General features: G+C 69.3%; 35 protein-coding genes, 5 tRNA genes and 1 other RNA gene (1 of these 41 cut by a window edge). 15 read left to right on the forward strand and 26 right to left on the reverse strand.

From position 1 onward, the window contains the following. The 3 genes from D187_RS18145 to dnaX all read right to left on the reverse strand — a co-directional run. A protein-coding gene (locus D187_RS18145) for a YbaB/EbfC family nucleoid-associated protein (RefSeq protein WP_002626759.1) crosses the window boundary here: on the reverse strand, nucleotides 1-103 show its 5' end (the start). Its footprint begins 215 nt before the window's first position; 103 of the gene's 318 nt are visible here — the first part of the coding sequence; its start codon is at nucleotides 101-103; its stop codon lies off the left edge, out of view. A gap of 90 nt (nucleotides 104-193) precedes the next feature. Beyond that, nucleotides 194-1,000 carry a hypothetical protein gene (locus tag D187_RS18150; protein WP_002626762.1) on the reverse strand — a complete coding sequence of 269 codons (807 nt, stop codon included), beginning with the start codon at nucleotides 998-1,000 and terminating at the stop codon, nucleotides 194-196. Between the two features lie 70 nt (nucleotides 1,001-1,070). Beyond that, nucleotides 1,071-2,285, reverse strand: coding sequence for a DNA polymerase III subunit gamma/tau (gene dnaX, locus D187_RS18155; protein ID WP_043430304.1), 1,215 nt, complete (start codon nucleotides 2,283-2,285; stop codon nucleotides 1,071-1,073). Nucleotides 2,286-2,475: 190 nt separating this feature from the next. Between dnaX and D187_RS18160 the strand changes: the two genes are divergently transcribed. Then, entirely contained in the window at nucleotides 2,476-3,921 is a 1,446-nt protein-coding gene (locus D187_RS18160; protein WP_043430306.1) for a glycosyltransferase family protein, read from the forward strand. 70 nt (nucleotides 3,922-3,991) lie between these two features. Here D187_RS18160 and ffs read toward each other — a convergent pair. From ffs to D187_RS18200, 9 genes are all read right to left on the reverse strand, one after another. Beyond that, nucleotides 3,992-4,084: signal recognition particle sRNA small type (gene ffs, locus D187_RS51650), an RNA gene on the reverse strand. Between the two features lie 23 nt (nucleotides 4,085-4,107). Continuing rightward, nucleotides 4,108-4,194: transfer RNA gene (locus D187_RS18165), tRNA-Ser, on the reverse strand. Between the two features lie 12 nt (nucleotides 4,195-4,206). Next, nucleotides 4,207-4,293, reverse strand: a tRNA-Ser gene (locus D187_RS18170). Nucleotides 4,294-4,298: 5 nt separating this feature from the next. Then, nucleotides 4,299-4,766 carry a tRNA adenosine(34) deaminase TadA gene (gene tadA, locus D187_RS18175; RefSeq protein WP_043430308.1) on the reverse strand — a complete coding sequence of 156 codons (468 nt, stop codon included), beginning with the start codon at nucleotides 4,764-4,766 and terminating at the stop codon, nucleotides 4,299-4,301. Between the two features lie 26 nt (nucleotides 4,767-4,792). Beyond that, nucleotides 4,793-4,869 (reverse strand) — tRNA-Arg (locus D187_RS18180). 88 nt (nucleotides 4,870-4,957) lie between these two features. Continuing rightward, a tRNA-Ser gene (locus D187_RS18185) sits at nucleotides 4,958-5,047 on the reverse strand. A 38-nt stretch (nucleotides 5,048-5,085) separates the two neighbouring features. Then, nucleotides 5,086-5,172 (reverse strand) — tRNA-Ser (locus tag D187_RS18190). A gap of 80 nt (nucleotides 5,173-5,252) precedes the next feature. Continuing rightward, nucleotides 5,253-6,533, reverse strand: coding sequence for a serine--tRNA ligase (serS, locus tag D187_RS18195; RefSeq protein ID WP_002626772.1), 1,281 nt, complete (start codon nucleotides 6,531-6,533; stop codon nucleotides 5,253-5,255). 87 nt (nucleotides 6,534-6,620) lie between these two features. After that, a complete protein-coding gene (locus D187_RS18200; protein WP_020918113.1) occupies nucleotides 6,621-10,673 on the reverse strand; it encodes a tetratricopeptide repeat protein in 4,053 nt (1,350 codons plus the stop codon). A gap of 177 nt (nucleotides 10,674-10,850) precedes the next feature. Here D187_RS18200 and D187_RS18205 point away from each other — a divergent pair, with 177 nt between their 5' ends. From D187_RS18205 to D187_RS18215, 3 genes are read left to right on the forward strand one after another with little or no spacing between them, the layout of a single operon-like run. Continuing rightward, nucleotides 10,851-12,188, forward strand: a complete 1,338-nt coding sequence (locus tag D187_RS18205; protein ID WP_020918114.1) for a protoporphyrinogen/coproporphyrinogen oxidase — start codon at nucleotides 10,851-10,853, stop codon at nucleotides 12,186-12,188. 44 nt (nucleotides 12,189-12,232) lie between these two features. After that, nucleotides 12,233-12,943: a glycosyltransferase family 2 protein gene (locus tag D187_RS18210; protein WP_002626778.1), complete on the forward strand. Its 711-nt coding sequence runs from the start codon at nucleotides 12,233-12,235 to the stop codon at nucleotides 12,941-12,943. Between the two features lie 39 nt (nucleotides 12,944-12,982). Further along, nucleotides 12,983-13,927: a polysaccharide deacetylase family protein gene (locus D187_RS18215; protein WP_002626780.1), complete on the forward strand. Its 945-nt coding sequence runs from the start codon at nucleotides 12,983-12,985 to the stop codon at nucleotides 13,925-13,927. 15 nt (nucleotides 13,928-13,942) lie between these two features. On the opposite strand, the gene D187_RS18220 is transcribed toward D187_RS18215, so the two are convergent. Then, nucleotides 13,943-16,828, reverse strand: a complete 2,886-nt coding sequence (locus D187_RS18220) for a serine/threonine-protein kinase (protein ID WP_051256405.1) — start codon at nucleotides 16,826-16,828, stop codon at nucleotides 13,943-13,945. 178 nt (nucleotides 16,829-17,006) lie between these two features. Continuing rightward, nucleotides 17,007-17,666, reverse strand: coding sequence for a DUF4142 domain-containing protein (locus D187_RS18225; RefSeq protein ID WP_155893410.1), 660 nt, complete (start codon nucleotides 17,664-17,666; stop codon nucleotides 17,007-17,009). 210 nt (nucleotides 17,667-17,876) lie between these two features. Here D187_RS18225 and D187_RS18230 point away from each other — a divergent pair, with 210 nt between their 5' ends. Together D187_RS18230 and D187_RS18235 are read left to right on the forward strand one after the other, a co-directional pair. Next, a complete protein-coding gene (locus D187_RS18230) occupies nucleotides 17,877-18,731 on the forward strand; it encodes a lysophospholipid acyltransferase family protein (protein WP_002626786.1) in 855 nt (284 codons plus the stop codon). Between the two features lie 20 nt (nucleotides 18,732-18,751). Beyond that, nucleotides 18,752-19,696: an SDR family oxidoreductase gene (locus D187_RS18235; protein WP_002626787.1), complete on the forward strand. Its 945-nt coding sequence runs from the start codon at nucleotides 18,752-18,754 to the stop codon at nucleotides 19,694-19,696. 318 nt (nucleotides 19,697-20,014) lie between these two features. Here the strand turns inward: D187_RS18235 and D187_RS57105 are convergent, their stop codons facing one another. Then, on the reverse strand, nucleotides 20,015-20,434 hold the full coding sequence (locus tag D187_RS57105; protein WP_043430312.1) for a hypothetical protein: 420 nt from the start codon (nucleotides 20,432-20,434) through the stop codon (nucleotides 20,015-20,017). A 71-nt stretch (nucleotides 20,435-20,505) separates the two neighbouring features. Here D187_RS57105 and D187_RS18245 point away from each other — a divergent pair, with 71 nt between their 5' ends. Beyond that, the gene (locus D187_RS18245) at nucleotides 20,506-23,952 is read left to right on the forward strand and encodes a tetratricopeptide repeat protein (protein WP_043430501.1); all 3,447 of its coding nucleotides are present in this window, start codon (nucleotides 20,506-20,508) and stop codon (nucleotides 23,950-23,952) included. Next, a complete protein-coding gene (locus D187_RS18250) occupies nucleotides 23,953-24,318 on the forward strand; it encodes a hypothetical protein (protein ID WP_002626790.1) in 366 nt (121 codons plus the stop codon). Between the two features lie 31 nt (nucleotides 24,319-24,349). Here the strand turns inward: D187_RS18250 and D187_RS18255 are convergent, their stop codons facing one another. After that, nucleotides 24,350-25,744, reverse strand: a complete 1,395-nt coding sequence (locus D187_RS18255; protein ID WP_002626791.1) for an MATE family efflux transporter — start codon at nucleotides 25,742-25,744, stop codon at nucleotides 24,350-24,352. Between the two features lie 343 nt (nucleotides 25,745-26,087). On the opposite strand from D187_RS18255, the gene D187_RS18260 reads away from it, so the two are divergent. After that, the gene (locus D187_RS18260) at nucleotides 26,088-27,020 is read left to right on the forward strand and encodes a glycoside hydrolase family 19 protein (RefSeq protein ID WP_081713734.1); all 933 of its coding nucleotides are present in this window, start codon (nucleotides 26,088-26,090) and stop codon (nucleotides 27,018-27,020) included. Nucleotides 27,021-27,080: 60 nt separating this feature from the next. On the opposite strand, the gene D187_RS18265 is transcribed toward D187_RS18260, so the two are convergent. The 3 genes from D187_RS18265 to D187_RS18275 all read right to left on the reverse strand — a co-directional run bounded on the left by D187_RS18265 (nucleotide 27,081) and on the right by D187_RS18275 (nucleotide 30,267). Continuing rightward, on the reverse strand, nucleotides 27,081-27,698 hold the full coding sequence (locus D187_RS18265; protein WP_002626794.1) for a glutathione S-transferase family protein: 618 nt from the start codon (nucleotides 27,696-27,698) through the stop codon (nucleotides 27,081-27,083). A gap of 153 nt (nucleotides 27,699-27,851) precedes the next feature. Further along, on the reverse strand, nucleotides 27,852-28,424 hold the full coding sequence (locus D187_RS18270) for an antibiotic biosynthesis monooxygenase (protein WP_002626795.1): 573 nt from the start codon (nucleotides 28,422-28,424) through the stop codon (nucleotides 27,852-27,854). Nucleotides 28,425-28,449: 25 nt separating this feature from the next. Further along, nucleotides 28,450-30,267 (reverse strand): amidohydrolase, encoded by a 1,818-nt coding sequence (locus tag D187_RS18275; RefSeq protein WP_043430314.1) that lies wholly within the window; start codon nucleotides 30,265-30,267, stop codon nucleotides 28,450-28,452. Nucleotides 30,268-30,467: 200 nt separating this feature from the next. Between D187_RS18275 and D187_RS18280 the strand changes: the two genes are divergently transcribed. From D187_RS18280 to D187_RS18290, 3 genes are all read left to right on the forward strand, one after another. After that, complete coding sequence (locus D187_RS18280; RefSeq protein ID WP_063724996.1) at nucleotides 30,468-31,217, forward strand: M17 family peptidase N-terminal domain-containing protein; 750 nt, start codon at nucleotides 30,468-30,470, stop codon at nucleotides 31,215-31,217. Between the two features lie 450 nt (nucleotides 31,218-31,667). Then, complete coding sequence (locus tag D187_RS18285; protein ID WP_002626798.1) at nucleotides 31,668-32,657, forward strand: FHA domain-containing protein; 990 nt, start codon at nucleotides 31,668-31,670, stop codon at nucleotides 32,655-32,657. 77 nt (nucleotides 32,658-32,734) lie between these two features. Then, on the forward strand, nucleotides 32,735-35,173 hold the full coding sequence (locus tag D187_RS18290; RefSeq protein WP_002626799.1) for a helicase-related protein: 2,439 nt from the start codon (nucleotides 32,735-32,737) through the stop codon (nucleotides 35,171-35,173). 18 nt (nucleotides 35,174-35,191) lie between these two features. Here D187_RS18290 and D187_RS18295 read toward each other — a convergent pair whose 3' ends face one another. From D187_RS18295 to D187_RS18320, 6 genes are all read right to left on the reverse strand, one after another. Continuing rightward, the gene (locus D187_RS18295) at nucleotides 35,192-35,671 is read right to left on the reverse strand and encodes an Rv1443c family protein (RefSeq protein WP_002626800.1); all 480 of its coding nucleotides are present in this window, start codon (nucleotides 35,669-35,671) and stop codon (nucleotides 35,192-35,194) included. Nucleotides 35,672-35,812: 141 nt separating this feature from the next. Further along, a complete protein-coding gene (locus D187_RS55235) occupies nucleotides 35,813-36,376 on the reverse strand; it encodes a hypothetical protein (protein WP_155893411.1) in 564 nt (187 codons plus the stop codon). A gap of 400 nt (nucleotides 36,377-36,776) precedes the next feature. Beyond that, nucleotides 36,777-37,076, reverse strand: a complete 300-nt coding sequence (locus D187_RS57890; RefSeq protein ID WP_002626801.1) for a hypothetical protein — start codon at nucleotides 37,074-37,076, stop codon at nucleotides 36,777-36,779. 58 nt (nucleotides 37,077-37,134) lie between these two features. Continuing rightward, entirely contained in the window at nucleotides 37,135-37,446 is a 312-nt protein-coding gene (locus D187_RS59240) for an ELWxxDGT repeat protein (protein ID WP_002626802.1), read from the reverse strand. 425 nt (nucleotides 37,447-37,871) lie between these two features. Then, nucleotides 37,872-38,381, reverse strand: coding sequence for a putative signal transducing protein (locus tag D187_RS18315; RefSeq protein WP_002626804.1), 510 nt, complete (start codon nucleotides 38,379-38,381; stop codon nucleotides 37,872-37,874). A 147-nt stretch (nucleotides 38,382-38,528) separates the two neighbouring features. Beyond that, nucleotides 38,529-38,864, reverse strand: a complete 336-nt coding sequence (locus tag D187_RS18320) for a hypothetical protein (RefSeq protein ID WP_002626805.1) — start codon at nucleotides 38,862-38,864, stop codon at nucleotides 38,529-38,531. A gap of 203 nt (nucleotides 38,865-39,067) precedes the next feature. On the opposite strand from D187_RS18320, the gene D187_RS18325 reads away from it, so the two are divergent. Both D187_RS18325 and D187_RS18330 read left to right on the forward strand, forming a co-directional pair. Beyond that, nucleotides 39,068-39,355 carry a hypothetical protein gene (locus tag D187_RS18325; RefSeq protein ID WP_002626806.1) on the forward strand — a complete coding sequence of 96 codons (288 nt, stop codon included), beginning with the start codon at nucleotides 39,068-39,070 and terminating at the stop codon, nucleotides 39,353-39,355. A gap of 20 nt (nucleotides 39,356-39,375) precedes the next feature. Continuing rightward, on the forward strand, nucleotides 39,376-40,038 hold the full coding sequence (locus D187_RS18330) for a glutathione S-transferase family protein (RefSeq protein WP_002626807.1): 663 nt from the start codon (nucleotides 39,376-39,378) through the stop codon (nucleotides 40,036-40,038). Nucleotides 40,039-40,159: 121 nt separating this feature from the next. On the opposite strand, the gene D187_RS18335 is transcribed toward D187_RS18330, so the two are convergent. Beyond that, the gene (locus D187_RS18335; RefSeq protein WP_020918115.1) at nucleotides 40,160-40,618 is read right to left on the reverse strand and encodes a GNAT family N-acetyltransferase; all 459 of its coding nucleotides are present in this window, start codon (nucleotides 40,616-40,618) and stop codon (nucleotides 40,160-40,162) included. A 326-nt stretch (nucleotides 40,619-40,944) separates the two neighbouring features. On the opposite strand from D187_RS18335, the gene D187_RS18340 reads away from it, so the two are divergent. Next, nucleotides 40,945-41,427 (forward strand): VOC family protein, encoded by a 483-nt coding sequence (locus tag D187_RS18340; RefSeq protein WP_020918116.1) that lies wholly within the window; start codon nucleotides 40,945-40,947, stop codon nucleotides 41,425-41,427. The last annotated feature ends 544 nt before the right edge of the window (nucleotides 41,428-41,971 follow it).

The raw sequence follows: 41,971 nt of genomic DNA on the forward strand, positions 1-41,971 counted from the left end.
GCGCCTCGACGGTCTCCTCGGCCAACTCCTTCTTGCGCTGCTCGATCTTCTCCGTGAGCTTGTTGGCCTGACGGATGAAGTAGTTCAGGTCGATGCCGGGCATGTGCTTCCTCTTGGGGCGTGCGAGCGGGCAGGACACGCGCCCGCTCGGGGTGAGTCGGAGCGCGCACCCTAGCGTCCGTCGAGCGCGTTGTCAGGGGCTCTCGTCAGGAGACTCGCTCGTCGGGGCAGCCACCGGACGCACGGGCAGATCGTAGACCTGGATGTGTTCGATCTCCCCGCCGAGCAGCTTGAGGGTGGCCCGCACCGCGGGATGGGCGCGCACCCGGCCCTCGGTGCTCTTCTCGTACGCGGCCCGCTCGGAGGCATCCTGCTCGGCGAGGCTGATGAGTCCCGCGCCCGGGCCCGGGCCATTGGCCGCCTCGGCCTTGTCGCCCTCCGCGCAGTCCTGCACCACGAGCTTCGTGGGGCGGCCGAAGTGCTCGGAGAGCGCCTTCTCGACGATGGCGCGCCCGCTGCCCGAGACCGTGGCCTTGTGGAAGCCATCCTTGGGCGGGTAGGCGATGGCCACCTCTCCCTCGCGGATCCACAAGAGGCGGCCACAGGCGAGCGATTTGGCATGCCGGCCCGAGGCCTCGCGCATGGTGTCCACGGCCGCGCGCCACCGGTCCTGGAGCGGACGCCGGGGATTGTCGCGGCCGGAGATGGCCATGGACGTCGGGGGAGGGGGCGCTCCCCGGTGGGGGGTGGGCTCGATGGACGGGGCCTCCGGAGGCGGGGGCTCGGGTTCGCTCGAGGGGGCGAACTCGCTCTGGGGCGGGGGAGGCTCCTCCGGGAGGCACTCGCCGGACGCGCAGCCGTCGGCCGGGCCTTCCTCGGGAAAGTAGCGCTCGTCGTCGACGGGGGGCGGCTCCGGAGCGGGAAGCGGTGCTCGCGGTGGAGGCCGCACGTTCGTCACGCGCACCACGGGGGGAGCGGGCACGGGGCTCGCCGGAGGCATGTCGCGGGCGATCGCGGCCGGGCGCGGGGGCTCGGCCACGGGAGGGCGGGGGGCGGGTGTGGGCGCGCGCTCAGTGGGCGCGAAAGTTGGCCGGGCTGGAGCGACCTCCGGGCGCTCCAGGGGCTACCTTGTGGCCGTCCTCGGCGCCCAGGCCGGCGGCGAGACGATCCACGCGCGCGAGCAGGTCCGGGATGGAGCCGGCGGGCGAGAGCTGGATGGCCTTGAGCAGTGCCATCTCCAGCGCGAGCCGGGGTTGGGCCGCGCGCGACACCTCCCACACGCACCCGTGCACGATGTCGAAGAGCCGGGAGATCTGCGCCGCGTCCGCGTCCTTGGCGAGCGCGCTGAGCGCGGTGCGCTCGGTCTCGGCGAGCTCCGTGGGGGCCTCGCCCAGCGTCTTGGCCACGAAGAGGTGGCGCAGCTGCAGGGCGAGCTCCTCCGTGAGCCGCTTGAGATCCGTGCCGCGGTTGAAGACCTCCTCCACGCGCTCGAGCACGCGCTTGGCGTCCTTGCGCACCAGGGCCTCGGCGAAGTCCTGCACCACCGTGCGATCGATGGCGCCCAGGGCATCGGCCACGGCCTCGTCGCTGGGGTTGGCGCCACAGGCGGAGAAGATCTGATCCAGGAGGCTGAGCGAGTCGCGCATGCCGCCCTCGGACTGGCGCACCACCATGGAGAGCGCCCGCTCGGAGATGGCGACCTTCTCCTGCTCGCAGATGTACTTGAGCCGATCGAGCATCACCTTGGCGGGGATGCGCCGGAAGTTGTGGCGCTGGCAGCGCGAGAGGATGGTGTCCGGGAGCTTGTGCGCCTCGGTGGTCGCGAAGATGAACTTCACGTGGCCGGGCGGCTCCTCCAGCGTCTTGAGGAGCGCGTTGAACGCCGCCCCCGAGAGCATGTGGACCTCGTCGATGATGTAGATCTTGTGCCGGTCGCGCTGCGGCAGGTACTTGGCGTTCTCGCGGATCTCCCGGACGTTCTCCACGCCGTTGTTCGAGGCGCCGTCGATCTCCGCCACGTCCACCGAGGTGCCCGCGGCGATCTCCCGGCACGCCTGGCAGGTGTCACAGGGGTTGGCGGTGGGCCCCTTCTCGCAGTTGAGGGCCTTGGCGAGCAGACGGGCGGCGGTCGTCTTGCCCACGCCTCGTGGTCCGCAGAACAGATAGGCGTGCGCCACCCGGTCCATCTTGATGGCGTTGGCGACGGTGCGGACCACGTGCTCCTGGCCGGTCATGTCGTCGAAAGTCTGCGGGCGCCATTTACGGGCGAGAACGAGGTAGCTCATGGGGGTAGGTGAATCTAACCATGGCGTCCTCGCCAACGCACGTCTTCCGCGCGTCCCACTCGACTTTCCAAGTCACTTCCCGGAAAAGGGGGAGACCACTCCGGGAGTCGGGCCCTTCACTCGGGGTCGGAGGCGTCGCCCGCCTTGCGCTCGCCCGGGAGGCCAGGGAGAGTCGCGTCCGAGCCTCCCGATGACCGTTCCCGCGCCGCTGCCCCCACTTGCCGCCACCCCTGAACCCGTGTCCGACGTGACCGCCCACCAGGGGGGCGCGCCAGCGTGGGGTCCATGGGTGGGGGCGGGCGTGGCCCTGTTGCCGGCGCTGCTCGCGGTGGCGCAGCTCGGGCGCATCCACCCGGATGAGGTGTACCAGTTGTTGGAGCCGGCCTGGTTCCGGACCCACGGCTATGGCGTGCTGGCATGGGAGTGGCGCGTGGGCCTGCGCAACTGGGCCGCGCCCCTGGTGGCCTCGGGGCTCCTGCGCCTCGCCTCGCTGCTGGGCCTCACGCACCCGGTGGCCTACCGGGCCCTGCTCGCCGTGCCGCAGGTGGCCCTGCACGGGTGGATGTTGTGGGCCGCGTACCGCTTCGCCGAGCGGCGCGTCGGACCTCGAGGCGGACTGCTCGCGATGCTCGCCATGGGCCTCTATGGCCCGGTGCTCGTCTTCGCGGGCCGCACGCTGGGGGAGTCGCTCTCCGCCGCCTTCCTGGTGGTGGCCATGGAGGCGCTGGACCGTCCGGAGCGCTCCGCGCGCGGGGGCCTGGTGGGCGGAGCGGCCCTGGGACTGGCGGTGGTGGTGCGCTATGGCTCGGCGGTGATGGTGCTGATGGCGCTCGCCTGGCTGGTGGGGGCCCGGCGGTGGCGGACCCTCGCCTGGACCTGCCTCGCGGGAGGTGTCGTCGCCGTGGGGTTGGGAGTGCTCGACCAGGTGACGTGGGGCCGGCCCTTCCACTCGTTCCTGGCCTACGTCGACTTCAACGTCCTCTCGGGTCAGGCGGCGCGCCAGTTTGGTGCCTCGCCCCCCTCCTACTACCTGGGGCCCTGGCTGCGCGGCCTGCCCGGGTGGATCTGGCTGGTGGCCCCCCTGGCCTGGGCGGCCTGGCGCCAGCGGCCCTCCCTGTCCCTGCCGGGGCTGTGCGCGGTGGGCTACTTCGCCGCGCTCCTCTTCACCGCCCACAAGGAGGAGCGCTTCCTCTACCCGGGGCTGTTGCTGCTCGTGCTGGCCGCCGCCCCAGTGGCCGCGGGCTTCGTGGTGTCTCGCGGGGCGACGGCCTGGCGAGCGGTGGGGGGCGCGCTGCTCCTGCTCACCGCGGTGGTGCCGGGCGTCTTCCTGCTCTCGGAGGACCTGCGCGGGGACCAGTTCCGGGCCATCGTCTCGGCCACCCGGGACGAGGGCACCCGGGGCCTGCTCATCGTCAACGAGGGGCTGTGGGGCGCCGGGGGCTTCTTCTACATCGGCAAGAACATCCCCTGGATGACGTGCGACTGGCCCCAGGACGCGAACTTCCAGCGGGCCATGCGGGACGCGCGCTTCAACCGCGCCGTCACCTTCGACGGCCGGGCGCTCGCCGAACTCCAGGCGGCGGGCTTCCAGGTGATGGGGCGGGTGGGGCGCGAGACGCTGCTCACGCGGCCCTGAGCGGGCGGCGAAGCGGGCGGCCCCAAAAAAGAAGGAGCCGAACTCCCTGGGCAGGGGGCTCGGCTCCTTCACAAGAACGGCCGGGACACACGCGGAGGTGCGCTACCGTTGCTTCCTTCCGGACCTGGCGGGATTCACGTCCCCACGTTGTCCCGACCACAAGCTCTTCAGCTACTACAACAACAACGGAGAGGGTGGGATTCGAACCCACGATACCCTTTCAGATATACACGCGTTCCAGGCGTGCGCCTTCAACCGCTCGGCCACCTCTCCTTGAGACTGCTGCGGAGAGCGTAGGATTCGAACCTACGATACCGTTCCCGGTATGCCTGATTTCGAGTCAGGTGCCTTCGACCACTCGGCCAGCTCTCCAATATTCACTTGTCGCGTTTCTTCGCGCGCAACCGCTCGAAGAAGTCCTTCAAAACCTGGCGGCACTCGTCCGCCATGATGCCACTCGTGACCTGGAGCCGGTGATTGTGCCGGGGCTCCTCGGCCAGGTTGTAGAGCGAGCCGACAGCGCCCGCCTTGGGATCCGGGGTTCCGAAAACCAGCCGGGTAACCCGAGATTGAACCAGCGCTCCCGCGCACATCGCGCAGGGTTCCAACGTCACGTACAGGGTGACACCGGATAGCCGCCAGGCGTTCAAGGCCTTGGCCGCCGCGTCCATCGCGAAGATTTCCGCGTGCGCCAGGGGGTTGCGGTCGATCTCGCGCCGGTTGAAGCCCGTACCGATGACCTTGCCATCGTGGACCGCGACCGCGCCGACAGGAACCTCCCCGAGTCCAGCGGCTTCCCGCGCGAGCGCGAGCGCCTGCTGCATGAAAGCTTCGTCCAGACTCATGAGGGGGGAAGAGGACCGAGGAAAGGTGGCGCTCCCTGGAGGATTCGAACCTCCGGCCTTCGGATTCGTAGTCCGACGCTCTATCCAGCTGAGCTAAGGGAGCTTGCCGTTTCCTTCGTACCGCTTCCTACAACCACTGCCGACCTACCACAACAACTTTTTTCCGCCTGCTTCTACAACCTTTTGATGAGTGGCGGAGAGAGAGGGATTCGAACCCTCGATACCCTTTCGAGTATGCAGGTTTAGCAAACCTGTGCCTTCAGCCTCTCGGCCATCTCTCCAGTGTGCCAGACCTGTCAAAGAACCACAGACAACAAAACGGAGGAGGTAGGATTCGAACCTACGGGAAGCTTTCGCCACCTGCGGTTTTCAAGACCGCTGCCTTCAGCCGCTCGGCCACTCCTCCACTTCGTGGAGCCGCGCGACCCACCGAACTGCGTGGGTCGCCCTTCTACAACATCCGACGCCCATTGCAACAACGTCTTTTCACAAGGGCCGCAGTTCCTTGAGACCGCCCATGTACGGCACCAGCACCTCGGGGATGACGACGCTGCCGTCCTCGCGCTGATAGTTCTCCAGGATGGCGATGCTCGTGCGCCCCACGGCCAGGCCACTTCCATTGAGCGTGTGGACGAGCTGGGGCTTGTCCCCCTTCTGGGCGCGGAAGCGGATCTTCGCCCGGCGCGCCTGGAAGTCGCCGCAGTCCGAGCAGGAGGAGATCTCCCGATACGCTCCCTGGCCGGGCAGCCAGACCTCGATGTCGTACGTCTTCTGGGCGGAGAAGCCCATGTCGCCGGTGCACAGCAGCATCACCCGGTGGTGCAGGCCCAGGCGCCGCAGGATGTCGCACGCGTCGTCCGTCATCTTCTCCAGCTCCTCGAGGCTCGTCTGCGGCGAGGCGAACTTCACCATCTCCACCTTGTGGAACTGGTGCTGGCGGATGAGGCCCCGGGTGTCGCGGCCCGCCGCGCCCGCCTCGGCGCGGAAGCACGGACTGAAGGCGCAGTAGCGCACGGGCAGCGACTCGCCCTCGAGGATTTCATCCGCGTGGTAGTTGGTGACGGGCACTTCCGCGGTGGGAATCAGGAAGCGCTCGGGCTCGCCCGCCGTCTTGAAGGCGTCGTCCTCGAACTTGGGCAGCTGGCCGGTGCCCATCATCGTCTCGCGCAGCACGAGGTAGGGCGGGAGGATCTCCACGTAGCCCTTCTGGGTGTGCACGTCGATCATGAAGGAGACGAGCGCGCGCTCCAGCCGCGCGAGCGCCCCCTTGTAGAAGGTGAAGCGCGAGCCGGACACCTTCGCGGCGCGCTCGAAGTCCAGCATCCCGAGCTTCTCGCCCAGCTCGAAGTGCTGCTTGGGCGTGAAGGGCAGCTGGGGCTTGTCCCCCCAGATGCGCACCTGCACGTTCTGCTCGGCGCTCGCTCCCTCGGGCACGGACTCGTGCGGGATGTTGGGGATGAGCAGCAGGATGCGGCTGAGCTCCTCCTCCACCTCCTTGAGCCGCGCCTCCTTCTCCTTGATGTTCTGCGACACGGCGCGCATCTCGCCGCGCAGGGACTCCAGCGCGGCCGGATCCTCCTTGGCCTTGCGCTTCATCTCCTCGTTGGCGGCGTTGCGGCGCGCGGAGAGCGACTCCATGGCCACGTAGAGCTCGCGCCGCTCCGACACGAGACTCTTGAAGGGGCCGAGGTCCAGGCTGCCGCCCCGGGATTGCAGCCGGGCGACCACCGCATCGAAGTTCTGCGCGACGTTCTTGAGATCCAGCATGGCGGCGGTTTGTAGTCACCCCACGCCCACCGGGCAAGGCATGAAGCGCCCAGGCGCCCGGAATAGGACGCCCGGGGGGCTCCGGGACTACTCGAGGAAGGTGATCTCGTCCTCGATCTCCTTGCGATCCTGCGCGTCGGGCTTGCGCGAGAGGTACTCGCGGAAGGATCTGACGGCGTCCTTCTTCTTGCCCTTCTCCTTGTAGGCGTAGCCCAGGTGGTACCAGCTGTCGGCGTTGTCCGGCGTGGCCGTGACGGCCTTGGTGTACCAGTCGATGGCCTTGCCGTACTGGTTCTGCTCGCCCCAGGCGCGGCCCAGCTTGTAGTAGAGGCCGGTGAGGCCCGGGTCCGTCTTGAGGGCCTGCTCGTAGGAGCGGACGGCGTCACGCCAGTGCATGGCGGTGAAGTGCGCGTCTCCCATGGAGGCCAGGGTCTGGCTGCTCTTGGGGTTCACCTTGAGCGCCGCCTGGAAGGCCTTGAGGGCGTCGTCCACCTCGCTGCGATCCAGATGGGCATGGCCCAGGGCCTCGTAGGCGTCGAGCCGCTTGGGATCCAGCTCGACGGTCTTCCTCCACGCCTCGATGGCTTCTCCGGGCTGCTTGGCGTCGCGGTAGAGCAAGCCGAGGGCGAAGTGGTAGTCGGCCCGCTTGGACGCGCGCTCCACGGCGGTCTTCATGTTCTCGATGGCCTGGCCGAACTCGCCGCGCTGGGCCTTCACCTGCGCGAGGTAGAAGTTCGCCTCGGCGTTGGAGGGCTCGAACTTGAGCGCCTGCGTCAGGTTGGCCTCGGCCTCCTTGAAGCCCGCGTTGGCCTCGTCCTCCTTCTGGGCCCGCCGGGCGGCGACGCCCTTCTCGAAGTTGACGGCGCCCAGGTTGATGGCGAGGCCCACGTCGCGCGGGTCCTGCTTCTTGGCCTGCTCCAGCTCGGCGATGGCCTCGTCCAGCTTGCCCTGGCGCCACAGCACCATGCCGCGCTGCAGCCGTCCGCCGGGCAGCGCGTGGGGCTGCAACTCCATCGCCTTGTCGATCTCCTGCTGGGCCTTGTCCAGATCGTCGGCGAGCATCGCCATGCGCGACAGCCCCAGGTGGGCCTCGGCCGACTGGGCGTCGAATCCCACGGCGCGCTCGAACTCCTCCAGGGCCCGCGCGTTGTCCCCCTCGGCGAGCGCCAGCTCGCCCAGACCCACGTGCACCACGGCGGTCTCGGGCGCCTTGCCGGCGGCCTCCGTGAAGTCCGCCTTGGCCTGCTCCGCGTGGCGCAGGCGCAGGTGGAGCCGGCCGCGCGCCACCTGGGCCTCGACGAACTGGGCGTTGGCCTTGAGGGCGCGCGTGTAGTGCTCCTCGGCGGAGCTGTTGCCGCCTTCGGCCTCGGCGATGCGGCCCAGGAGGTACTCGAGGTGGGCGTTGTCCGGGAAGCGCTGGAGCGCCTCGGTCACCTGCGTCTTCGCCTCCTCCATCTTGCCGAGCGTCACCAGGAGCGAGGCGTAGCCATCCACCGCCTCGATGTTCTCCGACTCACCCTTGGCCGCCGTCTCGAAGAAGGGCAGGGCCTCCTCGAACTTGCGCTGGGCCTGGAGTACGTAGCCCAGGTAGCGCTTGCCCAGGCGGGACTCGGGATCCTTCTCCACGGCGATGCGCAGCTCCTGCTCGGCCTCCGGAATCTTGGCGAGCTGGAAGAGGGCGATGCCCTTGAGGGTGCGGGCGCGCGACAGCTCCGAGGCGCCCATGCCCGCTCCGAGCTTCTCGTCGAGCGCGCGCTCGGCGGCCTCCAACCCCTTCTGGGGCGCCTGCTTGCGCAGCAGCAGCTCCACCGAGGCCAGCTCCACCGCGGAGATGATGTGCGAGGGGTCCGCCTTGAGCGCGGCCTCGTAGGCCTTGACCGCCTCGTCCGCCTTGGCTTCCTCCTGGTAGAGGTTGCCCAGGGCATGCTGGGCCTTGGCCAGCTCGGGCTGCCGCTCCACGACCTGCTGGAGCGTCGCGATGGCGTCCTCGTTGCGCTTCTTGGCCGCCTGGGCCTCGGCGAGCAGGAGCGCCACCTCCACGTCGCCCTTGTTGGCGTTGCCCAGGTGCGCGAGCGCCGCGTCCGGATCGCGCTGGCTCAGCGCCGCGCCCGCCCGGTACTTGAGGTACTCGGGGTGCATCTCCCCCATCAGCTCCAGGTTGCCCTGCTCCTCCTCGGACTGGCAGCGCGACAGCTCACCGCTGTTGGCGGCCGAGTAGCGGCGCTGCAGGTAGAAGATGGACTGGCACCAGAGCGCGCGGACCTCGGGGTACTCCTTGTCCGCGAGCACCCGGGCGGTGGCCTCGCGCGCCTGCGTGTAGCCCTGGAGCGAGTCCTGCAGCAGTGCCTTGCGCGCGGCCTCCACGTCCGCGTAGCCCTCGGCCCCGGGCTTGATCTGCGCGGGGAAGAACTTCTTCATGCCGAAGACGCCATAGCGCGTGGCGCCGAAGCTCAGCCCCGTGAGGACGACCACCGCTCCGGCCGCGACGGAGATGACCAGCGGCAGCTTCTTCTTCAGCTTGCCGAGGATGATCTCCGCGCGCGAGGTGCTGTCCACCACGGAGACCTGGGCCATGCGGCCGCCATAGAGCTGATTGATGCGCTCCATGTTGGCGGCGCTGTTGGCGCTCGTGGTGGCAGCGGCCTTGGCGCCGGACTCGGTGGCGGGCGCCGCGGCGGCAGCGGCCGCGGCTGGAGGCGCCGCCGGGCCCTCCATCAGCTTCGCGATGGCCGTGGCGAACAGCGGCACCGTCCCGATGGGTGACCAGCCCTCTCCATCCGCGGAGACCTCCTCGTTGCCGAGCAGCTGGCCATCCTCGAGCATCTTGACGATCACGCCCTCCTCGAACGGGCCGAAGACCTTGCCCGAGCGGCGGCGCACCTGGAAGCGCTTGCCCTGGGGGCGGGCCTTGTTGGCGCTGCCCTTGGCCGCGTCGTCGATGAAGCTGAGCATCTCCAGGCCATCGGCCGCGCCCGTGGTGGGCGGCGGCGGCAGCGGCGCGGAGAGGTCCACCTCGAGATCATCCCCGCCCGCCGGGGGCGGCGCGGAGGGATCGAACTCGAGCGCGTCCGGGATGGACGCGGGCGCCATCGGAGGCTCCGAGAAGTCGAGGCCCACGTCCATCGAGGCGGGCCCGGACGCCATGGGCGCGGAGTAGTCCATGGCGGCCGCGGGAGGCGGCAGGGCGAAAGGGTCCTCCTCCTCGATGACGGCGGCGGCGTAGGGCTCTTCGGCCGGAGGGGGCGGCAGGGCGAAGGGATCCTCCTCGACCGGACCGGCGGCGTACGGGTCCGCGGCCGGAGGGGGCGGCAGGGCGAAGGGATCCTCCTCGACCGGACCGGCGGCGTACGGGTCCGCGGCCGGAGGGGGCGGCAGGGCGAACGCGTCGTCGGCGCCCGCGGAGGCGAACCCGTCATCGGCCGCGGGGGGCGGCGGCAGGGCGAACGCATCCGCTCCGGGCGCGCTCCCGGAGTACGCGCCGAACCCGTCATCGGCGGCGTACGGATCCGCCGCGGGAGGCGGCAGGGCGACGGCATCCTGGGCGTCCTGGGCGTAGGGATCCTGGGCGTACGCGTACGGCTCCCCGGAGGACGCCGGAGGCGGCAGGGCGACGGCATCCTGGGCGTAGGGATCCTGGGCGTAGCCATAGTCGGACGCCCCGGGCAGGGGCACGGCGTCTCCCGCGGCGTGGCCATAGGCCGAGGACTCGCCGCCGGGCAGCGGGACGGCGCCTCCCGGGGCGTATGCCGAGGAAGGCTCGGACATGCTGACGTCGAAGTCGCCCGTGGTGGGGGCCGGCAGCGGGACGGCGGCGGGCGCGGGGGACTGGTTGTCCCGGTAGGCGGCGGAGGGCAGCGGCATGGCCACTACGCGCGTGGTCTCCGGGTAGTCCTGCCGGGCGTAGTCGTTGGGGGCCGAGAACGCGCGCGACTGGGGCGGCGTGGGGGCCGGCAACGGGACGGCCGCGGGGGCGCTGGGTCCGGGCAGCGGGATGGCGGCGGGAGTGGGCGGACGCGGCTCCTCGGCCTTGATGGGGAAGGTGTTCTGGCACCGCGCGCACTTGAGCTTGGCGCCACCCGGTGGGATCCGCTTGTCATCGATGTTGTAATTCGTCTGGCAAGACGGGCACGAGACTTTCATGGGTTTCCTTCAGCGGGGGCCCTCGGGGACCTGAGCAGCCGGACTCACGCAGCGCCAGCAGGTTACCAGAGGCGTTTTCCAGGCGGCAAAGAACGCGACGTCGGGCGGGCGGCGGAGGGGCAGGCGGGCAGAGGACCCCTTGATGTGGTGCGAGAGGGTGCTAGACCCCTGTTTTCCATGCAACCCATCGTCATCCTGGGCGCGGGCCTCGCGGGGCTCTCGGCCGCGCACTTCCTGCAACATCCCTGGATCCTCGTCGAGAAGTCCGAGCGTGTCGGTGGGCTCATCAAGACCGAGGTGCTCGATGGGTGTCTCTTCGATGCCACCGGTCACTGGCTGCACCTGAGGGATCCGGAGATCAAGCAACTGGTGAACACCCGCTGGATGCCGGATCAGCTCGTGTCCATCCAGCGCAAGGCGGGCATCTTCTCGCGCGGGGTGTTCACCCGCTTTCCCTACCAGGTGAACACCCACGGTCTGCCGCCCGAGGTGGTGGCGGAGAACCTCGTGGGTTACGTGGAGGCCATCTACGGGGAGAAGGGCCGGGAGCTGCGCGAGCGCGAGCCGCGCGACTTCGCCGAGTTCATCCTGCGCTACATGGGGGAGGGGTTCGCCCGGAACTTCATGTTCCCCTACAACAAGAAGCTGTGGACGGTGGACCCCTCGGAGATGTCCGCCGCCTGGGTGGGGCGCTTCGTTCCCCGGCCCACCCTCAAGGAAGTCGTGGACGGGGCGCTGGGCGTGGGCAGTGACGCGCTCGGCTACAACGCCTCCTTCCTCTACCCGCGCGAGGGCGGCATCGAGAGCCTCGCCCGCGCCATGCTCGCCCACCTGAGCGGTGGCGAGGTGCGCGTCGGCATCGAGCCCACCGCCATCGACTGGAAGGCCCGGGTCGTCACCCTGTCGGACGGGCGCACGCTCGGCTACTCGCGGCTCATCTCCTCCATCTCCCTGCCCGGGCTCGTGCGGCTGCTCGACAAGGGAGGGGCGCGCGTGCCCGAGGAGGTGCTGGCCGCCGCGGGGCGGCTGCGCGCCACCACGGTCACCTACGTGTGCGTGGCCGCTCGGGGGAAGAACCGCCAGCCCTGGCATTGGATCTACCTGCCCGAGCCCGAGTTCCACGCGTACCGCATCGGCTCGCCCTCGGCGGTGTACGCGCCCCTGGCCCCCGCGGACACCGCCACCTTCTCCGTGGAGTACAGCCACCACGGCGAGCTGTCCCTGGAGCGCGCCGAGGCGCTCGCGGTGGAGGATCTGGTGCGCTCGCGGATGGTGCACTCGGCGGACGAGCTGCTCTTCACCCGCGCCCGGGAAATCCCCCACGCCTACGTCATCTACGACGAGGCCTATGGGCCGGCCAAGGCGGAGATCCTCCGCTTCCTGGAGCATGCGGACATCCTCCCCGCCGGGCGCTACGGCCAGTGGGAGTACTCCTCCATGGAGGACGCCATCCTCGCGGGAAGGTCCTGCGCCCGACGGCTCAATGATCGAGGCTCAAGGGTTGACGGTGGTTGACGGTCGACGGACCCCCGGGGGCGTGCTACGTCGCTCGGCCGGTCATGGCCCCGTACCTCTCCATCGTCATCCCCGTCTACAACGAGGCATCCATCGTCGCCTCCGCCGCGGCGGAGCTCATGCAGGGTCTGGATGCGCGCGGTTGGGACTACGAAATCATCTTCGCGGAGAATGGCTCGCGCGATGCCACGCCGCGCATCCTCCAGGACATGTGCGAGGAGAACCCGCGGCTGCGCTGGTTCCACTCGGAGCGGCCCAACTATGGCGTGGCGCTCAAGGCGGGCATCCAGCAGGCGCGCGGCACCTACGTCTTCTGCGACGAGATCGACCTGTGCGACCTGAGCTTCTATGACGCCGCCCTGCCCCTGCTGGAGAAGGGGGGCGTGGACATGGTGGTGGGCTCCAAGGCCGCCAAGGGCGCGAGCGATGAGCGGCCCCTGGTGCGCCGGCTCGCCACGCGGGTGCACAACGGACTGTTGCGCGTGGTGCTCGACTTCCAGGGCACGGACACCCATGGCCTGAAGGCCTTCCGGCGCGAGGCGCTCCTGCCCGTGGTGGCGCAGTGCGTGGTGGACATGGACGTGTTCGCCAGCGAGTTCGTCATCCGCGCCTGGCGACAGGGGCTGCGCGTGGTGGAGATCCCCATCAAACTGCACGAGAAGCGCCAGCCCTCCATCCACCTCTTCAAGCGCGTGCCCAACGTGCTCAAGAACGTGGGCAAGCTCGTCTACGTCATCCGCATCCGCGGCACCTGACGCCCTCGTCGTCCCCGAAGTCCCCAGGAGGCACGCACAATGGCGCCGCGGCTCGCATCCATCTCCGTCGATCTGGACTCCCTGCCGCACTACTGCCGCATCCACGGACTGCCCGAGTCGCTGCTGGACGCGCGCGCCCGGAGGCTCGTCTACACCACGGCGGTGCCCCGGTTGCTCGAGCTGCTCGCCCAGGTGGGTGTGCCCGGAACGCTCTTCGCCATTGGCGAGGACGTGGCGGGGGACGCGCTGGCCGCCGGGGTGTTGCGCGAGGCGCGCGCGGCGGGCATGGAGGTGGCCAGTCACAGCTACTCGCATGACTACGCGCTCACGCGCCGCTCGCCCGACGCCATCCGCGAGGACCTGCGGCGCGCGGACGAGGTGCTCGAGGCGGTCACGGGTGTGCGGCCGGAGGGCTTTCGTGCCCCGGGCTACACGCTCAACGCGGCCCTGTACGCGGCGATGGTGGAGCGGGGCTACCGCTATGGCTCCTCGGCGTTTCCCGCCACCCCGTACTACGCGGCGAAGGCGGCGGTGATGGGGGCGCTGGCGGTGCTGCGGCGCCCCTCCCGCGCCGTGCTGGACTCGCCCCGGGTGTTGCTCGCTCCGCGCACGCCCTACTGGCCGGATCCGGCGCGGCCCTACACGCGAGGCGCGGGCGCGGTGCTGGAGTTGCCGATGACGGTGGTGCCCGGCGTGCGCCTTCCCTTCATCGGCACCTTCGTCACCACGCTGCCCCTGCTGGCCGTCGAGGCCGCCTGGCGGGCCTGTCACGAGGACGTCTTCTTCAACCTGGAGCTGCACGCGGTGGACGTGCTGGACGCGGACGATGGCATTCCGCCCGAGCTCGTGCGCCAGCAGCCGGATCTGCGCGTGCCCGCCTCGCGCAAGCTGGAGCGGCTGCGCACGATCTTCCAGTGGCTCCGGGCCGACCGCGATGTGGTGACGCTGCGCGACGCGGCCATCCAGCTCGCTCCCACCGTGTAGCCGCGCCGGACGTCCTCAGGGCACGGGCCTGGCCACCGGGTTCCCCGGGGCCTTGTTCCCGGGGGCGCCCTCGCGTGCCCGCTCCAGCAGCGCGCGCAGCTCGGCGCGGCGCGGCTCGGGGGACAGCGTCAGGGCGCGTTCGAGCAACGGGAGGGCCTCGGTGCCGCGCTTCATGCGCACCAGCAGCTCGCCCAGGTGGGTGAGCGAGGCCGCGATCGCGGGGTGTCCGGGCCGCAGCGCCTTCTGCCGGATGGCCAGCGCGCGCTCGTAGTGCGCCCGGGCCTGGGCATGGCGGCCCATGTCCGCGAGCACCTGGCCCAGCTCGTCGAGGGCCTGGGCCACGTCCGGGTGGTCGGCGCCCAGGGTCTTCTCGCGCAGGGCGATCGCGTGCTCGAGGTGGGTGCTTGCCTCGGGGTAGCGCTGGAGTTTGCGGAGGACCCCCCCCAGGTTGGTCAGGGGCGTGGCCAGGTCGGGATGCTGGGGGCCCAGCAGCTTGCGCCGGAGGGCGAGCGCGCTCTCCTGTATCGCGAGCGCCTCGGAGTAGCGCCCGAGTTCGGTGAGCGCCACACCGAGGTTGGTGAGGGAAGAGGCGACGTCGGGGTGCTCGAGCCCCAGGGACTTCTTGCGGATGGCCAGGGCGTGCTCGTACATGTCCCGGGCCTCCTCGTGGCGGCCGAGTTCCGCGAGCACCGTGCCGAGATTGTTGTAGGACTGCGCGACGAGCGGGTGGTCCTTGCCCTGGGTCTTGCGGCGCAGTTGCAATGCGCGGTCGTACGAGTCGCGCGCCTCCTCGAGCTGGCCGAGCTCCGTGAGCACGATGCCGAGGTTGTTGTACGAGGCGGCCACCAGCGGGTGCTCGGGGCCCAGCGCCTTCTGGCGCAGGGCGAGCGCGCGCTCGTGCTTCTGCCGGGCTTCCTCGTAGCGGCCCATGCGCTGGTACGTGACGGCCTGGGTGTTGAGCGCATCCGCGCGCGTCTCGTCGTCATCCGCGCACTCCACGGCGGACTCCAGCGCCAGCATCAGGCCCATCGCCTCCGGGTAGCGTCCCTGCCTCCAGCCCACCTGCTTCACGAGCATGGTCCACGCCTGGGCCACCAGCTTGAGATCCTTGCTCTTCGCGGCGAGGGGAATGGCCTGGCGCGCCAGGGCCTCGGCGTCCGCGTACTTGCCGACGGTCTCCTTCAGCCTGGCGACCTGGTGATAGGCCTGCGCCTGGAGGTGCGGGTAGTCCACCTGCTCCACCTCCCGCAGCCACTCGGCTCCGGATTCCATCGCCTTGGCATACAGACCCGCCAGCCGCAGCGTCTCCAGCCGCTCCATCTGTGTCTGCAACGCCTCCACCCGGGCGCGCAGCGCGGGATCCTCGGGAGGAGGCACCGTCGCCGACAGCGCCTTGATGTCCGCGCAGGGCTCCAGGGGAGACAGCGACTGCGCCGCGGTCGTGGCCTGGGCCAGTTGCTCCGCGTTCAGGTCGTGCGCCAGCACCTCCGTCGTCAGGACGCGCAACTGTCCGAGCCTGCGCTCCAGACACTCCGCCCCGCGTGCCACCCAGACGGGCGGGGGCTGCTCGGTTGCCAGTGTGGCCATGCACACCTCGCCGCGCTGCTTCACCCACCGGGCCGTGTAGCCATCGAGCAGCTCCGCCACCCGCGTGAAGTTCTCCTCGGCATAGGACAGCCGGGTGTTCAGGAAGGCGCGCCGCACCTGCTTGCGCACGCTGCTGTCCCAGACGCCGTTGAGCTGACGCTCCATGCGGGCGCACCGGGGCCGCCGCTCCGAGTTCATGACCACGCCGCCGACGATCAGCGCCGACAGGGTCGACATCAGGGCGGCCACGGCCAACACGCGCCTGCGCAGCCGGCGCCGCACCTCGGGGTCATCCTCCAGGGCCGTGACGAGGGCCCGCATGGACTCGGGGCGCTGCGCGGGGTCGGCCCGCAGGCCCTGCATCAAGGGGCGCTCCACCCACGCCGGCACCGGCGAGTTCATGGGCGGTGGCCGTGCGCGGCCCTCGCGCTGGTTCTGGATGGACTCGGCCTGGGTGGCGCCCGCGAAGGGGTGCTGTCCGTGGAGCGCCTCGTAGAGGGCCACGCAGAAGGCGAACACGTCACTCCGGGCATCGGCCGCCTCGCCGCGAAGCAACTCGGGCGCCATGTAGCGGGGCGTGCCCAGCAGCGTGCCCTGCATCGTGAGGGGGCTGTCCAGGGCGCCCGGAGGCAGCGAGAGATCCCGGATCGTCTCGGCCGAGGAGGAGGTGGTCTCGGCGCGCGCCAGGCCGAAGTCCGTCACCCGGGCCCGCTCGTCCCGGCCCACCAGGACGTTCTCGGGTTTGAAGTCGCGGTGGACGAGCCCCGCCTCGTGCGCGGCCGCCAGTCCGTGTCCAGCGCCCAGGTACACCGTGAGGATGTCGCGCCAGGAGCGCGGGGCCTGCTCGCACCAGTGCCGCAGCGTCTGCCCCTCCACGCGCTCCATGGCGATGAAGATGGCGCCATCCTCGATGGTTCCGACGTCGTAGACGGCCACCACGTTGGGGTGGGAGAGGCGGGCCATGGCCTGGGCCTCGCGCACCATGCGGGCCTCGAGGTCCTCCTGGGGGTGGATGGCGTCCGTCCCGCGGCGCAGCAGCTTGAGGGCCACGCACCGGTCCAACCGCGCGTCGTACGCGGACACCACCACGCCCATGCTCCCGCGGCCGAGCACCTGGAGCACGGTGTAGCGGTTGGCGAGAATCTGTCCGGCCACCATGGGCAGGGGCTCCATGGGGGGCGAGGCGGGAGGCGGGGCCGTCCGGGGATTCAGGTCGATGACGTCCCGGATGACGGTCCGCACGAGGGTGGCGTCTTCTTCGCACGCGCCCGTGCCCGAATCACCGCCCCCCCGCGGTGGAGCCTCGTCCCTCATGTGCCTGCCTCCCTTCGGCTCCGCGCCGTGATGGGCAGGCACTCATATCCTGGATGGGCGGCGCGTCGACAGGGGACGTTCCTGGATGCCCGGGAAGCGGGCGGGGGAGGCCTGGGTTGGAGACACCCGCCCCGGGGCGAGGCGGGTGGGCCGGGTGCCTCCCGTGGAGGCTCCGGGCTCAGTCGCCGATGAAGCCCTTCAGGGTGTCGATCTGCCGCTGGTGGCTCTGCAACACGGGCGCGGTCCTGCCGAGCAGCAGCGCCAGGGACGTGTCGCCGCGGTAATCATCCAGGCCCTCCGCGACGAGCTCCTTGCCGCGCTCCTGATCCTCGTTCACCTGCTCCAGGAAGGCCTGGTCGAAGTCGGCGCCGCTGCGGCTCGCCAGTTCGTCGCGCCGCTCGACGAACGCGCGCACCTGCTTGTCGACCTTCTTGTCGTAGGCCTTCACTCCCTTGTGCGCGCCCTTCTCCGCGCCTTCCCAACCGGCGCCGCCCGTGGCCGTGTCCTGCGTGTTCAGATCCACCAGGGCCAGCGAGAAGGCCTGGCCCTCGGCCAGCGCGCGCAGATCGTTCAAGTGGTTCTCATGGTCCCGGATGAGCAGCTGGGCGAAGCGCCGCACCTCGGGATGGGACGAGCGCTCCACGGCCAGCCGGCCCAGGGCGATCTGCTCCTGGTCCAGGAGGGCGAGCTGGTCGGCGAAGCGGACCTTCTCGGCGAACGCCTGGCCCACCTTCTCCCCTTGGGTCCGGGCGTACTTCGCCTCGTCGTGGGCACATCCCGCGCCCATTCCCAACGCCACCACCAGACCCACGCCGCACAGCATCCGACTCGTTCGCATTCGCTTCTCCTTGGTTGGAGGGACCTGGGAAAGCTGGGGAGGGGGTCCAGGGCATACAAGCGCTGGAGCAGGCGGGGGGGCGGGCCCCTGTCTTGTTCCGGGGGACGGGGGGGCCTGGGGGCGGCCCCAGCCCGGACACTTCTTCACACGGACGACGCGTGCGACGTCTTCCCCTCCCGGTGCGGAAGGCGATGGTGTAGACACCCCTCCATGCTCGAGCAGCTCGGCGACAAGGTGAAGCAGGGGCTCCGGGAGTGGACGGAGCGCATGGTGGGCCCGGAGCGCAAGGGGCGCTTGAAGGAACTGGCGCGCGGCGACCACGAGTACGGGGTGGATCCCTTCGGATTCAACCTCGACTACAGCCTGTCGGCGCTCGCGCCGCTCGTGTGGCTCTACCGCCACTACCACCGGGTGGAGGTGTCCGGCATCGAGAAGCTGCCCAAGGGTCGCGTGCTGCTCGTGTCCAACCACTCCGGCCAACTGCCCATGGATGGCGCCATGATTGGCGTGTCCCTGATGCTGGAGGCCGATCCCCCGCGCCACGTGCGCAGCATGGTGGAGAAGTGGGTGCCCACGCTGCCCTATGTCTCCACCTTCATGGCCCGGGTGGGGCAGATCGTCGGCACGCCCGAGAACTGCCGCCGCCTGCTGGAGTCCGAGGAGGCCATCCTCGTCTTCCCCGAGGGCACGCGCGGCCTGGGCAAGCTGTGGCCCCAGCGCTACCAGTTGCAGGAGTTCGGCCTGGGCTTCATGCGCCTGGCCCTGGAGACGAACACGCCCATCGTCCCCGTCGCCGTGGTGGGCGCCGAGGAGCAGGCCCCCGCCCTGATGGACTTGAAGCCCGTGGCCCGGCTGCTCGGCTTCCCCTCCTTCCCCGTCACCGTCACCGGCCTGCCCTTGCCGCTGCCCACCAAGTACCGCATCTACTTCGGTGAGCCCCTGCGCTTCACCGGCCGCGCGGACGACGAGGACAGCGAGCTGGACAAGAAGGTCCGCACCGTGAAGACCGCCATCCAGACCATGCTCAACCAGGGACTCAAGGAGCGCCAGGGCGTCTTCTGGTAGGCCGCCCGGCCCCGCGCGCCATGAATCAGGATCCTTCCAAGAGACCGGCCGTCGTCGTCACCGGCATCAGCGGCAACCTGGGCCGGACGCTCGCCAAGTTGCTGCACAAGCACGAGCGCATCATCGGCATCGATCGGCGCCCCTTCGCGGGCCGGCCGAAGGACGTCGAGATGCACCAGCTGGACCTGCGCAAGAAGAAGGCGGAGGACGTCTTCCGCAAGAACGAGATCCGCGCGGTCATCCACATGGGCATCATGCATGACCCGCGCATGAGCGAGGAGGAACACCACTCCTTCAACGTGGTGGGCACCACGCGGCTGCTCGAGTACTGCGCCAAGTACGGCGTGCCCAAGGTGGTGGTGCTCTCCTCGGCCAACGTCTACGGCCCGAGCCCGGACAACTCCAACTTCCTCACCGAGGACGCGCCGCTCATGGCGGCCAGCCGCTTCTCGGGGGTGCGCGACCTCATCGAGGTGGACATGCTCGCGCACAGCTTCTTCTGGAAGCACCCCCACATCCAGACCGTCATCCTGCGGCCCGTGCACATCGTCGGCCCCACCATCAAGAACGCGCCGAGCAACTACCTGCGGCTGCGCCACCCCTGGGTGATGGCGGGGTTCGATCCGATGTTGCAGCTCATCCACGTGGAGGACGTGGCGCGCGCCATGGTGGAGGCCGCCCTGCGCCCCGAGCCCAAGGGCGTCTACAACGTGGTGGGCCCGGGCGAGGTGCCCCTGTCCTCCATCCACCGCGAGCTCCAGCGCGAGCCCATCCCCGTGCCGCACCTGGTGGCCCGTCCCCTGCTCGGGGTGCTCTTCAAGTACCGGCTGGCCAACTTCCCCCCGCCCGAGCTGGATCACATCCAGTTCCTGTGCAACGTGGACGGCGCCCGCTGGCGCCAGGACGTGAGCTGGCAGCCCCAGCACTCCATGCGCGAGACCATCCGCTCCGTCCTCGGGGAGTAGGCGCCACCCCCTGACATGGGTGTCAGGGGGGCTTCACCCTCCGCCCCCTTGGGAATGCGGACACGGATGTCAGGCACCTGTGTTTTTCGTGACTCAGTTGCTCCCCGCTGTCCCGCCCAACCCCTTGAATTTCCAGCGGTGAGGGGCGGACAGAGGCATGGCACCCCGATTGCTCTAGCACCGGGACAAGAAACGCGGTGAGGGCGGGCCCCGAATGCCCCTCACGTCGCGAACCTGGTGAGGAAGTTCCATGGGGGAACTTCCGACGCCCACCGCCTCGGCCGGCCCCGAGACGGTGGGCGTTTTTTTTGCCCGCGCTCAGGGCAGCGCGCCGTCGAAGGGACCCCCGGCCTGCTTCTCCAGCAGCCACTTGCCCTCCCGGTAGACGAACTCCGAGGTCACCTGCTCCTCCTTCACCGACACCGAGGGCAGGCGCGTCCAGCGCAGGCGGCTGGTGACGCGCGCCCGCTGTCCTTCCTCCAGCAGCTCGACGCCCTCGATTTCGTAGTCGGTGACGTCCAGGTCCTTCTCGTCGTTGTTTTCCCGGAGGGCCTTCTCGAAGTCCTTCTGGCGCTCGGGCACGACGTACCGGCTGGCGAAGCGGTAGTCCTTCCAGCGCACCCGTTGGTGGAAGGCATCCACCGTGGGGCTCAGGGTCTCGAGATCAATCTTCTTCTTCGTGTGGGCGCATCCCCCACCCAGGCAGAGCGCGAGGAGCACGGCAAGCAGGCGATTCACCCGAAGGACGCTAGCACCCAATCTCGGGGGGGCGAAACGCACGGGGGCGCGGTGATATGTTCCGCCGCCGCATGGCCAAATCGTTGGTGGAGCGGTACGAGCAACTCCTCGCCCAGGATCCCACGTCGTCGGTCTTCGTGGAGCTGGCCAAGGCATTGATCGCCAAGGGCGAGCATGCTCGGGCCATTACCGTTTGCGAGCAGGGAATCTCCCATCACCCGCAGTCGGTGACGGGGCGCGTGTTGTGGGGCAAGGCCCTCATCTTGATGGGACGCCCCGCGGAGGCGATGGCGCAGTTCGATCAAGCCGTGACGATCGACAAGGAAAACCCGCACGCCTACAACCTCATCTCCGAGGTGTTGTTGCAGCGGGGCCTGTACCGCTCGGCACTGCCCATCCTGCGCAAGGCGCTCGCGCTGCAGCCCAACGACGCCCGCGTGCGCGGGTGGATGGAGCAGGCCCAGGCCGCGCTCGCCGGCGGTCCCGCCCCGGCCTTTGGTGACCTGGGTGCCCTGGACGTTCCGGCGGAGGAGCCCGCCGCCGAGCAGCCCGCCGCCGCCACGGACACGGCGTCCGAGGAGAAGACCGAGCTCGTCGCGATCGCCGACGCGTCCGCGCCCGCCGCCGAGGTGGGGGCCACCCCCGCGCCGGAGATGCCGCTGCTGGAGCTGGCGGCCGATGACGAGGCGAGTGCCCCCCGGCCCGCGTCTCCGCCCCCGCCCCCGGAGGAGGCGCTCGTCCCCGGGACCATCGAGCTGCAACTGCCCTTCGACGAGGAGGCACCGCTCGTCGCGGACGAGGAGCCACCGGCCGTCGCGGCGGAGGCGGCTCCGAGCGGCGACGCGGACGAGGAGCCCGCCGTGGAGGCCGCCACCCTCGAGGAAGAAGGCGGATTGCTCGCGGACCTGCCCCCGCTGGCGCCGCCCCCGCTCATGCCCCCCGAGCCCGAGGCCGAGGCCGAGGCCCCCACCGAGGAGCCGGCCCCTGTCGGCGCGCGCTCGGGTGACACGGGCTCGCGGCGGGGCCTGCTCGAGGGACTGCCCGAGGTGGCCGCGGTCAAGCCCCGCGTGCCCGCGCCGGCCGCGGCTCCGGCGCCCAAGGCCGCCGTCCCGGACATGGCGGCCCAGGTCGCCGCCTACGAGAAGGAGCTGCGCGCGAAGCTGCTGCCCCAGGTCTCGGGCCCGTGGATCTCCGCGCGCGCGCTCAAGGGGATCGCCGCGGTGGGCGTGGTGGTGTTGGCGCTCGGCGTGTTGCTCGTCGTCCGGGCCAAGCAGGGAGGCCAGGCGCTCATCGCCGCGTTGGATCGCACCGCGCTCCTGCTGCAGAAGGACACGGAGAGCTCGCGCCGGGACGCGCTCAAGCTGCTGTCCCAGGTGACCTCGCTGGAGTCGGACAACACCCGCGCCTGGGCCCTGTCGGCCGAGGCCCATGCGCTGCGCCATGCCGAGAACGGCGATGCACAGGCGCGCGCCGAGGCGCTCGCCGCGATCGATCGCCCCGGCGTGCGCGCCGAGCAGCCGGCGCTCGCCCTCGTCGTGGACGCGCTGGTGGCGGATGCGAAGAGCCGGGACTCCGCCAACCGGGCGCTGCTGAGCGCCAACGTGCAGAGCTCGGAGATCGAGGCCCTGGCCGCCGAGGCGCTGCTGGCGCGTGGCCAGTCGAAGGAAGCGCTGGAGCGCCTCTCGCGCTCGCTCAAGCTGTCGCCCCGCAACGTGCGCGCCCTGGTGACGCTCGGTGAGTACTACCGGGACGCGGAGGATCCGGTGAATGCCCTGCGTCTGTTCTCCGCCGCCACGAAGCTCGCCCCGGATCACCCCGTGGCGCGGCTGGGCGTCGCGGAGAGCCAGTGGGTGCTCGGGCAGGATCTGGAGCAGGCACTGGCGGACGTGCAGGCGCTGGCCGACGACGGCACCGTGCCGGCCTCCGAGAAGGATCGCCTGCGGCTGGTGCGCGGCCGGTTGATGACGGAGCGCGGCAAGGCCCGGGACGCGCGGACCCTGCTCGCCGAGGGCACCCAGGGGCCGCTCGCGCGCGACCTCCTGGTGGCGCTGGGCGAGGCGAACCGGGCGTCCGGGGACATGGTCGCGGCGCAGAACTCCTTCGAGCAGGCCCTGAAGCTGTCGCCCGACAGCGAGGCCGCGAAGGTGGGCCTGGGCCGGACGCTGCTGGACCGGGATCGCGAGCGCGAGGTGCTCACCCGGGTGGAGGGCGAGGGCCGTCACGTGGCGCTGGTGCGGGCCGCGGCGTACACGAAGCTGGGCGACTGGAAGCGCTCCCGCCTGGAGCTGGCGCGCACGCGCGTGGAGTCGCGCTATCCCGCCGAGGCCATCGTCTACATGGCCCGCGCGGATGCCGCCGAGGGGGAGCGGGACCGGGCGCAGGTGGCGCTGGAGAAGACGCTCGCGGCGGCCAAACGCGAGCGCGCCGGGGTGCGCACGGCACTGGCGTTGATGCAGTGGCAGGACAAGGCCCCGGACAAGGCGGGTGGCCTGTTGGAGACGGCCATGGCGGAGGACGCGCGCAATTACGAGGCCGCGTGCGCGCTGGGCCGGCTGCGCCTGTCCCAGGGTCTGCCGGACGTGGCGCTCAAGCCGTTGAATCAGGCGCTGGAGCGCAATGCCTCCCACGGTGAGGCGCGCGAGGCGCTCGGCCGTTCGCTGCTGTTCCTGGGCAAGCCTTCCGAGGCGCTCCAGCAGTTCGACACGTGGCGGCTCGACAACCCGGAGGCCGCGGGGGCCCACAAGGGCGCCGCGATGGCGCTCTACCACACGGGGAAGACGAAGGACGCCGAGGCCTCCTCGGCACGCGCGGTGAAACTGGCGTCGGGCGATCCGGAGGCCCACCGCGTGCGCGCGGACATCCTCTTCTCCCTGGGCGACACCAAGGGCGGCTTCGGCGCCCTGGAGAGCGCCAACAAGCTGGACAGCAAGGCGCCGGAGACCTTCTGCGCCATCGCCTCCGCCTTCCTGCGCCAGGGCCTGGAGGACAACGCCGACAAGGCCTTCGAGGCGGCGCGGCGCGAGGGGCCCGACACCGTGTGTGGCCAGATTGGCGAGCACTGGGTGAAGGACTCGGGAGGGCGCACGGCGGCCAGGGCGCTGCAGGAGATCACGAAGAAGGCGCTCACGCCCTGGGACAAGGCGTTCGCCCAGTCGGCCATGGCGCGGGTGCTGCTGTCCGCCGGTGCCACCAAGGAGGCGCGCGAGGCGGCGAACGAAGCGGTGCGGTTGGAGCCCTTCTCCGGACGTGCCCACCTCGTCCTGGGTCAGGTGGCGCTCAAGCAGCGCGAGGAGGCCGTGGCGCTCCAGGAGCTGTCGCGCGCGGTGGAACTGGAGCCCGCGGATGGTCCGGCGTGGCTGTCCCTGGGTGATGCGCTCGCGCGTCAATCCGCGGAGACGCCGCGCGCCATCCAGGCCTATCAGACGTTCTTGAAGCTCGCGTCGGCCTCGCCCGAGGCGGGTCGGGTGCGCAAGGCCCTTCCGGTCCTCATTCGCCGCAACAAGACGGGAGGCCGTTAGGTGGGGACCTCGTCGACTCCTCAGCCGTTGCCGCTCATGCGCATCATGAGTGGCAACGCCTTCCTGCTGTCCATCCTCTACCTGCTGGTGGGGATCGGGGTGGAAGCGGCGCGGCGGCTGCGGCCCTCGTCTTTCGTCATGCGGCTGTCCCTGTCGCTCGACTCGCTGCCGGCCCGGGTGCTGGAAGTGGTGGGGCTGATGGAGCCGCTGCGTGAGGCCTACTTCGCTGGCCGCATCACCGAGGCCGTGCTGCGCCTCGTCTTCAGCGCCACCACCGTCGGCATCATCTTCCTGCTCGCCGTGGGCGTGGGGTTGTTCATGGGGACGCTGCGCGGCTTCCTGCTGCGCCAGGCCGCCCGGCGCTAGTCGTCGAGGTGAGGCGCGGCCTCCGGCGGGCTCACCCGCCGAGTGCCACCGGGACGGCCTCCTCCTGGGGCTCCACGAGTGATTTCTTCTCCCAGGCGCGGCTCTTCCAGCGCAACCAGAAGATGGTGCCGCGCGTCCACTCGTCCGCCGCGATGGCCAGCCAGATGCCGGGCAGTCCCCATTGCAGGCGGAAGACGAGCAGATAGCCCAGCGGCAGGCTCATGCAGACCATGGAGACGAAGGCCATGTAGACGGCGAACTGCGCGTCGCCCGCGGCGCGCAGGGCGTTGACCAGGACGAGGTTGAAGGAGCGTCCGGACTCCAGCAGCAGGCTCAGCAGGAGGACCCGCGAGGTGAGCTGGAGGATGTCCACGTTGGCCGTGAACAGGCCCACGATTGGCTGGCGCAGCAGGATGACGAACAGGTCCACCAGGACGGTGAGCGTCACGGCCCACTTCAAGCTCTCCAGGGCGCGCCGGTAGGCCTCGTCCGGCCGGTGGGCCCCCACCAGTCGCCCCACCAGGATGGAGGTCCCCATGCCAATGGCCAGGCTGAACAGGAAGACGTACTGGGAGACGGCCATCGCGTACTGCCGGGATGCCAGGGCCGCGGGCCCGAGGAACGTGACGAAGTACAGGAACACCGTCTGGCAGGAGTGGTAGGTGAGCTGCTCGATGCCGGCGGGCACGCCCACCTTGAGGATCTTGCGGCTGTACTCGCGCGAGAACGTCACGTAGTCGCGCGCCACCATCCGCACGTCCATCACCCGGTAGAGCATCCACAGGAAGACGACGAGCGCGGTGGCGCGGCTCACCCCCGTGGACACCGCCGCTCCCGTCACTCCCCACGCCGGCAGTCCGAAGTGGCCGAAGATGAGCGCGTAGTTGCACACCACGTGCAGCACGTTCATGCCCAGCGACACGTACATGGATTGCCGCGTGAAGCCGTAGGTGCGGATGAGGGCGGAGACGACGTTGATGAGGGCCTGCAGGAAGATGAATCCGCCCGCGATGCGGATGTAATCCCGCGCGTGGGCCAACACCGGGCCCTGCAGGTTCATGTGCGTCAGGATGAAGTCGCCGAGCGACAGCAGCGCCGCGCTCACCACGAGTCCGAGCATCAGGTTCATGGTGATGGCCAGGGCGGCGATGCGGGCGGCCTCGGCGCTCCTGCGCGCCCCGAGGTACTGCGCCACGACGATGGAGGCGCCGTGGCTGACCACGTTCATGATGAGGATGCACAGGGCGATGTACTGATTGACCACGCCCACCGCGGAGACGGCATCGTCCGAGACGCCGCTGAGCATGAGCGTGTCCGACGTGCCCATCAGCATGAACAGCATCAGTTCCAGGAAGATGGGCCAGGTCAGGCGGAACAGTCCCAGCGCCGGCGCCGGCGGGGCTTCCGTTCGAGGCGGTGCGTCCATGTCCTGGCGTGTCGCACGCCTCGCGAGGGCTGTCGAGCGTCGGCCGGACGCTCGCTCAGCGGCTCATGGGCCGGCATGCCGCTGATGCGGCAATTTTCCGTTGTGGCTCCCGGGCCAATCCAAGACAGCGGCCGGCCCAGGGGGCTGAGCGAAAGACAACAAAAGCAGCGCGGGCGGCGGGGACGTGTCGTCGCCAGGGGTAGGGATAAAAACGGGACTAAACCCGAAAAAATGAGCGAACCGCTCAATACGGATTGTCGTGACCATGTCTGGCACGGCGAGGCGGACACTCGGGTGCCGTCTCGTGGCCCTCGAAAATTCATCTCTCAAGGAGAAGCTGACTATGTGGCGACAGGGACTGCGTGGTTTTGCGAAGACTTTCTTGTCCGCGGCGGCGGTGGTCTCGTCGTTGGGGATGGGACTTGCCGCGCAAGACGCGGCCGCGGCGTGTCGAGGCAACTGGGCCGAGGGAACGGCCTACAACGTCGGTGACGGGGTGAGCTACAACGGCGGCAAGTACTCGGCGCTCGTTTCGCATACCGCCTGCGTGGGTTGCGGCTGGAACCCCGTCGCGGCACCGTCGCTGTGGAAGACGGGCGGCGATTGCGGCACTACCACCCCGCCGCCCACGGATCCCCCTCCCCCCACGGGCTCGGGCATCGCCGCCATCCTGAGCGAGTCCACGTTCAACTCGATGTTCCCCGGCCGCGGCCCCTTCTACACCTACTCGGCCCTGGTGGCCGCGGCGAACACCTTCCCCGGCTTCGCCACCACGGGTGACATCACCGCGCGCAAGCGCGAGGTGGCCGCCTTCCTCGCCAACATCGCCCACGAGACCGGTGGCCTCGTGTACGTCGAGGAGATCAACAAGAGCGTCATGTGCGACACCAGCTGGGGCCCTCCGGGCTGCGGCTGCGCGCCGGGCAAGATGTACTACGGCCGTGGCCCCATCCAGTTGTCGTGGAACGGCAACTACTGCGCCGCGGGCAACGCGCTCGGCGTGGACCTCAAGAACGACCCCGACCGGGTCGCGCGCGATGCCACCATCGCCTGGCGCACCGGCTTCTGGTTCTGGATGACCCAGGCGGGCGCGGGCTCCCGGCCGGCGCATGACTCCATCGTCAACGGCTACGGCTTCGGCCAGACCATCATGAGCATCAACGGCGCCCTCGAGTGCTATGGCCGCAACCCCGGCCAGGTGCAGAGCCGCGTGAACAACTACCTGAACTTCACGAGCAAGCTCGGCGTGGACCCCGGCGGCAACACCGGCTGCTGAGCCACCCGGCTCGAGGGGCGGAACCCGGGGGTTCGGGTTCCGCTCCTCCTCACCAGGGAGTTACATCGGGGGGCGTGCCTTGCGCACGCTCTCGCGCGCCTCCAGGCGGGCCACCCAGGCCTTCACGTGGGGGAAGGGCTCCAGCTCCAGTCCCATGGGGCCGCGCAGCATCAGGTTGGTGACGAGCGAGAAGTCCGCGATCGTGAGCGAGCCGCAGAGGAACTCGCGCTGGGCGAGCACCCCCTCCAGGATGCCGAGATCCCTGCGGACCTTCTCCAGGCCGGCCACGTACTTCGCCTCGTCCTTCTCCCGGCCCAGCATCTTCGCGTAGACGGTCTCCATCAGCACCTCCGTGGTGGACGGCCCCAGGGTGGTGGCCTGCCACTGCAGCCACTGCTGCACCTGGGCGATGCCCCGGGCGTCCGTGGGCATCAGTCCACTGCCGGGCTTGAGGGCCGCCAGGTAACAGAGGATGGCGTTGGACTCCCAGACACAGTAGCCGTCGTCCTCCTCCAGGACGGGCACCTTGCCGTTGGGGTTCTTGGCGAGGAACGCGGGCGACTTGTGCTCGCCCTTCATCAGGTCCAGGGGCGCCAGGGTGACGGGCAGGCCGAGCTCGTGCACGACGGCGAGCACCTTGTAGGCGGCGGTGGAAAGCGGTGGGGCGTACAGCTTCATCGGGGTGGACTCCAGTGTCGGGGGTGAAACGGGGCGCACCCTAGCGGAAGTTTGAATTTGATTTGCCACCTCGACAGGTCGGGGTCCGCCCATGGACCCCGCGCGTCTGGCGCCTACGGGGGTCCGCGCCTCCGGGGGCGGGCGCCTCTCGCGTCAGGGGGCGGGCCGCGTGGAGTGCGCATAGAGCCACCGGTAGAGCAGCTTCGTCAGGCGCGGCATGAGCACCCACGTCAGCATCGCCACGGGCAGGGCCGTCGAAAGCGACACCCTCACCAGGTAGGGCAGCTGCGTGGGCATGATGAGTCCCAGCAGCAGGGCCTGGGGAAGCAGCGCGAGCCAGGTCACCAGTGCCATCTTCCACCTGGGGGGCGGCAGCTGGGGCGAGGGCCGTCCCGGAATGGTGAACCACGTCTCCAGGCCGCTCTGGACGAGGGCCTGTCCCGGAGCGGTGGCGTGCGTGTCTCCCCGGCCCAGCAACTCCACCGTCTCCGGTGACGAGCGCCACCGCTCGAGCTCCGCCTGGTTCGCGAAGCGCAAGAGGATGAAGTAGTCGTCCTCTCCCGCCATGAACACACTCGAGCCCTGATGGTGGGGTGAGCGGGCCGCCGCCGCCATCAACTCCTTGACCCACTGGGAGAAGGCGTGCCGCGCGCCGGGCTTGACGCGTCTCTCCATCACGATCTTCACGGGCTCCCCGTCGCCCTCGCGGACCATCACCTCGTTCATGAGTCTCTCCTTCACGTGGGGCCCGTCAGAAGACGAAGCAGTCACAGCCGCTGTTCCATGACCCGAAGGGGCCGGCCGGCGCATGAGGATGCACGTGAGGAGGCTGATGCACGCATCCCGCGGGATGGAGCGGGGAGGCGCCCGCGCCCTGTGCGCCTCCGGGCAGGGACACGGGAGACCAATCCGGGCTCGCGGGGGGCAGGGGCGGTGCGAGGGGGCCGAAAGGGCCCGTGCCATGGACGACCTTGCCGTCCACGAGCGTCAGGACCGACTCGAGGTGCTTGAGCTGCTCCTCCGGCACCGAGAAGTAGTCGGCGGAGAGCACCGCGAGATCCGCCAGCATCCCCTCGGCGATGATGCCCTTGTCCCGCTCCTCGCCGGAGAACCAGGCGCTTCCGGTGGTATACAGCCGCAAGGCTTCCTCCCGGCTCATGCGGTTGGCAGCGGGGTAGAGCGCGGTGCCTCCCACGGTCTTGCCGGTGATGAGCCAGTACAGCGAGACCCAGGGGTTGTAGCTGGAGACCCGGGTGGCGTCGGTTCCCGCGCCGACGGGAATGCCCAGCTCGAGCATCCGCCGGATGGGGGGTGAATGGGCCGCGGCGTCCGCGCCATAACGCGCGATGAAGTGCTCGCCCTGGAAGGACATCCGGTTCTGGATGGCGATGCCCCCTCCGAGCGCCCGCGTGCGCTCGAGGTTGCGCGGCGAGATGGTCTCCGCGTGATCGAACCACCACTTGAGGCCCTGGAAGGGCACCTCCCGGTCCACCCGCTCGAAGACGTCCAGGAAGCGCGAGATGGACTCGTCATAGGTGGCGTGCAACCGGAAGGGCCAGCGGCTCCGGACCAGGTGGTGCACCACCGCCTCGAGCTCTCCCTCGAGCGAGGCGGGCAGATCCGGCCTCGGCTCGAGGAAGTCCTCGAAGTCCGCGGCCGAGAAGACCAGCATCTCTCCGGCGCCATTGAGCCGGTAGAAGGCATCTCCCTGGCCCGGCCGCACCGTGGCCGTCCACTTGCGGAAGTCCTCCAGTTCCTGGGCGGGGTGCTGCGTGAAGAGGTTGTAGGCGATCCGCACGGTGAGCTGCCCGCGTGCGTGCAACTCCTCGATCACCTTGTAGTCCTCTGGATAGTTCTGGAAGCCGCCCCCCGCGTCGATGACACTCGTCAGCCCGAGCCGGTTGAGCTCGCGCATGAAGTGGCGGCTCGAATTGAGCTGATCCTCGTAGGCCAGCTTGGGCCCCTTGGCGAGCGTCGAATAGAGGATGGAGGCATTGGGCCTGGCGATGAGCAGTCCCGTGGGATTGCCCTGCTTGTCCCGCTGGATCTCACCGCCGGGGGGATTGGGAGTATCCCGGGTATAGCCCACCGCCCGGAGCGCGGCCCCATTCAACAGCGCGAGGCCATACAGATACAGGATGAAGACCGGCGTCTCGGGCGCCGCGGCGTTGATCTCCTCGAGCGTGGGCAGCCGCCGCTCGGCGAACTGGAACTCGTTCCACCCGCCCACCACGCGCACCCACTGGGGCGGCGGTGTCCGCTGGGCCTGTGCACGCAGCTTGCGCAACGCGTCCGCCAGGGAGGGGACCCCGTCCCAGCGAAGCTCCAGGTTGTAATTCAGCCCGCCCCGGATGGTGTGGATGTGCGAGTCGATGAGGCCGGGGATGACGGTGCGGCCGCCCAGGTCGATGACCCGCGTGGCCGGCCCCCGCCAGGCCATGATGTCCTTTTCGCTTCCGACGGCGCCGAAGCGGCCGTCCTGGATGGCCACCGCGTCCGCGCTCGTCTTCTGGTGTGCGTTCCCCGTCGCGATACGACCATTCTTGAGGATGAGATCCGCGGTGGCCATGGCGTTTGTCTGGCTCCTTCGTGGGGGAATTATGTCCGGTGCGATGAAGGGAGAATCCGCATTGTATTCATGCTTCCCATCAATGGACGAGATGGACGGAGAGTCCATGTACTTCCCACTGGACAGTGAACACCTTCTCCAACACCTTGAGGGAATTCAACGGGGAACAGGTGATTCCCGATAACAGTCAGGAGAAAGTCATGCGTCTCATGATGAAGCAGGGGTGGCTCGCCCTCGGAGTGGTCCTCTCGCTCGGCATGCCATTTCAGGGGCTCGCCGGTGATGCGAAGACACCCGAGAAGACCTTCGATGCGCCGATGGGTCTCAAGTTGTCTGTCAAGCAGATCGGTCCGGTCACCCAGGTCACCGATCTGCAGATCCTCTGTGTGCTGAAGCATGATCCCGCGGGGGACCAGTACATCGAGGCGATGCAGGACTTCAATGCCAAGCAGGGCGGGCTGCTCTCGTCGCTGCGCGAGCGGGGCGAGTTCGTGGGGGAGTTGGGCGAGACCTTCCTCTACACGCCGCCGCCGCGTTCCATCACGCCGAAGCGGGTGCTGCTGATTGGCGTGGGGGAGGCCAAGGACGTGTCGTTGGACAAGCTGCGCTTGGTGGGACGGATCGCGCTGCGCGAGGCCGTGCGCCTGGGGGCGAAGAATGTCTCGTTCGCGCCCACGCTGCGCGACCAGGGGAGCACCGTCATCGACGTGGGCGAGGGGGACGCGGCCGTGGTGGAGCAGATGCTGTTGGCCTACGACACGGAAAAGCGATTGCAGCAGCAGGGCCTGGCGCCCAAGTTCAACCTCTCGTCCTGGGTCATCGAGGCGGGTCCAAAGTATTTCGAGGGGGTCACCACTCACGTGGAGGATGCCGTCAAGGCCGCCAACGAACAGATCAAGCAGCGCGTGGACAAGCCGTACGTGAGCGCGACCCCGGCCCCCGCGCGGTAGCGGAGGGTCACCTCGTCCCCCTCCCTCCAGGGCGAGGGCGGGTGGCGGAGTGTTGTCGGGTACGCAGGAGGCGCCTTCGCCGATGCCCGGGAGGCCCGGGACTCGCGGCCTCCTCGGCGAGGCCTCCCCGGGCCTGCCTCGGCTCGATCCAACATCCAGTGTTCCCCCTCGTACTGGCGGCGTGTCCCATACTGGACCGTCGCCTGGTACGAAGGAGTCACCCGCGCGGTTGCTTCACCCGGATTCAATTACAAACCAGGAAAGCCAGACGGAAATCCTGTCCTCCCAAGCGCCTCCCGGGTCGGCTCCACCCCAGCCGACGTGGTTGACCCGGACTTCCCACCGGGCGGGAAGCCTGTCACGCTTGCCTACCAAGATTGGCCACACAGCCCCTGGTGGCGTGGACCCGGAGAGGAGTTCGGCATGTCTGAGTATTCAGGAATTCACGGCATGTGGAGCGAGAATGAGGGCACCCGGGTCCGAGCGGCGTGGACGCCCCGGCGGCGACCGGCTCCCCTCGAGGCTTACTCGGCCTTCCGGGCCGCCTATGGCCGGTTGCGGCACCTGGCCGACACTGTCCAGGGGCCGGCGGTGCTCGGGGTGGCGGTGGACGGCCGCGGGTACGTGGTCGAGGCGGTGATTGTCGAGCCCGGCCACTCGTTGCTCATCGGCCGACACACCGGTTGTGGGCTCCGGCTCCCGTCCGACACCGTCTCGTTGCGCCAGCTCGCGTTGTACGCGCAGTCCGGCGCTCCGGGCGCCGCGCCGGACATCCGGCTGTGGGATCTCAACACCGAGCAACTCTTCCTCACCGAGGACGGCGAGCCCAACGCGGCGGTCATCGCCCAGGGCCTGCTCTACGCCGCGGTGGAGGAGTACGCGCTCCTGTTCCTCCCCACCCGTGGGCCCTCCACCTGGTCCTGGCCGGAGCGGGCCGAGGAGGCCTGGGAGGCGCTCCCGCCGCGCCACTTCATCGATCAGCGGGCCCCGTCCTCCGACCGCCGTCGGCATTCGCGCCACCTCCGGCTGGACGGCCAGGAGTACCACACGAACGTCACCCGGCTGGGTCCGCTGATGCTCCTGAGCGGGCACGAGCGGCCCGAGGCCGCCTGGGGCTCGCTGCGGCTGGTGGGCGCGGAGCGCGAGGAGGAGCACCACATCTCCCTGGCGCGCCTGGAGCAGGGCGTGTTGCTGGGCCGCTACGAGCGCTGCGGCGTCGTGCTGGCGCAGGAGTGCCTGGGCCTCTCGCGCGTGCACCTGCTCCTGGTCCGGATGGGCGGGGAGGTGCTGGCCATCGACACCGCCAGCACCAACGGGACCTGGCGCGGTCCCGTCGAGGTCCAGACGACCGCGCTGGAGGACTCGGACAGCCTCGAGCTGGGCGAGTCCCTCGTCCTCCATTGGCGCCGCCTGCCCCGGCGCTCCAGCACCTTGGGTTGACGCTCGAGGGAGCTTGCCCGGCGTCTGGGTGGTTCAGTCCCAGGGCGGAGGTCACTGGCAGGGATTAGACTCCGCCAATGAACTTCAGCCCATCCAGCCGGTCGTCTGTCGTCGTGGCGGAGCTCGGGCCCACGAATACGGGGAAGACCCACCGCGCCATCGAGCGCATGCTCGAGCACGACTCGGGCATCATCGGGCTGCCACTTCGCCTGCTCGCTCGTGAGGTCTACGACCGGGTGACCGCTCGAGTGGGTGAGGGGCGGGTCGCGTTGATGACGGGGGAGGAGAAGCGCCTGCCCCCTCGCCCCGACTACTGGATCTGCACGGTCGAGGCGATGCCGCTTGATCGATCCGTCGACTTCCTCGCCGTGGATGAAATCCAGCTCGCCGCCCACCGGGAGCGCGGGCACGTCTTCACGGATCGGCTGCTCCATGCGCGGGGGCTCCGGGAGACCTGGTTCCTCGGCGCGGACACGATGCGGCCCATGGTCCAGGCGCTCATCCCCCAGGCCTCGGTGAAGCGCGCCACCCGCCTGTCCCAGCTTCGCTACTCCGGGAGCCACTCCCTCAAGAGCCTTCCTCCGCGCTCGGCCGTGGTCGCGTTCTCCGCGGACCGCGTGTACGAGCTCGCCGAGTCGCTGCGCCGCCTCCGGGGCGGGGTCGCCGTGGTGCTGGGCGCGCTCTCCCCGAGGACGCGCAATGCCCAGGTGGCGATGTACCAGGCCGGCGAGGTGCAGTACCTCGTGGCCACCGATGCCATCGGCATGGGCCTCAACCTCGACCTCAACCACGTGTCCTTCGCGGCGCTCTCCAAGTACGACGGCGCCGAGCAGCGCGACCTCTTCCCGGACGAGCTGGCGCAGATCGCGGGCCGCGCGGGGCGGCACCTGAATGACGGGAGCTTCGGAATGCTGAACACGCTGCCCGAGCTGCCGCCTCGGGTGGTCTCGGCCATCGAATCCCACCGGTTCCCCGCGGTCCGCAGTCTCATCTGGCGCAATTCCTCGCTCGATTTCTCGAGCCCGGAGTCCCTGCTCGATTCGTTGTCGCGAGCCCCGCGCCACGCCGCCTTCATCCGCGTGGAGCGCGCGGACGACTTCGATGCGCTCAAGGAACTCTCGCACGTTCCCGCCATTCGCGAGGTGGCCACCGACCGGGCCTCGGTCGAGTTGCTGTGGCAGGTCTGCCAGATTCCAGACTTCCGCAAGGGGCTCTTCGGTCAGCACGTCGCGCTGCTGCGAGAGACCTTCCTTCAGCTCTCCGAGGGGGACGGGAGGCTGGAGCAGGCCTGGCTGGCCCGGCAGGTCTCTCCGCTCGATGACGTGTCCGGAGACATCCACACCCTGATGGACCGGCTGGCCGCCATCCGCATCTGGACATACATCAGCCATCGCTCGAGCTGGCTCCACGACGCGGAGCACTGGCAGGAGCGCACCCGCCGCATCGAGGACGCCTTGGGGGACGCCCTGCACGAGCGGCTCGTGGAGCGCTTCGTGCAGCGGGCCGCGCGCCGGAGCACACGCCGCTTCGTGAGAGCCGCCGCGTCCCCCGCCGCCGGGTCGGACAGCCCCTTCGCCAGGTTGGGGCTCCTGCTGGGGGAGGTGCCCGGCGCGGACGGCGCGGTGACCGAGGAGCAGTTCGTCCAGCGGGTGGTCGACGCGACGCATGAAGACTTCCAGGTGGACGCGTCCGGAAGCATCTCGTTCGATGAGCAGCCGCTGGCCCGCCTGGTGCGTGGCAAGGACCGGCGCTCCCCGCAGATCGCGCTCGCGGAGCCGGAGGTCTGGACCGCGGGCGCGCGGCGGCGGCTCGAGCGCCGTCTGGTGGCGCTGGCGAGGGATCTCGTCACCGAGGCCATGGGAGGCTTTCCCGCCGAATCCCTCGCCGGAGCGGATCGCTCCGCGGAGACGCGGGGCCTGGCCTACCGGCTGGCCGAGGGGCTCGGAGTGACTTCCCTGGGAGAGGCGCGCGAGCAGTGGCGGCTGCTGGACGAGGAGTCCCGCGAGCGCTTGAAGACGTTGGGCGTGCGCGAGGGCCAGCGCTACCTCTACGTCGCCGAGGCGCTCTCACCCCATGCGCTCGCGCGGCGCTGCATGCTGACGGCGCTGTTCCAGCAGGCTCCTTCCCCCAAGGGTGTTCCGCGAGAACCCGCTCTTGGGATCGCGGAGCTGGGCGGCCAGAGCGCGCGAGCCTTCGGCTACGAGATGCTCGGGAGCGTGGCGTTGAGGATCGACGTCGTCGAGCGGCTCAGCGAGGCGCTGCGCCACCCGCAGGGCGCCCGGCAGGCGCACACGCTCCTGCAGGAGCTGCGGCTGGAGAACGGTGTTCGCGCGCGGGTTCTGCGAGAGCTCGGAGGCCGGTCCGGGGGTGCTCCGGTGAAGCGGCGGCGGCGGCGGCGGGGCGGCGGCAAGAGTGGCGCGCATGGGCCACCGGCTCACGCGGGCGCACACCCGCAGCCGCGGAGAAGCCGGGCCGGGGAGGGGAGTGTCCAGGGGGGAGCGCCCAAGCCCGAGTGAAGGGAGCGGATGGGGAACTCAGTGAGCGCGCGCGAAGTACCGTGCCAATCGGCGATGCCGATGCGCGAAGAACGCCGCCACCACGCGCGCCAGGAGGGGCTGTGCCCATAGCAGCCCCCATCGCGGCACGAACGTGATCCGATCCGTGAGCTCGGTCGAGCCGCCCCGAGCAACGAGGCAGCGCTCGTGCTCCCAGCGCCGCATGCTCGCCATGGTCGACTTCTCGTGGAAGCGATGGCCCGGCTCCAACTCGGCGATGGTCAAGTGATCGTAGTCGAAGGGGAGTACGCCGAAGAGTCGCAACCACGCGCGGCCAAGCGGCACTCCCACGGGGAGGGTATCGAGGTGCAGCACGCCGACCCCGCGCGGAGCGCTCATCGTGAGCCATGGTCGCATCTCGTCGTTGATTCCCTCGGGACTCGCGATGCGCTCCCATACGGACCGAAGGGGCGCGTCGATCGTGCTCGTCCGCTCGAAAAACGTGGCCAGTTCATCCATACGTGTTCGTGAATCCCCAGTGTCACATCCGGTTACTCTGCCGGTCAGCGAATCCCGGTGCCCAGGCTGGGGCAGACAATCCAGTCTCCTCAACCGAGCCGGGGCGGTGAACGGCTACGACACGAGAAGCATGAACGCAAGCTACTCTTCGAGCTCCGGCGGTGGAATCCAGCAGACGTCTGGCTCCCTGTCCGAGATATCGATGATATGGAGGCGCGGTTCCTCCTTGAGTACCAGATGTCGGGCCTCCGCAAAATTGCGCGTACTACCACATCTCACCTTGATGACCCTTACCCTGGCGTGGAGGTTGGAGTCACGGCTTGTCGAGCCATTCTGTCCGCCCGCGTGAGGTGCACCTTCAATGACCCATGCCAGATGACGCATTTCACGGAGCATTTGACCGGCAAGATACGCGGTGCTCGGTCCATCAGGATTGTATCTGGGCCTCGATGCGGCTTCGATGAGCAGCTCTACAACGACCTCTGGAGTCAATTTTTGCCATACTCGCGTCAGTAGGCTGTCAGGCCTGTCCTGATATTGCAGGCTCCATGTTCCATTGCCCACCAGGTAGTCTTTGTCTTTAGTGTCTTTGTCTTCGAGTTTCCCATTTTTGTGGTTTTGGATGATGATGCCTTTGGTCGATGAATTGAACATCGCATCCCCATGCGCATTCTTGAGAGGAAAGCAGAAACGGACGAAACCCATTGACAGAAACCACCTGATTCAGGCTGCCTCGGCCGCGGCATGTGTACAAGGAGCCAGTGCGTTTTAACCCCGATGTTGTTCGAAATTGTGCGGAACGCTAGGGCGAGTGGGAGGGTTGTTGAGAATGAGGGCTGGTGCGGATGCGCCGAGGAGGGCGTAATAGCTCGCCGAGCCCTGTCTGGACGAGGCCGAGGAGGAGCCAGTGAGCCCACGAGGAGAGGCGTAGCGGCGTCAGTCGATGCTGGAGGAGAGCGTGACGGTGCCGGGATTGTCGATAGCTGCGAGCGCGGCGCGCAGCAGCTATCGCCCCGGATCAACAACGCGCTAACGGTGCTTCGCAAGATGCTGTCCCTGGCACAGGAGCACGGGAGCATCGCTCATGTTCCCCGGGTCAAGCTGTTCAAGGCTGCCAAGGCAGCGTTTGACTTTCCTCACCTTTGAGGAAGCCGAACGGGTTGTTGCCGCCGCTGCGCCTGACTGGCGGCTGGTTGTCAGCAGGCGCACTCGTCGCCGACACGTAGACGTTGCGCTTGCCATCCCGGACCACCCGGGCGAGGTAGGCCGCCGCCGCACGGGGCAGCGGCGCTTCCGGGGCGGCCTGCGCCGCGCCTTCCGCGAAGGCAGCGGCCTCGGCGTAGTGCTCATCGGCGAAAGCCAGCGGTGCCAGGTAGAGGAGACTCTCTGGAGAGCCCTCCAACATGGTGTTCGAGCTTCATGGAGGAATCTCTAGGGTGGTGGCAGGCGGCGAGCCCCGGTGTTCAGGGACGGGTCAGCGTCGGCGGGTGAGCCACGAGCACCACGGGCAGTCGCCACAGCTGCGTGCCGTGCCACGGCTCGGTGGCCTGGAAGAAGATGGAGTCTCCGGCGCGCGTGAAGTGCTTGGGCGAGGAGGCGCCGGCGCCAGGAGAGAGGTCCGCGAGCAGCCGGGTGCCCGCTTCCGTCCCGTCGCTCATCCACGGCTCCTCGCCATGAATCCCCTCATCGGCGCTGAGCAGGAGCAGTCCGTCCGCGCCGAAGAGGTGCGAGGCGTTGGACCCCTGGGCGCCCGGGTGGATGTCCTTGACGAGCACCGTGCCCCCTGGCGTCCCATCGCTCTTCCTGGCTGGAAACCCGCCGTGAGCGCGCTCCCGGAGGAAGGCACCTCCTCGGAGGCCCGACAGCCCCCCATCATCGCGACCAGTGCGGCCAACCCCAACCCCCACCGTGAGTCCTTCCTCATCCGTTGCGCTCCTCTCTTCACCCAGCACGAGAGTGAACCCTTTCCATCCCACAAGAGTGCTTCAACCCCACGGGGAAATTGAACGTGTGTTAGTGAAAAAGCGATGGGTTTGAAGGCAGCCTGGCGTGAAGCGCTCAGCTGTTGCGTCTACGTGATGGGGCAGCGCTGCATCGGCAAGGATCACCGGGGCCAGATCCTGTTCGACCGGCTCTACGCGCTGGTGCCGTGGGACTGGAGAGGGTCCTGGGAGGGCCGCTGGAGCAGCACGTACAGCGCTCAGAGGATGCCGATGCCGAACATGAAGCCGAGCACCAACCAGCCGACGAGCTGGCGGCGGTGGCGCCAGTGCTGGTCCGGAACGGCGCTCTTGCGCTCCTGACAATCCTCGCACCGCGGGGGCGAGCCCTGGACGTCACAGCGCGCGCACAGGAAGGTGTCACACCCCGTACACACGGCCGTGGAGACCTCGCCATGCACGGGACAGGGAGGGGCTGCTTCCTCCTCCACGCCGGCGGCGAGCGCGGCGGCCCGCTCCTCCGGCGTCTCCACCTCGGACTCGAGCAAGGCGCGCGCTCGCTCGAGGTCCTTCCAGGCGACCAGCACGCGCACCTCGATGATGGCGCCGCCCATCGCGGGGCCGAGCATTCCACTGTGATGCTCGCCCTGGACGACGCAGGCGATGCCATCCGCGTCGAGCAGGGAGCGTACTGCCGAGGACTCGACCACATTGGCACAGGTGGTGAGCAGACAGAGATCCGACTCCGACTCCGATGCCGACGTGTGCATGGGAACCCCGGGGCAAGAGGCCATGGTCCACGGCCCGTGCTCCCCCATCCGTGGGGATGCCCTGCCCTCGGGGCCAGGACAGAGCGCGTCCGCTGTCACTCGCGCAACAGCGGGGACGGACGAAGAAATCCGGCGAGCGCTCGAGGATCAGGCGGGAGGTGCGCTGGACGCGGCCTTGTCGTCCTCCGGGGTCGCCTTCCATCCCGAGATCCAGCCGAGGATGAAGACGATCAGCCCCACGACGGCGCTCCCCATGGCCAGTATCAGGGTGAGCATGAACATCATCCCGAGGGACTTGAAGCCGGTGCTGGCGGCGAATAGGACCGCGGGGGCCGCCGCCACGGCGGTCACGAGGAACGCGGACCAGGAGCCCCGGGAGAGCGCTCGCCCCTCACGGGGGTACTCCTCCCGGATCACGAGCGCCAACAGCCCGCCCAATAGCGAGAGGACCGGGGGAATGAGGTTGGGAAGGATGTCTTCCACGGCGGGCTGCCTCCTGGGGACGTACTCGCGAGCATACCCCGGCCATGCCCCCTGGGGGTACACACCGGCCCAGGCCGCGTTCCCTTCAGGGGCGAGGCAAGGGTGTGCGGCGTGGCGGCGATGGCCTGCTGCTTGTCCACTGGTCAGCGGAGACCTTCGTCCCCACTGTGGGGGAGAGACCGATTCGCCACGAGGAGGGGTACGTGGACCAGCTGAGGCGGGACGATCGCGAGAAGACGCTGTACTTCGTCACGAGCTTTCTCGGCTCGGTGACTCTGTCCTATTACCTGTCCCGGCTCATGGGCGGTGGCACCGTGTCCGCGGGACGCATGCTCCTGCTGCTGCCCGTGATGGTGGCGGGCTTCTGGCTGTTCTACGTCTTCGGCAAGCGTCGGCCGGCGACCCTCTTCGTGATGAACGCCGCCTTCGCCTTCCTGTCGTTGATCGCCGTGTTCCTCACCTTCCAGTTCCTGAGTGGACTTCGCCGCTAGGCCGCGCTCAAAGTCCAAGGATGCTCACGCTCCATGCTTTTGGCCGTGTCCACGCGAAGGTGATTGGCGTCACGCGCGACCTGCGCGCCCTCTGGATGTTGGAGGAGTGCGGGCTGCCCCATGAGGTGCGCGGCCTCGACCACTTCGCGGGCGAGCTGAACTCCGAGGAGTACCGGCGGCTGACCCCCTTCGCCCAGATTCCGGTGCTCGAGGACGACGGCTTCGTGCTCACGGAGACGGGCGCGATCCTGCTCTACCTGGCGGAGAAGTCGGGCCGCCTCATCCCCTCGGATCTCCAGGGCCGCGCCCAGGTGACGCGCTGGTGCTTCGCCGCGCTCAACACCGTCGAGCCCCCGCTCTTCCAGATCGCGATGATCGATCTGTTCAGTGCCGGCGACCCCGCCGAGCAGGCGCGCCGCCCCGGACTCGTGAAGTGGGCGGACCGTGCGCTGGGCGGGCTCGAGGAGTGGCTGTCGGCTCGCCCGTACCTCGTCGGTGAGGACTTCACCGTGGCGGACGTCCTGATGACCACCGTGCTGCGCGAGGTGCGTGGCAGTGACGTGCTCGTCCGCTACCCACGCGTGCGGGCCTATCAGCAGCGGTGCGAGGCCCGACCCGCCTGGCAACGCACGCTCGACGCCTACGAGCAGCGACTGGGCGCACCGCCCGGCAGTACTCGCTAGCCAGGATTTCGCGGAGCAGCTCGCGGGAAGTGCGCGAGGTGCGGCGCGTCTTCAGCTCGAGAGGGAATGCCTCACCCTCACCACCCGGTAGCGCGTGGAGGACACGCATGGAAGCGCGGGCTCAAAGCGCGCGCTTCATGCCTTCGTGGCTCGCCTCGAAGCCCAGCCGTGCGTAGAAACGGTGGGCATCGGTGCGGCGCTTGTCGGTGGTGAGTTGCATCATCCCGCAGCCACGGGCCCGGGCGCGGGTCATCGCATCCTCCATCAGTTGCTCACCGACGCGCTGGCCCCGCAGGTCCGAGCGCACGCGCACCGCCTCCACCAGCGCGCGGCGCATCCCGCCCCGGCTCAGGCCGGGGATGTACGTGAGCTGGAGCGTGGCGATGACCTCGCCCGCGAGCTCTCCGACGACGAGCTCGTTGTTCGGGTCGGCGGCAATCTGGTCGAAGGCGGCGCGCACGCTCGGGGTCGGCTCCGCGACGTAGCCCGGGCGTGAGCGCGCAATCGCGTCATCCGCGAGCAGCGCGAGGATGGTGGGAAGGTCGGCGGCGGTGGCGATGCGAAAGGTGACAGGGGCCATGACCCCCATCTAGGCAAACTGCCACGCGTGCGCCACCCGTGAGTGTCTACCGTGTCCCCTGCGTGCACGGCACGGCGAGCTTCGGGTACTCCCGCGCACCAGGAAGTCCGCCAGCGGCTCCGTCAGCTTCGGGTCGTCCGTGACGGAGAGGGCCAGCAGCGTGCGCCCGTGCCAGCCGCCCTCACGGCGCCGAGCCGCTTCCGTCCCGTCAGCTGCAGCGCAATCCACCCTCAGGTGGAGGGCTTCGCCCTCACCCTTGCGGGCTTCCTCGTCCTGAAGTACGACCAGGTGAAGAAAGCCAAAGGCTGACACTGAGAGCCGTTGAGATGCCCCATCTTGCCCATATCGCCCTCGTCGTCCGCGACTATGACGAGGCGCTCGCGTTCTACGTCGGCAGGCTCGGCTTCACCCTCGTCGAGGACACCGAGCAGCCCGAGCAGAACAAGCGCTGGGTCACGATCCGCCCGCCCGGCGCACCGGAAAACACCACCACCCTCCTGCTCGCCCGCGCTGCCACGCCCGCGCAGGCCGCATTCGTTGGCAATCAGTCCGGCGGGCGCGTCTTCCTCTTTCTCGCCACCGACGACTTCGAGCGCGACCATGAAGCCTTCACCGCCGCTGGCGTGACGTGGATCCGTCCTCCCACCGAGCAGCCCTATGGCAAGGTCGCCGTCTTCGCTGGCAAGGTCGCCGTCTTCGCCGATCTCTACGGCAACCTCTGGGATCTCGTGCAGTTCGCCCGCGGCGAAGAAGGTGTCAGACGATTCGTGTGCGCCAGGCAAAGCTTGGGTGAGGAGGAAGCGATGTAGGAGCGGAAACTTCACGAAGGGACCCTGCGGGTTCAAACCCCGCCCGGCAAAGGAGGCCACCAGCCGGAAGCGAGTCTTGCGTGGTGCCGGGGCAACCCGGGCTGCGAAGCGTAGACAGCGAGTATGTGGGCCGCGTGATTGAGCCTCGAAAGATCTGAATCGTCGCGAGAGCCGACGCCGTACGAGTAGCGGAAGGCAGCAGCCCAGGGCCGAAACAGGCCAGGTCCTGGGGTCTCGCCGGGGTCTGAGAGCGGGGCACGCAGACAAGAGGGTCCTCCAGGAACCTGGGAGGTGCTGACGACTCCACGTCGAAGTGGCCGGAGGGCAACCGGAAGAAAGCCCAGGCCCGAGGGAGATGGGCGCCCGACTCCCGCGGGAGCGAAGGACGGGTGGCGGTGGTAGCGCGCTGGCGAAGGAAACGAAGCCGGGCGTGAAGGTCGTCAGGAAGTCGGAGTGCCTCGTAGTACCGCTGAAGCAGGGGAACGCACCCGGGCGGACCCTGTGGAGGGAAGGGGGCACCGGAACATGGAACCGAGGGAGGGAA

The organism is Cystobacter fuscus DSM 2262 (assembly GCF_000335475.2).
Taxonomy (GTDB): domain Bacteria; phylum Myxococcota; class Myxococcia; order Myxococcales; family Myxococcaceae; genus Cystobacter; species Cystobacter fuscus.

Excerpts from the sequence above, each read along its gene's own strand:
- D187_RS18150 (WP_002626762.1), bottom strand. The coding sequence starts at position 1,000 with ATGCCTCCGGCGAGCCCCGTGCCCGCTCCCCCCGTGGTGCGCGTGACG.
- dnaX (WP_043430304.1), bottom strand. The coding sequence starts at position 2,285 with ATGAGCTACCTCGTTCTCGCCCGTAAATGGCGCCCGCAGACTTTCGAC.
- D187_RS18160 (WP_043430306.1), top strand. The coding sequence starts at position 2,476 with ATGACCGTTCCCGCGCCGCTGCCCCCACTTGCCGCCACCCCTGAACCC.
- tadA (WP_043430308.1), bottom strand. The coding sequence starts at position 4,766 with ATGAGTCTGGACGAAGCTTTCATGCAGCAGGCGCTCGCGCTCGCGCGG.
- serS (WP_002626772.1), bottom strand. The coding sequence starts at position 6,533 with ATGCTGGATCTCAAGAACGTCGCGCAGAACTTCGATGCGGTGGTCGCC.
- D187_RS18200 (WP_020918113.1), bottom strand. The coding sequence starts at position 10,673 with ATGAAAGTCTCGTGCCCGTCTTGCCAGACGAATTACAACATCGATGAC.
- D187_RS18205 (WP_020918114.1), top strand. The coding sequence starts at position 10,851 with ATGCAACCCATCGTCATCCTGGGCGCGGGCCTCGCGGGGCTCTCGGCC.
- D187_RS18210 (WP_002626778.1), top strand. The coding sequence starts at position 12,233 with ATGGCCCCGTACCTCTCCATCGTCATCCCCGTCTACAACGAGGCATCC.
- D187_RS18215 (WP_002626780.1), top strand. The coding sequence starts at position 12,983 with ATGGCGCCGCGGCTCGCATCCATCTCCGTCGATCTGGACTCCCTGCCG.
- D187_RS18220 (WP_051256405.1), bottom strand. The coding sequence starts at position 16,828 with ATGAGGGACGAGGCTCCACCGCGGGGGGGCGGTGATTCGGGCACGGGC.
- D187_RS18225 (WP_155893410.1), bottom strand. The coding sequence starts at position 17,666 with ATGCGAACGAGTCGGATGCTGTGCGGCGTGGGTCTGGTGGTGGCGTTG.
- D187_RS18230 (WP_002626786.1), top strand. The coding sequence starts at position 17,877 with ATGCTCGAGCAGCTCGGCGACAAGGTGAAGCAGGGGCTCCGGGAGTGG.
- D187_RS18235 (WP_002626787.1), top strand. The coding sequence starts at position 18,752 with ATGAATCAGGATCCTTCCAAGAGACCGGCCGTCGTCGTCACCGGCATC.
- D187_RS18245 (WP_043430501.1), top strand. The coding sequence starts at position 20,506 with ATGGCCAAATCGTTGGTGGAGCGGTACGAGCAACTCCTCGCCCAGGAT.
- D187_RS18255 (WP_002626791.1), bottom strand. The coding sequence starts at position 25,744 with ATGGACGCACCGCCTCGAACGGAAGCCCCGCCGGCGCCGGCGCTGGGA.
- D187_RS18260 (WP_081713734.1), top strand. The coding sequence starts at position 26,088 with ATGTGGCGACAGGGACTGCGTGGTTTTGCGAAGACTTTCTTGTCCGCG.
- D187_RS18265 (WP_002626794.1), bottom strand. The coding sequence starts at position 27,698 with ATGAAGCTGTACGCCCCACCGCTTTCCACCGCCGCCTACAAGGTGCTC.
- D187_RS18270 (WP_002626795.1), bottom strand. The coding sequence starts at position 28,424 with ATGAACGAGGTGATGGTCCGCGAGGGCGACGGGGAGCCCGTGAAGATC.
- D187_RS18275 (WP_043430314.1), bottom strand. The coding sequence starts at position 30,267 with ATGGCCACCGCGGATCTCATCCTCAAGAATGGTCGTATCGCGACGGGG.
- D187_RS18280 (WP_063724996.1), top strand. The coding sequence starts at position 30,468 with ATGCGTCTCATGATGAAGCAGGGGTGGCTCGCCCTCGGAGTGGTCCTC.
- D187_RS18285 (WP_002626798.1), top strand. The coding sequence starts at position 31,668 with ATGTGGAGCGAGAATGAGGGCACCCGGGTCCGAGCGGCGTGGACGCCC.
- D187_RS18290 (WP_002626799.1), top strand. The coding sequence starts at position 32,735 with ATGAACTTCAGCCCATCCAGCCGGTCGTCTGTCGTCGTGGCGGAGCTC.
- D187_RS18295 (WP_002626800.1), bottom strand. The coding sequence starts at position 35,671 with ATGGATGAACTGGCCACGTTTTTCGAGCGGACGAGCACGATCGACGCG.
- D187_RS55235 (WP_155893411.1), bottom strand. The coding sequence starts at position 36,376 with ATGGGTTTCGTCCGTTTCTGCTTTCCTCTCAAGAATGCGCATGGGGAT.
- D187_RS57890 (WP_002626801.1), bottom strand. The coding sequence starts at position 37,076 with ATGTTGGAGGGCTCTCCAGAGAGTCTCCTCTACCTGGCACCGCTGGCT.
- D187_RS18315 (WP_002626804.1), bottom strand. The coding sequence starts at position 38,381 with ATGCACACGTCGGCATCGGAGTCGGAGTCGGATCTCTGTCTGCTCACC.
- D187_RS18330 (WP_002626807.1), top strand. The coding sequence starts at position 39,376 with ATGCTCACGCTCCATGCTTTTGGCCGTGTCCACGCGAAGGTGATTGGC.
- D187_RS18335 (WP_020918115.1), bottom strand. The coding sequence starts at position 40,618 with ATGGCCCCTGTCACCTTTCGCATCGCCACCGCCGCCGACCTTCCCACC.
- D187_RS18340 (WP_020918116.1), top strand. The coding sequence starts at position 40,945 with ATGCCCCATCTTGCCCATATCGCCCTCGTCGTCCGCGACTATGACGAG.